Source organism: Antarctobacter aquimaris, from assembly GCF_900184945.1.
Taxonomy (GTDB): domain Bacteria; phylum Pseudomonadota; class Alphaproteobacteria; order Rhodobacterales; family Rhodobacteraceae; genus Maliponia; species Maliponia aquimaris.
In genome coordinates this window covers 110,419-164,443 of record NZ_FXYF01000010.1, presented here as the reverse complement: position 1 = coordinate 164,443, position 54,025 = coordinate 110,419, and the positions used below count along the sequence as shown (strand labels likewise).

At 67.6% G+C, this 54,025-nt stretch carries 54 protein-coding genes, 1 tRNA gene and 2 pseudogenes (2 of these 57 running past the window's edge); 28 read left to right on the top strand and 29 right to left on the bottom strand.

Translation table 11 applies throughout. The features are described 5' to 3' along the window. The 3 genes and pseudogenes from kce to MAA8898_RS17670 form a co-directional block, all read left to right on the top strand. Nucleotides 1–574 carry the 3' portion of a 3,5-dioxohexanoate:acetyl-CoA acetone transferase gene (kce, locus tag MAA8898_RS17685; protein ID WP_094022346.1) on the top strand. It extends 356 nt beyond the left edge of the window, so 574 of the gene's 930 nt are visible here — the last part of the coding sequence; the start codon falls outside the window, past its left edge; its stop codon occupies nt 572–574. 432 nt (nt 575–1,006) lie between these two features. Continuing rightward, nucleotides 1,007–1,990, top strand: a pseudogene (locus MAA8898_RS26810) (IS3 family transposase); the annotation flags it as partial. Nucleotides 1,991–2,079: 89 nt separating this feature from the next. Beyond that, nucleotides 2,080–3,324 (top strand): annotated as a pseudogene (locus MAA8898_RS17670) (IS3 family transposase). Nucleotides 3,325–3,347: 23 nt separating this feature from the next. On the opposite strand, the gene MAA8898_RS17665 reads toward MAA8898_RS17670, so the two are convergent. Then, entirely contained in the window at nt 3,348–3,599 is a 252-nt protein-coding gene (locus MAA8898_RS17665; RefSeq protein ID WP_094022343.1) for an Arm DNA-binding domain-containing protein, read from the bottom strand. Nucleotides 3,600–3,764: 165 nt separating this feature from the next. Next, nucleotides 3,765–3,849 (bottom strand) — tRNA-Leu (locus tag MAA8898_RS17660). Between the two features lie 149 nt (nt 3,850–3,998). Between MAA8898_RS17660 and MAA8898_RS17655 the strand changes: the two genes are divergently transcribed. Beyond that, nucleotides 3,999–4,982 (top strand): complex I NDUFA9 subunit family protein, encoded by a 984-nt coding sequence (locus MAA8898_RS17655; protein WP_094022342.1) that lies wholly within the window; start codon nt 3,999–4,001, stop codon nt 4,980–4,982. 43 nt (nt 4,983–5,025) lie between these two features. Here the strand turns inward: MAA8898_RS17655 and MAA8898_RS17650 are convergent, their stop codons facing one another. The 4 genes from MAA8898_RS17650 to MAA8898_RS17635 all read right to left on the bottom strand — a co-directional run bounded on the left by MAA8898_RS17650 (nt 5,026) and on the right by MAA8898_RS17635 (nt 6,666). Continuing rightward, nucleotides 5,026–5,289 carry a DUF6455 family protein gene (locus MAA8898_RS17650; RefSeq protein WP_094022341.1) on the bottom strand — a complete coding sequence of 88 codons (264 nt, stop codon included), beginning with the start codon at nt 5,287–5,289 and terminating at the stop codon, nt 5,026–5,028. Between the two features lie 2 nt (nt 5,290–5,291). Next, the gene (locus tag MAA8898_RS17645) at nt 5,292–5,582 is read right to left on the bottom strand and encodes a DUF6455 family protein (protein WP_245853467.1); all 291 of its coding nucleotides are present in this window, start codon (nt 5,580–5,582) and stop codon (nt 5,292–5,294) included. A 21-nt stretch (nt 5,583–5,603) separates the two neighbouring features. Beyond that, nucleotides 5,604–5,864: a DUF6455 family protein gene (locus tag MAA8898_RS17640; RefSeq protein WP_094022339.1), complete on the bottom strand. Its 261-nt coding sequence runs from the start codon at nt 5,862–5,864 to the stop codon at nt 5,604–5,606. Between the two features lie 91 nt (nt 5,865–5,955). Beyond that, entirely contained in the window at nt 5,956–6,666 is a 711-nt protein-coding gene (locus MAA8898_RS17635; protein WP_094022338.1) for a M48 family metallopeptidase, read from the bottom strand. Nucleotides 6,667–6,783: 117 nt separating this feature from the next. Here MAA8898_RS17635 and MAA8898_RS17630 point away from each other — a divergent pair, with 117 nt between their 5' ends. Both MAA8898_RS17630 and MAA8898_RS17625 read left to right on the top strand, forming a co-directional pair. Continuing rightward, the gene (locus tag MAA8898_RS17630) at nt 6,784–7,170 is read left to right on the top strand and encodes a thiol-disulfide oxidoreductase DCC family protein (RefSeq protein ID WP_094022337.1); all 387 of its coding nucleotides are present in this window, start codon (nt 6,784–6,786) and stop codon (nt 7,168–7,170) included. Between the two features lie 15 nt (nt 7,171–7,185). Next, nucleotides 7,186–7,419 carry a DUF8831 family protein gene (locus tag MAA8898_RS17625; RefSeq protein ID WP_094022336.1) on the top strand — a complete coding sequence of 78 codons (234 nt, stop codon included), beginning with the start codon at nt 7,186–7,188 and terminating at the stop codon, nt 7,417–7,419. 4 nt (nt 7,420–7,423) lie between these two features. Here the strand turns inward: MAA8898_RS17625 and MAA8898_RS17620 are convergent, their stop codons facing one another. Next, nucleotides 7,424–7,681 (bottom strand): DUF167 domain-containing protein, encoded by a 258-nt coding sequence (locus tag MAA8898_RS17620; RefSeq protein ID WP_094022335.1) that lies wholly within the window; start codon nt 7,679–7,681, stop codon nt 7,424–7,426. A 99-nt stretch (nt 7,682–7,780) separates the two neighbouring features. Here MAA8898_RS17620 and MAA8898_RS17615 point away from each other — a divergent pair, with 99 nt between their 5' ends. Then, on the top strand, nt 7,781–8,359 hold the full coding sequence (locus tag MAA8898_RS17615) for a nitroreductase family protein (protein ID WP_094022334.1): 579 nt from the start codon (nt 7,781–7,783) through the stop codon (nt 8,357–8,359). Further along, nucleotides 8,344–9,051, top strand: coding sequence for an EI24 domain-containing protein (locus MAA8898_RS17610; protein WP_245853465.1), 708 nt, complete (start codon nt 8,344–8,346; stop codon nt 9,049–9,051). Before MAA8898_RS17615 ends, MAA8898_RS17610 begins: the two co-directional genes overlap by 16 nt. A gap of 41 nt (nt 9,052–9,092) precedes the next feature. Here the strand turns inward: MAA8898_RS17610 and MAA8898_RS17605 are convergent, their stop codons facing one another. Together MAA8898_RS17605 and mce are read right to left on the bottom strand one after the other, a co-directional pair. Then, nucleotides 9,093–9,380 carry a DUF1467 family protein gene (locus MAA8898_RS17605; RefSeq protein WP_094022332.1) on the bottom strand — a complete coding sequence of 96 codons (288 nt, stop codon included), beginning with the start codon at nt 9,378–9,380 and terminating at the stop codon, nt 9,093–9,095. Continuing rightward, nucleotides 9,380–9,784 (bottom strand): methylmalonyl-CoA epimerase, encoded by a 405-nt coding sequence (gene mce / locus MAA8898_RS17600; RefSeq protein WP_094022331.1) that lies wholly within the window; start codon nt 9,782–9,784, stop codon nt 9,380–9,382. Before mce ends, MAA8898_RS17605 begins: the two co-directional genes overlap by 1 nt. Nucleotides 9,785–9,918: 134 nt before the next feature. Here mce and MAA8898_RS17595 point away from each other — a divergent pair, with 134 nt between their 5' ends. Further along, on the top strand, nt 9,919–10,635 hold the full coding sequence (locus tag MAA8898_RS17595; protein WP_094022330.1) for a response regulator: 717 nt from the start codon (nt 9,919–9,921) through the stop codon (nt 10,633–10,635). A gap of 7 nt (nt 10,636–10,642) precedes the next feature. On the opposite strand, the gene MAA8898_RS17590 is transcribed toward MAA8898_RS17595, so the two are convergent. The 6 genes from MAA8898_RS17590 to MAA8898_RS17565 all read right to left on the bottom strand — a co-directional run bounded on the left by MAA8898_RS17590 (nt 10,643) and on the right by MAA8898_RS17565 (nt 18,221). Continuing rightward, on the bottom strand, nt 10,643–11,866 hold the full coding sequence (locus MAA8898_RS17590) for a DUF1501 domain-containing protein (protein WP_094022329.1): 1,224 nt from the start codon (nt 11,864–11,866) through the stop codon (nt 10,643–10,645). A gap of 3 nt (nt 11,867–11,869) precedes the next feature. Further along, nucleotides 11,870–13,243, bottom strand: a complete 1,374-nt coding sequence (locus MAA8898_RS17585) for a DUF1800 domain-containing protein (RefSeq protein WP_094022328.1) — start codon at nt 13,241–13,243, stop codon at nt 11,870–11,872. A 99-nt stretch (nt 13,244–13,342) separates the two neighbouring features. Then, on the bottom strand, nt 13,343–15,124 hold the full coding sequence (aspS, locus tag MAA8898_RS17580) for an aspartate--tRNA ligase (protein ID WP_094022327.1): 1,782 nt from the start codon (nt 15,122–15,124) through the stop codon (nt 13,343–13,345). A gap of 195 nt (nt 15,125–15,319) precedes the next feature. After that, nucleotides 15,320–15,883 (bottom strand): bacteriochlorophyll 4-vinyl reductase, encoded by a 564-nt coding sequence (gene bchJ / locus MAA8898_RS17575; RefSeq protein WP_094022326.1) that lies wholly within the window; start codon nt 15,881–15,883, stop codon nt 15,320–15,322. Further along, on the bottom strand, nt 15,883–17,571 hold the full coding sequence (bchE, locus tag MAA8898_RS17570; RefSeq protein WP_094022325.1) for a magnesium-protoporphyrin IX monomethyl ester anaerobic oxidative cyclase: 1,689 nt from the start codon (nt 17,569–17,571) through the stop codon (nt 15,883–15,885). The genes bchJ and bchE overlap by 1 nt, the downstream gene beginning before the upstream one ends. Before the next feature lie 41 nt (nt 17,572–17,612). Continuing rightward, a complete protein-coding gene (locus MAA8898_RS17565; protein ID WP_245853463.1) occupies nt 17,613–18,221 on the bottom strand; it encodes a CPBP family glutamic-type intramembrane protease in 609 nt (202 codons plus the stop codon). Nucleotides 18,222–18,512: 291 nt separating this feature from the next. Between MAA8898_RS17565 and carB the strand changes: the two genes are divergently transcribed. Further along, nucleotides 18,513–21,869, top strand: a complete 3,357-nt coding sequence (carB, locus tag MAA8898_RS17560; protein WP_094022323.1) for a carbamoyl-phosphate synthase large subunit — start codon at nt 18,513–18,515, stop codon at nt 21,867–21,869. A gap of 113 nt (nt 21,870–21,982) precedes the next feature. Here carB and MAA8898_RS17555 read toward each other — a convergent pair whose 3' ends face one another. Beyond that, a complete protein-coding gene (locus tag MAA8898_RS17555) occupies nt 21,983–22,729 on the bottom strand; it encodes a MipA/OmpV family protein (protein ID WP_176445210.1) in 747 nt (248 codons plus the stop codon). Between the two features lie 265 nt (nt 22,730–22,994). Here MAA8898_RS17555 and gpmI point away from each other — a divergent pair, with 265 nt between their 5' ends. The 5 genes from gpmI to MAA8898_RS17530 all read left to right on the top strand — a co-directional run bounded on the left by gpmI (nt 22,995) and on the right by MAA8898_RS17530 (nt 28,057). Beyond that, nucleotides 22,995–24,506, top strand: a complete 1,512-nt coding sequence (gpmI, locus tag MAA8898_RS17550; RefSeq protein WP_094022321.1) for a 2,3-bisphosphoglycerate-independent phosphoglycerate mutase — start codon at nt 22,995–22,997, stop codon at nt 24,504–24,506. Next, on the top strand, nt 24,503–25,615 hold the full coding sequence (locus tag MAA8898_RS17545) for a murein hydrolase activator EnvC family protein (protein ID WP_245853456.1): 1,113 nt from the start codon (nt 24,503–24,505) through the stop codon (nt 25,613–25,615). Before gpmI ends, MAA8898_RS17545 begins: the two co-directional genes overlap by 4 nt. A 7-nt stretch (nt 25,616–25,622) precedes the next feature. Next, nucleotides 25,623–26,957: a S41 family peptidase gene (locus MAA8898_RS17540; protein ID WP_094022320.1), complete on the top strand. Its 1,335-nt coding sequence runs from the start codon at nt 25,623–25,625 to the stop codon at nt 26,955–26,957. Nucleotides 26,958–27,089: 132 nt separating this feature from the next. After that, on the top strand, nt 27,090–27,575 hold the full coding sequence (locus MAA8898_RS17535; RefSeq protein ID WP_094022319.1) for an RNA pyrophosphohydrolase: 486 nt from the start codon (nt 27,090–27,092) through the stop codon (nt 27,573–27,575). Next, on the top strand, nt 27,575–28,057 hold the full coding sequence (locus MAA8898_RS17530) for a hypothetical protein (protein ID WP_094022318.1): 483 nt from the start codon (nt 27,575–27,577) through the stop codon (nt 28,055–28,057). The genes MAA8898_RS17535 and MAA8898_RS17530 overlap by 1 nt, the downstream gene beginning before the upstream one ends. Nucleotides 28,058–28,164: 107 nt before the next feature. Here MAA8898_RS17530 and MAA8898_RS17525 read toward each other — a convergent pair whose 3' ends face one another. The 4 genes from MAA8898_RS17525 to dapE form a co-directional block, all read right to left on the bottom strand. Continuing rightward, on the bottom strand, nt 28,165–29,475 hold the full coding sequence (locus MAA8898_RS17525) for a lytic murein transglycosylase (RefSeq protein WP_176445209.1): 1,311 nt from the start codon (nt 29,473–29,475) through the stop codon (nt 28,165–28,167). A 160-nt stretch (nt 29,476–29,635) separates the two neighbouring features. Next, on the bottom strand, nt 29,636–31,933 hold the full coding sequence (rnr, locus tag MAA8898_RS17520; protein WP_094022316.1) for a ribonuclease R: 2,298 nt from the start codon (nt 31,931–31,933) through the stop codon (nt 29,636–29,638). A 41-nt stretch (nt 31,934–31,974) separates the two neighbouring features. Further along, complete coding sequence (locus MAA8898_RS17515; RefSeq protein ID WP_094022363.1) at nt 31,975–32,532, bottom strand: TIGR04282 family arsenosugar biosynthesis glycosyltransferase; 558 nt, start codon at nt 32,530–32,532, stop codon at nt 31,975–31,977. A gap of 61 nt (nt 32,533–32,593) precedes the next feature. Next, nucleotides 32,594–33,733 (bottom strand): succinyl-diaminopimelate desuccinylase, encoded by a 1,140-nt coding sequence (gene dapE / locus MAA8898_RS17510; protein ID WP_094022315.1) that lies wholly within the window; start codon nt 33,731–33,733, stop codon nt 32,594–32,596. Between the two features lie 167 nt (nt 33,734–33,900). On the opposite strand from dapE, the gene MAA8898_RS17505 reads away from it, so the two are divergent. Further along, entirely contained in the window at nt 33,901–34,950 is a 1,050-nt protein-coding gene (locus MAA8898_RS17505) for a Hint domain-containing protein (protein ID WP_094022314.1), read from the top strand. Nucleotides 34,951–35,021: 71 nt separating this feature from the next. Here the strand turns inward: MAA8898_RS17505 and MAA8898_RS17500 are convergent, their stop codons facing one another. Continuing rightward, on the bottom strand, nt 35,022–35,342 hold the full coding sequence (locus tag MAA8898_RS17500) for a DUF8846 family protein (protein WP_094022313.1): 321 nt from the start codon (nt 35,340–35,342) through the stop codon (nt 35,022–35,024). A gap of 280 nt (nt 35,343–35,622) precedes the next feature. Here MAA8898_RS17500 and MAA8898_RS17495 point away from each other — a divergent pair, with 280 nt between their 5' ends. Next, nucleotides 35,623–36,882 carry an AAA family ATPase gene (locus MAA8898_RS17495; protein WP_176445208.1) on the top strand — a complete coding sequence of 420 codons (1,260 nt, stop codon included), beginning with the start codon at nt 35,623–35,625 and terminating at the stop codon, nt 36,880–36,882. A gap of 111 nt (nt 36,883–36,993) precedes the next feature. Beyond that, nucleotides 36,994–38,043: a transporter substrate-binding domain-containing protein gene (locus MAA8898_RS17490; protein WP_094022311.1), complete on the top strand. Its 1,050-nt coding sequence runs from the start codon at nt 36,994–36,996 to the stop codon at nt 38,041–38,043. A 70-nt stretch (nt 38,044–38,113) separates the two neighbouring features. On the opposite strand, the gene dapD is transcribed toward MAA8898_RS17490, so the two are convergent. After that, nucleotides 38,114–38,941: a 2,3,4,5-tetrahydropyridine-2,6-dicarboxylate N-succinyltransferase gene (gene dapD, locus MAA8898_RS17485; RefSeq protein ID WP_094022310.1), complete on the bottom strand. Its 828-nt coding sequence runs from the start codon at nt 38,939–38,941 to the stop codon at nt 38,114–38,116. 126 nt (nt 38,942–39,067) lie between these two features. Further along, nucleotides 39,068–39,985, bottom strand: a complete 918-nt coding sequence (locus tag MAA8898_RS17480; protein ID WP_094022309.1) for a threonine/serine dehydratase — start codon at nt 39,983–39,985, stop codon at nt 39,068–39,070. 71 nt (nt 39,986–40,056) lie between these two features. Between MAA8898_RS17480 and MAA8898_RS17475 the strand changes: the two genes are divergently transcribed. Beyond that, nucleotides 40,057–40,899 (top strand): LOG family protein, encoded by an 843-nt coding sequence (locus tag MAA8898_RS17475; protein ID WP_094022308.1) that lies wholly within the window; start codon nt 40,057–40,059, stop codon nt 40,897–40,899. A 15-nt stretch (nt 40,900–40,914) separates the two neighbouring features. On the opposite strand, the gene MAA8898_RS17470 is transcribed toward MAA8898_RS17475, so the two are convergent. After that, a complete protein-coding gene (locus tag MAA8898_RS17470) occupies nt 40,915–42,786 on the bottom strand; it encodes a polysaccharide biosynthesis protein (RefSeq protein WP_094022307.1) in 1,872 nt (623 codons plus the stop codon). A 366-nt stretch (nt 42,787–43,152) separates the two neighbouring features. Here MAA8898_RS17470 and MAA8898_RS17465 point away from each other — a divergent pair, with 366 nt between their 5' ends. After that, a complete protein-coding gene (locus tag MAA8898_RS17465) occupies nt 43,153–44,175 on the top strand; it encodes an aspartate-semialdehyde dehydrogenase (RefSeq protein ID WP_094022306.1) in 1,023 nt (340 codons plus the stop codon). 327 nt (nt 44,176–44,502) lie between these two features. Here the strand turns inward: MAA8898_RS17465 and MAA8898_RS17460 are convergent, their stop codons facing one another. Then, on the bottom strand, nt 44,503–45,006 hold the full coding sequence (locus tag MAA8898_RS17460; RefSeq protein WP_094022305.1) for a hypothetical protein: 504 nt from the start codon (nt 45,004–45,006) through the stop codon (nt 44,503–44,505). A gap of 216 nt (nt 45,007–45,222) precedes the next feature. Here MAA8898_RS17460 and MAA8898_RS17455 point away from each other — a divergent pair, with 216 nt between their 5' ends. Next, the gene (locus tag MAA8898_RS17455; RefSeq protein WP_176445207.1) at nt 45,223–45,534 is read left to right on the top strand and encodes a hypothetical protein; all 312 of its coding nucleotides are present in this window, start codon (nt 45,223–45,225) and stop codon (nt 45,532–45,534) included. On the opposite strand, the gene MAA8898_RS27300 is transcribed toward MAA8898_RS17455, so the two are convergent. Both MAA8898_RS27300 and MAA8898_RS17445 read right to left on the bottom strand, forming a co-directional pair. Beyond that, nucleotides 45,434–45,694, bottom strand: a complete 261-nt coding sequence (locus tag MAA8898_RS27300; RefSeq protein ID WP_370738629.1) for a transcriptional regulator — start codon at nt 45,692–45,694, stop codon at nt 45,434–45,436. The genes MAA8898_RS17455 and MAA8898_RS27300 overlap by 101 nt on opposite strands. A 116-nt stretch (nt 45,695–45,810) precedes the next feature. Further along, nucleotides 45,811–46,452, bottom strand: coding sequence for a carbonic anhydrase (locus MAA8898_RS17445; RefSeq protein WP_094022304.1), 642 nt, complete (start codon nt 46,450–46,452; stop codon nt 45,811–45,813). Nucleotides 46,453–46,598: 146 nt separating this feature from the next. Here MAA8898_RS17445 and MAA8898_RS17440 point away from each other — a divergent pair, with 146 nt between their 5' ends. The 4 genes from MAA8898_RS17440 (at nt 46,599) to speB (ending at nt 50,411) form a co-directional block, all read left to right on the top strand. Further along, a complete protein-coding gene (locus MAA8898_RS17440; protein WP_245853454.1) occupies nt 46,599–46,979 on the top strand; it encodes a hypothetical protein in 381 nt (126 codons plus the stop codon). Between the two features lie 73 nt (nt 46,980–47,052). Continuing rightward, on the top strand, nt 47,053–48,438 hold the full coding sequence (locus MAA8898_RS17435) for a leucyl aminopeptidase family protein (protein WP_094022302.1): 1,386 nt from the start codon (nt 47,053–47,055) through the stop codon (nt 48,436–48,438). Continuing rightward, nucleotides 48,438–49,292: a C40 family peptidase gene (locus tag MAA8898_RS17430; RefSeq protein ID WP_094022301.1), complete on the top strand. Its 855-nt coding sequence runs from the start codon at nt 48,438–48,440 to the stop codon at nt 49,290–49,292. The genes MAA8898_RS17435 and MAA8898_RS17430 overlap by 1 nt, the downstream gene beginning before the upstream one ends. 159 nt (nt 49,293–49,451) lie before the next feature. Continuing rightward, nucleotides 49,452–50,411 carry an agmatinase gene (gene speB / locus MAA8898_RS17425; RefSeq protein ID WP_094022300.1) on the top strand — a complete coding sequence of 320 codons (960 nt, stop codon included), beginning with the start codon at nt 49,452–49,454 and terminating at the stop codon, nt 50,409–50,411. Between the two features lie 104 nt (nt 50,412–50,515). Here the strand turns inward: speB and MAA8898_RS17420 are convergent, their stop codons facing one another. Further along, nucleotides 50,516–50,857: a DUF2794 domain-containing protein gene (locus MAA8898_RS17420; RefSeq protein WP_094022299.1), complete on the bottom strand. Its 342-nt coding sequence runs from the start codon at nt 50,855–50,857 to the stop codon at nt 50,516–50,518. A gap of 112 nt (nt 50,858–50,969) precedes the next feature. On the opposite strand from MAA8898_RS17420, the gene paaI reads away from it, so the two are divergent. Further along, nucleotides 50,970–51,425 (top strand): hydroxyphenylacetyl-CoA thioesterase PaaI, encoded by a 456-nt coding sequence (paaI, locus tag MAA8898_RS17415; protein WP_094022298.1) that lies wholly within the window; start codon nt 50,970–50,972, stop codon nt 51,423–51,425. Between the two features lie 24 nt (nt 51,426–51,449). Continuing rightward, the gene (paaK, locus tag MAA8898_RS17410; RefSeq protein ID WP_094022297.1) at nt 51,450–52,754 is read left to right on the top strand and encodes a phenylacetate--CoA ligase PaaK; all 1,305 of its coding nucleotides are present in this window, start codon (nt 51,450–51,452) and stop codon (nt 52,752–52,754) included. A 47-nt stretch (nt 52,755–52,801) separates the two neighbouring features. Here paaK and MAA8898_RS17405 read toward each other — a convergent pair whose 3' ends face one another. Then, the gene (locus MAA8898_RS17405; protein WP_094022296.1) at nt 52,802–53,266 is read right to left on the bottom strand and encodes a hypothetical protein; all 465 of its coding nucleotides are present in this window, start codon (nt 53,264–53,266) and stop codon (nt 52,802–52,804) included. Between the two features lie 204 nt (nt 53,267–53,470). Between MAA8898_RS17405 and MAA8898_RS17400 the strand changes: the two genes are divergently transcribed. Further along, nucleotides 53,471–54,025 carry the 5' portion of a thymidine kinase gene (locus MAA8898_RS17400; protein WP_094022295.1) on the top strand. It continues 33 nt past the right edge of the window, so only the first 555 of its 588 coding nucleotides appear in the window; it begins with the start codon at nt 53,471–53,473; its stop codon lies off the right edge, out of view.

Genomic DNA, 54,025 nt, shown 5'->3' with positions numbered 1-54,025 from the left:
CCTGTTCCCCATGCTGAAACGCTTTCCCGAGCTGAAACACCAGTGGGAACGCGACTATCTTGGCAACAAGAACATCATCTTCAACAACAGCTTCGGTCAGATCGAGTACATCCTGACCACGCTCGGCCCCCTGGGCACGCGGTTCGAGTTCGAGTGTTACGACACGGCGCACCTGTACAACCTCAAGCACTTCCTCGATGCTGGCCTCGTCAAGACGCCGCTGTTCATCCAGACGGTGTTTGGCCTGATGGGGGGCATCGGCGCGCATCCCGATGACGTGATGCACATGAAACGGACGGCGGACCGGCTCTTCGGGGACCAGTATCAATGGTCCGTTCTGGGCGCGGGCAAGAACCAGCTGCCGATCGCGGCGATGGCTGCGGCCATGGGCGGGAACGTGCGGGTGGGGCTCGAGGATTCGCTCTGGCTCGGACCCGGCCAGCTGGCGAAAAGCAACGCGCAACAGGTGACCAAGGTCCGCCAGATCATCGAGGGGCTGGGGCTGGAATTGGCGACCCCGGATGAAGCCCGCGAGATCCTGCATTTGAAGGGGGCCGACAAGGTCGGGTTCTGATCGCGGCACACACTCGGGCTTCGAGCCGGAATGACGCGGAAAATGTGGATGGTGCCGACCGCCTGCAGGCTCACGACGCACGCCTTTTCAAGCGCGCCCTCGGAGCAAGCCTTCTGGGCGTCTCGCCTATGCTGCGCATTGGCGGTGGTGGCTTATGCAGCGGCGCTTGTCCGCTCCGGCGATGCCCAAGCGCATAGTGTCCTGGGCCTGACCCCATCTGCCTGAAGGGTCGTTCGGGCGTAGATCCGGCGACCATCACGGTCCGAGTGTCCCTCGATCTCTGCGGCGCGAAGTCCGAAAAGAGAGGTGGCTGGGGGAATCCGAACAGCCGGGATAAGTCGATTTTCCGCGTGTGGGTCGCGCCAGAAATTGATCCAGTGGATCGATTTCCCGGCGAGAAGCGGCATGATGCTGCGAGCGAGGAGAAGACCCATGGCAAGACGACCACGCCGTAATCACAGCCCGGCGTTCAAGGCGAAGGTGGCCGTAGCTGCGATCAAGGGCGAGAAGACCCTGATCGAACTGGCGCAGGATTTCGACGTCCATCCGAACCAGATCAAGCAGTGGCGCGACCAGATGCTCGAGGGTGCGACCGGTGTGTTCGGCGACAGCGTGTAGGCTGAGCCGGAACCGGTGGCCGACGTGAGGACCCTGCATGCGAAGATCGGAGAGCCGACGCTGGAGGAAGTTTTTGTCCGGCGCACTCGGCAGGACGGGTCTGCTGTCCCGCTGCCCGGCAGTGCATCGCAAAGCGATGGCACGAGAGGGAGCTAAAAAAAGATGATCGATCGAAACGCAAGGCTGAGCCTGTCGCGCCAGGCCAGGGTTCTCAGGATCAGCCTTGGCAGCATCTACTACCAGCCTCAGCCGGTCGGGGATGCGGATCTGTAACTCATGCACCGGATCGACCATCTGCATATGGAGTTTCAGTTCACCCCCTCTCGGGACATCACTGTGTGATGCCCTGCCGGGCGATGGGCAGCCGGATGTTGCAGGGGCTGCTGGTCCAGGAAGGTCGGGCGGCTGCACGTTGCCACGGTGATGAAGCGTATGGACATCGAGGCACTCTATGGCAACCTGAACACCTCGAAACCGGCGCCGGGACACAAGATTTATCCCTATCTGCTCTGGAAGCTGCCCATCACCCGGCCCAACCAGGTCTGGGCGATGGACATCACCTACATCCCCATGGCGCGCGGGTTCATCTACCTCGGCGCCGTGCTGGACTGGTTCACCCGGCGGGTCTTGGCATGGCGGGTGTCGATCACGCTGGAGGCTGGCTTCTGCGTCGAGGCGGTCGAGGAGGCACTCACGCGTCACGGTGCCCCCGAGACCTTCAACACCGATCAGGGCAGCCAGTTCACATCGACCGACTTCATCAAGGTGCTGGCGGGCCGCAAGATCAAGATCAGCATGCCTCTCGTGACATTGGCTTTGCTGACCTGCCCCCCGCGAAATCCCTCACCGTAATGTAGGGTCTGCGCCAACCCTGAAGGAGCAGATACATGAGAAAGAGCCGTTTCACCGAGGCGCAGATCATCGGGATGATCAAGGAACAGGGTTCAAGCGTTAAGCGATTGATCCAGTGGATCAATCGTAGCGCAGAACGGATTGCCTACCGCGGAGGTGTGCCGCAGGCATGGCTTGAGCACCGCGACGTTCTACAAGCTGAAGGCCAGATATGGCGGGATGGACGTGTCCGAGGCCGCCAGGCTGAAGGCGCTGGAGGACGAGAACGCCAAGCTGAAGCGGTTGCTGGCCGATGCGATGCTGGACAACGTCGTGCTCAAGGACCTGCTGGGAAAGAGCTGACGACATCGAGCCAGCGGCGAGACGCGGCGCTCCGGGCGATGCGGGATCATGACATCTCGCAGCGCAGAGCCTGCAGCCTGGTCGGTGTCGATCCCAAGACTGTCCGGCGAGAACGCCCGCCGGACAGTGCCGAGATCCGCAAGGAGATGCAGGAGATCGCCGGCCAGCGGCGTCGGTTCGGCTACCGCCGGATCGGTGTCCTGTTGGAGCGGAAAGGCATGATCATGAACCACAAGAAGCTGTATCGCATCTACCGCGAGGAAGGTCTGTCGGTAAAGCGCCGACGCGGCCGAAAACGGGCGCGTGGGACCAGGGTGCCGATGCCGGCCGCTGGACAACCCAACGCGCGCTGGTCCCTGGATTTCCTGTCCGACAGCTTTGGCGCCTCGCGGAAGTTCCGGATGCTGGCGGTGATCGACGATTGCACGCGCGAATGCCTGTGCCTGGTTGCCGATACCAGCCTGTCCGGCGCACGGGTTGCCCGGGAGTTCAGCGCCCTGATCCGGATCTACGGCAAGCCCGGCTGCATCGTCAGTGACAACCATTGCCCGACAGGCGATTTGCAAAGCAAATCTGCCGATAGGGGCACCGAGTTCACCAGTCGGGCGATCCTGAAATGGGCCGACGAGAACACCGTGCCATGGCACTACATCGATCCCGGCAAACCGCAGCAGAACGCCTTCATCGAGAGCTTCAACGGCAGCCTCAGGGACGAACTGCTGAACGAGGAGATCTTCGACAGTCTGGATGACGCACGGCGAAAGCTGGCCCTCTGGCGTTACGACGACAATGCGGTCAGACCGCACTCGTCCCTGGCCAACCAGACGCCGCAGCAAGCGCGCCGGACGCTTGAGCAATGTGAGGGGTCCGCGCCCGGCGCGTTTGCGCTAGACGGGGAAGCCGAATACCAAAATCCAACTTGCAGACTCTCGTCATGAGTGAGGGACTGGCAGGGGGCAGGTCACACGGTCGGGTCAGTACCCTCTGCCAGCTGCACCCGGATGGCATCGCGCTTTGCTCTGGCTTCTCGCAGCGACACTTCTGGGTACGATCCGTGGGCCAAGAGCCGCTCCTTCCCGCGGAACGTGTACTTCTGCCGCCAGAGCTTCGAGCCGTTTGGGTTCACGAGGACGAACAGGCCCAGTGAATCATAGAGTTTGTACGGCTTCTCTGCCGTCTTGGCTTTCTTGATTTTGAGGTCAGTGAGCGCCACTGGGGTATCACCTCCATCATTCCTGCCTGATACCCCAGAACCGTACCCCAAAGTGGTGGGGTATTGGGTGGGGTAGCATGTTCAGCTATGGGCAGAATGATAGCCGCAAACCCTAAGAAAACCTAGGATTTCAGGGTGGTTATGAGCAGCTATGTGAGGGATAAATGGTGCCCAGGAGAGGACTCGAACCTCCACGACCGAAGTCACTGGTACCTGAAACCAGCGCGTCTACCAATTCCGCCACCTGGGCACAGGTGCGTGAGGTGGGCGTTTAATGAGGGTTGCGGGGGGTGTCAACGGCCTTCGTCAAAGAATCTTTCGCGCGGCAAAGGGGCGCCTTGCGAGGACCTTGCCGCGCCGCTATTCCGGTCACGCAACCGTATCCAGGGGAGAGCGTCCATGTCCAAACTCGTCACCATCTTTGGCGGCTCCGGGTTCGTCGGGCGCTATATCGCCCGCCGCCTGGCCAAGCAGGGCTGGCGCGTGCGCGTGGCCGTGCGCCGGCCGAACGAGGCGATCTTTGTCCGGCCCTACGGCGTGGTCGGGCAGGTGGAACCGGTGTTCTGCAACATCCGGGACGATGCCAGCGTGCGCGACGCGATGCAGGGCGCCGATGCGGTTGTCAACTGCGTGGGCACCTTCGACAAGGGCGGCAAGAACAACTTTGACGCCGTCCAGGCCGAAGGTGCCGCGCGGATCGCCCGAATCGCCGCCGAAGGGGGCGTGGTGCGCATGGTCCACATTTCGGCGATCGGCGCGGATCCGGAGGGCGACAGCCGCTATGCCCGGAGCAAGGGCAAGGGTGAGCAAGGCGTGCTGAAGCACATGCCGAACGCGGTCATCCTGCGCCCCTCGGTCGTCTTCGGGCCGGAGGATCAGTTCTTCAACCGCTTTGCCGGGATGGCGCGCCTGGGGCCGGTCCTGCCGGTCGTCGGCGGGGAAACGAAGTTCCAGCCGGTCTATGTCGACGACGTGGCGCAGGCCGCCGTCAAGGGAGTGACGGGCGAGGCCGCGCCGGGCATCTACGAGCTTGGCGGCCCGGATGTGCATACCTTCCGCGAATTGATGCAGGTCATGCTGGAGGTGATCCGCCGCCGCAAGCTGATCCTGAACATTCCGTTCTTTGCCGCAAGCATCATGGGGGCGGTGTCCGACCTGGTGCAGACGGTGTCGCTGGGCCTGGTGCCCGCGCAGATCACCGCCGACCAGGTGCGCAGCCTGCGCCATGACAACGTGGTGACCGGCACCACCGGCACCTTTGCCGATCTGGGCATCTCGCCGACCGACCTGCGCGCGGTGCTGCCGGACTACCTGTGGCGCTTCCGCCCGTCCGGGCAATACGAGGCGATCAAGGAATCGGCGCAGAACCTGCGGTCCCACTGACCCGGTTTCCTTGCGCGATTGTCCAGCGCCACCGCTGACGGGATCAGTGTTGGCGCTGCAAGGCGCTGAGTTCGATGCTGATGTTGCATCCCGGCGGCGGTGTGCCCGCCAGCGTGGTCCGCGAGGCCAGCCATTCCTCGCAGGCGGCGACCAGGGCACAGCCCCGGCAGCGGGTGACCATCCGTTCATAGGTGGCCGGGTTCAGGCTGCCGGCTTTCATCGCCTCGGTCAGGTTCAGGCCCATCACGCGCGCGACGCTGCGTGTCATGAAAAAGTGTCGGGCGGGGTCGCCCAGCGGCACGGACATCGTTATCCCTCCTGTTGTGCCAGTTCGTCCAGTTTCGACTGGAGGTGGGCAAGCCGTTCGCGATTGACGCAGGACTCCGGGGCAGGGCGCGTGTCGTCAACGGGCGTGTCCAGCCAGTCGGTGCAGCCTTCCACCCATTGGCACCCCCGACAGTCAGTCACGATCCCGGCCCAGTCCTGCTGGGTCATGTCGCCGTCCTGCATGGCGGCGACCAGATCGACCCCGGTGGCCTTGGCCATCCGCTGGACCAGCCAGAAGTGACGGGTTTCGTCGCCCATGGGCTGCGGGCTCAACTCAGTCGGTCCACCCATCCGTCAGTCTTGCTTCAACATGCGAAACAGGGACGCGTTGCGGCAGTATCCCGGGGTTTCCTCGGCCTGCGCGCCCTGTTGCGCGGCAAGCCAGTGCTCGCATCCGGCCGGGTCCGAGCAGCCGGTGCAGCGCAACACGCTGTCCTCCAGGTCGAACATCGTCACCTTGCCGCGAAAGATCGCCTCTTCGAGATCGACGCCGCGGGCCTTGGCCATCTCGTCCACCAGTCTGGCGTGACGCTTCAAAGTGGAGTCGCTTTGCATTTCCTTGTCCCCTTGAACTGTCCAGTCAGGATGACAGTGCCGGAATCAGGAACCTTGCACCTTGACACAAATCAATCAGGGGGTGTGCGACCTACCGTGCCTGAAGTCCGGCGACCGTCTCGCGCACGATGCGGGCGCGCGCCTCGTTCGGCGGATGGCTGCCCAGGAACCGGTTGCCCGGGTCCGGGATGCGGGCAAAGAAAGCCGACCCCAGCAGGGGATCATATCCGGCGCGAAAGGCGACGACGGTGCCCAGCTGGTCAGCTTCCAGTTCGAACTGCTTGGAATAGGTGCGCGCGCCGACGGCGGCGCCAAGTTGTTCGGCGTTGCGCACCGCCTCTTCCTCGGCGCCGCTGATGGCGGCGATGCCGGCAAAGACCACGGCGCCCAGCGTCGCGCTCTCGCGCGTCTTGGCCAGGTGGTCCAGGATGTGGTGCGCCGCCTCGTGCCCCATGATGAAGGCCAGTTCGTCGGCGTTGCGGACCGAATTGATCAGCGCGATGTTGAAGGCGATGACCGGGCGGCCATAGCGGTCCTCGGTCTGAAAGGCGTTGGGCGCCTGGTCGGGCCGGTCGTCCACCACGATGGTGAAGTCGCAGTTCAGGCCAGACGTCCGCGCCCGGCATTCCCGTTCGGCCACCGGCTCGACCGCCTGGACCACCTCGACGAACTGCCGCGCGGCGCGATTGGCGCGAATCTGCGCCTCCGAACCGCCTGCCGCCCCGGGAGCGGGCGCCGGCAGCGTCAACGGCGCGCAGGCCGTGAGCAGCAGCAGGAGAAGCGGCAACAGGAGACGAGGCATGAAGGGTCCTGGACTGGAGGGCGTGAGCGTGTATCCGGTTCATAAGCCGCGCCCGCCGCCTGCGCCAGACAGTCGCGATCACTTGGCGGTGTTATGCCGGCACGCTAAATTCACCCCATGGCTGACAAGATGACCGTCATCTACAACGATTCCTGCCCGGTCTGCTCACGCGAGGTGGCCGGCTATCGCCGCATGTTCGAACGCTGTGGCCTGGAGGTGGCCTATGCGGGCCTCTCCGACGACACGTACTGCCGCTTTGGTCTGACAGCCGACCAGGCGGCGCGGCGCTTTCATGTCATGAAGGGCGGCACGCTGCTGTCCGGGATGCCCGCCTTCGCCGCCCTCTGGGCCGAGATACCCCGCCTGCGCTGGCTGTCGCGCCTGGTCCGGCTCTGGGGCGTGCGCTGGGTCGCGCGGCAGGTCTATGACCGGCTGCTTGCGCCCGCGCTCTACGCGATGCACAAACGGCGCCAACGGCGGGCGGCGCAGCCCGGCAACACATAGGGGCAACGAGCGGTCATGTTCACGGTCGAGCACGAATTCGACGCCACCGTCGTCACCCTCGTCGACGAGGGAGAAACGCCGCTCCAGGAAGACGTGGTGATTTCCAGCTTCGAGGAATGCGTCACCGTCGAACAATACGACCCCCGCACCGACCAGATGCAGAAGATCACCCTGTCGATCGCGCAGATGCGCGACCTCGTCGCCGCCGTCAGCATGCCCGAAGGGATCTACCGGCGCGACGAGCCCTGACATCTCAATCGGTGATGCGAAAGACCTTGTCGCGCGAGGTTTCGCCGCGGACCAGGTCGATCCGGCTTTTCGGCACCCCGATGGCCTTGGCCAGCAGCTTGATCACCGCTGCCGTCGCTTTTCCGCCCTCGGGCACCGTGGTCACGCTGACCCGCAGGCCCGTGGCGTCGCGGCGGATCTCGTTGCGGGCGGCCTTGGGTGTGACTCGCACGTCAAACGTGGTGCCGGGCGTGGCGAGGTCGGACAGATCGGGCAGAGTCATGTTGGCAGCAATACAGCCCGTGCGGCCGCACGCAACTTTCCCGGTTGAAACCCGCCGCGCAACGCCTGACATAACAGGCGCACCGACAAAGGAGACGCCATGCCCACCCCGAACGCCGCCGCGATGGAGTTCCTGCTCACCCGCCGGTCTCGCCCAGCCAAGACGCTGACCGGCCCGGCCCCGGACGATGCCGCGCTGCTGCCGATCCTGACCGCCGCCTCGCGCACCCCCGACCATGGCAAGCTGGAACCCTGGCGCTTTGTCGTGCTGAAGGGCGCGGCCCTGGCCCGTCTCGCGGCCGAGGTGGAGGCCACCGGCGCGGCGCTGGGGAAATCCGCGGAAGACATCGCCAAGGCGCGCGGCGCCTTTGCCGACAGCCCGCTCTGCGTCGCGGTGATCGAGGTGCAGAAGGACAGCCCCAAGATCCCCGCGCTGGAACAGACCTATTCCGCCGGCGCCGTCTGCCTCGCGCTGCTCAACGCCGCGCTGGCGTCGGGCTGGGGGGCGAACTGGCTGTCGGGCTGGGCCAGCCATGACCGCGGCTTCATGTCCCGCGCGCTGGGCCTGGCGGACAACGAACGCATCACCGGCTTTGTCCACATCGGCACCGAAACCTCGGTGCCGCCGGACCGCCCCCGCCCCGACCTGGCGCAGATCACCACATGGGTCTCGGAATGATCCTCGAGGCTGTCTCGCGCGCGATCGCCCAGTTGCCGGACCCGCGCTTTCGCGGCGTGCTGCTGCGCGGGATCGGCATCACCGTCGCGGCGCTGGTGGGCGCGGTGATCGTGGTCTTCCAGCTGGTCGGCTGGCTGGTCGGCGACGACCCCAGCCTGCCCTGGATCGGTCCGCTGCCATGGCTCGCAGATGCGGCCAGCTGGGCTTCGGTCCCGGTCATGCTGCTGCTCTCGGCCTTCCTGATGATCCCGGTCGCCTCGGCCGTGACCTCGCTGTTTCTCGAGGAGGTCGCGCAGGCGGTGGAGGATCGGCACTACCCGGGCCTCGGCACCGCCACCAGTGTCCCCCTGGGCGACGGGTTGATCGATTCGCTGGGCTTTCTTGGCACCATGGTGCTGGCGAACCTGCTGGCGCTGGTGCTTTACCTGCTCTTTGCGCCGCTGGCGCCGTTCATCTTCTGGGCGCTGAACGGGTTCCTGCTGGGGCGGGAATACTTCACCCTGGCCGCGATGCGCCGCGTCGGACGGACCGAGGCGCGCCGCCTGCGCCGCCGTCACCTGGGCGCGATCTGGGCCACCGGGGTCATCATGGCGGTGCCGCTGACCATTCCGCTGGTCAACCTGCTGGTGCCGGTGCTGGGCGCGGCGGCCTTTACCCATGTCTTCCACCGGGTGGCCGCCAACAGACCCTGAGCCTGTATTCTTCGAAAAAACTGGCGGGGGCAGCGCCCCCCTTATTCGACCTGGACGCCATCCATCCGGTTGAACATCCAGCGGTCGATGTCGCGCACGGTGACAATCTCCAGAAGGATGATCGAGGCGAGGATCGCCCAGATCACCGCCGAAATGGCCGTGGTGATCCAGGCCTTGCGCTTGAGGTTGTGGACCTCGGGGCTGCCGGCATGGGTGCCGGGCACGACCTCGCCCACGTCCCCCTGCGTCTGCAGCCGGATCGGGATCACGATCAGGAAGGTCAGGAACCAGATCACCGCAAAAAGGACGATGCCCGAGGTGATGCCCATCAGACCTGCTCCAGTTCCACAAGGCAGCCGTTGAAGTCCTTGGGGTGCAGGAACAGCACCGGCTTGCCATGCGCGCCGATCTTTGGCTCGCCGGTGCCCAGTACCCGCGCGCCGGTCGACTTCAGGTGATCGCGCGCGGCCAGGATGTCGTCGACCTCGTAGCAGACATGGTGGATCCCGCCCGAGGGGTTCTTGTCGAGGAACCCCTTGATCGGGGAGTTTTCGCCCAGCGGGTAGAGCAGTTCGATCTTGGTGTTCGGCAGTTCGATGAAGATCACGGTCACGCCGTGGTCGGGCTCGTCTTGGGGCGCGCCCACCTTTGCGCCCAGTGCGGTGCGGTACTGCGCGGCGGCGGCCTCGAGGTCGGGCACGGCGATGGCAACGTGGTTCAGGCGTCCGATCATCTGTCGTCTCTCCAAAGCGGTGGTTGTCTTGGGTTATGGCGTTTCACCCACTTCCCGACAAGCCGGTGCGACCCTTAACCGCTTGTTCACCCTGTCGGTCCAATCTGAGGGCGACTCGATGAGGAGGCTCTGACATGGACGACAATGAACGACTCGCCCTGCACCTGCGGCCCACGGCCACCCGGCCGCTGCTGGGCCTCACGATCCTGGTGGTCGAGGACAGCCGCTATTCCTGCGATGCCATGCGGCTGTTGTGCCTGCGCTCGGGCGCGCGCATCCGCCGGGCGGATTGTCTGAAATCGGCGCGCCGGCACCTGCAGGTGTACCGGCCCAGCGTGGTCATCGTGGACCTTGGGCTGCCGGATGGATCGGGGGCAGAGCTGATCTCGGAACTGTCCATCGCCTGCCCGCGCGTCGACGTGGTGCTGGGCACCAGCGGCGACACCTTTGCCGAGGAGGTGGCGCTGGCCGCCGGGGCGGACGGTTTCCTGGCCAAGCCGGTGTCTTCGGTCATCGCCTTCCAGAATGCGATCCTGACCGCGCTGCCGCCCGAACGTCGCCCCACCGGCCCGCGCCTTGTCAGCGATGACCCGGTGTCGCCCGATCCGCTGGCCTACCGCGACGACATGGCCCATGCCGCCGATGTCCTGCAGGAGGCGGGCGACGACGGCACCCTGTCCTATCTCACGCAGTTCCTGGCCGGGGTCGCCCGCAGCGCAGGCGACGGCATCCTGCAGAAGGCGGCAGAGGACCTGGCCGATGCCCGCGCCGCGGGCCGGCCGACGGGGTCCGGCATCACCCGGATCTCGGCGCTGGTGCAGGACCGCCTGGCAGACCGCATGGCGATCTGAACGCCGGTCAGGACAGCAGCCCCGGATCGTCGCCCAGGTCGAGCCCGGGAAAGACAGCGCGTTCCAGCGCATCCGTCCCGACGCCGAACAGCCCGCGCATCAGCCATCCCAAGTGCGCGCGCAGGTCCCGTGCCGGCATCAGGTCGCGGCCCTGGAACAGCGCGGCCTCGTTCAGCCCGGGCCAGTCCGCGATCACGCGACCGCCGCGCAGCGCGCCGCCTGCCAGCAGCATGGCCCCGGCGGTGCCATGGTCCGTCCCGCCCGATCCGTTCCACCGCGCGGTGCGGCCGAACTCGGTCACCGCGACAACGGCGGTGGTGCCCCAATGGGGACCCAGCCCGTCCTTCAGCGTCAGAACCGAGTCGGACAGCTGCGACAGTGCCCGGCCCAGGTTGCGCTCCTGCACGGTGTGGGTGTCCCAGCCGGTCAGAGAATAGCAGGCAATCCGCGCTTCCTCGCGCAGCCTGTCGGCGGTGAACTGCGCCAGCACGCGCCCCGGTCGCTGCTGGTCCTTGCCCGGCAGCATGTCGCTGCGCGCCGCCGCCATCATCTCGCCCGGGTCCCCGGAAAAAGCCAGCGAATCGCCATCACTGCCGGCCAGCGCAAAGGCCGAGGCCAGCGCCGAGGCCATGGCCGGGTCCGACTGCATGACCATTTCGGTCAGCCGGATCGCCTGCGGCGACAGGCGCAGGTTGGCTTCCGGGGTCCAGCGGCTGGCCGGAGCGGGCCCGGACAGGATGCGGAACGGGTCGCTGCCCACGGCGTAGGCGGTCTGTCCGGTGGCGCCGGGCAACTGCTGCAACAGCCGGTTCAGCCATCCGTCGCCCGGCAGCGGCGCATCGGTGTGGGGCACGCCGGCCTCCAGCAGGTCCTGCCCGTCGAAATGGCTGCGCTTGTTGCGGTAGGGGGTCGACACGGCGTGGGCAAAGGCCAGCTCACCCGCCGTCCACAAGGGCATCAGCGGCGCCAGCGCGCCGTTCAGCGCAAAGCGGCCGTCGAGGTCAAAGGCCTTGCCGCCCGCGAGGTCGACGGCCGGCCGCCCGAGGGCCGCGAAATCCGGGTCGCCGTAGGGCGTGACGACACCCAGCCCGTCCATCCCGCCGCGCAGGATGATCACCACCAGCCGCCCCTCGCCGGGGGCTGCGGCAAAGCTGACCGGGGTGACCAGCGGACTGGCGGCCAGTGAACAGCCCAGCGCGGCGCTGCGGGTCAGAAAGGCGCGTCGGTCCATCACTCACATCCTCTGAAAGGCCGGGGAGGCCAGCACCACGCCGATCCCGTCGGCGCGCGTTTCAGCAGCGGCGGCGGCAAAGCGCACCGCCTTCGGCGCGCGCCCACCAAGCGCCATCTCGACAAAATCGCGCGGGTCCGGCAGGTCGGGGCGCAGGTACTGCGGTGCCAGAAAGGCCCATTGCACCCGCGCGGCCAGCCCCTGCGGCGTGAACCATGCGGCGTCCTCTTCGGGCAGGCCGTCCGGCCCGGCGGACTGCTGCCAGAACTGGCCCATCAGGCGCATCGGCTCCATCAGCCGCTGCGCCGTCCCGTGCGCCAGCGCCGCCTCCGGCACGTCCAGCGCGCGGCAGGCGGAGGTCACGAAGTCGAACGGTGTCTTGGCGTTGGCAGGCGCCGGGTCCCAGGCCGCGGGATGGCGCAGGAGCGCCGCGTAGACCTCGATCAGGTCGCCCCCGGTGGCAACCCAGGCCTCCGCGACCGTGGCCACAAGCGCCGGGTCGGGGGTGTCCGACACGAAATGCACTGCCAGCTTGCCGGCGATGTGCCGCGCGGTGGCGGGGTGGCGCGCCAGGTCGCGCAGCGCGGCATGGATGTCTTCCAGCACCGCCGGTAAATCGCCGCCATAGCGCATGCCCAGCACCGTCTCGGCCCCCGGTTCGGCCAGCGGACGGCGGAACACGGTCCCCTTGTCGGGGGTGAAGGCCAGCCCGGTCAGCAGTTCGGCCAGCTCGCGCACGTCGGTCTGGGTGTAGGGGCCGCCGACCCCCAGCGTGTGCAGCTCCAGCAGTTCGCGGGCGAGGTTCTCGTTCAGCCCCTTGGCCTTGCCCAGACGCAGCGCCTGCGGCGAATTCGGTCCGGCGGCGGCGTTCTGGTCCAGGTAATGCAGCATCAGGGGATGCGTCACGGCGGAAATCAGCAGGTCCTGGAAGCGTCCCGCCAGGTGCGGCCGGATCGCCGATTCGATGAACGGCGAGGTCGCCATCTGCATCGGCCCGGCCTTGCCGCGCGCGGTGAAATGATCGGCCCAGAAGCTTTCCAGCCGCTCGCGCAGCGGGGTTGCGCTGTTGATCCGCCGCGCGGCATGCGCCACCAGCCAGCCGCGCTGGTCCACGCGCGCGTCGCGGTTCATCTGGCGCAGCGCCTCCTGCGCGGTGTCGCCCGCTTCGGTGCCGGCATTCTGGCGGATGATCTTGCCCAGCGCATAGCTTTCGCCCACCCGGACGAGAAAGCCGTCAAAGGGCTGGATCGGAAAGCGCGCGGCCATCACGTCCGGACCACGCAGCCCGTCCAGCAGCGCCTCGACATTGGCGGGCGGGGCGATCCGGGGGGAGCGCCCGCAGCCAAAGCGGACATCGGCAAGAACGGCGTCGAACATGGGCCTGCCTCATGGGGGACAGGCCCAATATAGGCGCGGTGCGGCGCGGATGCACCGCCGCATCGGGCGGTGCAGGCGGGAAAGCGCCCCGGTCGTGCGTCAGTCGCGCGGGGTGACGCGCAGGCTCAGTTCCATCAGCTGGTCCGAGCTGGGCGCGGAGGGCGCGTTCATCATCAGGTCCTCGGCGCGCTGGTTCATCGGGAACATGATGACCTCGCGGATATTCGAGGTGCCCGCCAGGATCATCACGATCCGGTCGATGCCCGCGGCACAGCCGCCGTGCGGCGGGGCGCCGTAGTGGAAGGCGTTGTAGAGCGCGCCAAAGCGGCTCTTGACCTCTTCCTCGCCGTAGCCCGCGATCTCGAAGGCCTTGACCATGACCTCGGGCTTGTGGTTACGGATCGCGCCCGATACGATCTCGTAGCCGTTGCAGGCCAGGTCGTACTGGAAGCCGCGCACCTTCATCGGGTCGCCCATCAGCGCCTCCATCCCGCCCTGCGGCATGGAGAAGGGGTTGTGTTCAAAGTCGATCTCGCCGGTTTCCTCGTCCTTTTCGTAGATCGGGAAGTCGACGATCCAGGCAAAGGCAAAACGGTTCTCGTCGATCAGGCCCAGCTCGGCGCCCAGCACGTCGCGCGCCTTGCCGGCGATGCGCTGGAACGCCTGCGGCTTGCCGCCCAGGAAGAAGGCCGCGTCGCCGACGCCCAGGCCCAGCTGCTGGCGGATCGCCTCGGTGCGTTCGGGGCCGATGTTCTTGGCCAGCGGACCGGCCGCCTCCATCGCGCCATCGGTCTCGCGCCAGAAAATGTAGCCCATCCCCGGCAGGCCCTCTTTCTGCGCCCAGGCGTTCATGCGGTCGCAGAACTTGCGGCTGCCGCCGCCGGGCGCGGGGATCGCGCGGATCTCCGTTCCCTCCTGCTCCAGCAGCTTGGCAAAGATGGCAAAGCCGGAGCCGGCGAAATGCTCGGACACCACCTGCATCTCGATCGGGTTGCGCAGGTCGGGCTTGTCGGTGCCGTATTTCAGCGCCGACTCGGCATAGGGGATCTGCGGCCAGGTCGCCGGGTCGTCCACCTTTTTGCCTTCGGCGAATTCCTCGAACACCCCGGCCAGCACCGGCCCGATGGTGTCAAAGATGTCCTGCTGGGTGACAAAGGACATCTCCATGTCCAGTTGGTAGAAGTCGGTGGGCGACCGATCGGCGCGCGGGTCCTCGTCGCGGAAGCAGGGCGCGATCTGGAAATAGCGGTCGTAGCCCGACACCATGATCAGCTGCTTGAACTGCTGCGGCGCCTGCGGCAGCGCGTAGAACTTGCCCGGGTGCAGCCGCGACGGCACCAGGAAGTCGCGCGCGCCCTCGGGACTGGAGGCGGTGATGATCGGCGTCTGGTACTCGCGGAAACCCTTGCCCCACATCCGCTTGCGCATGGAGGCGACAACGTCCGAACGCAGCTTCATCGTGGTCTGCATCGCGTCGCGGCGCAGGTCCAGGTAGCGGTGCCGCAGGCGGGTCTCCTCGGGGTATTCCTGGTCGCCGAAGACCATCAGCGGCAGTTCCTGCGCCTCGCCCAGCACCTCGAGGTCGCGGACAAAGACCTCGATCTCGCCGGTCGGGATCTTGGGGTTGACCAGCGCGGCGTCGCGCGCCTTTACCGTGCCGTCGATGCGGATGCACCATTCGCTGCGCACCTTTTCCACCGCGTTGAACACCGGGCTGTCCGGGTCGCACAGCACCTGCGTCACGCCGTAATGGTCGCGCAGGTCGATGAACAGAACGCCGCCGTGGTCGCGGATGCGGTGCACCCAGCCCGACAGGCGGACGGTTTCGCCGACGTTGGCCTTGGTCAGTCCGGCGCAGGTATGGCTGCGGTAGGCGTGCATGTCGTGCCCCTTGAAGAATGTGCAAAAGTCAGGCGCCGATACATCCCTACACCGGGTGGAAGTCAAGGGAGACGCCCCGATTTGCCGCGATTCGGCGCGATCCGCCCGGCAGTGTCACCGGAAAAGGTCCATAGCACGCCAACGGGGGGGCAAGGCGGCGGTCGGTCAGGGCAGGCCCCCAGCGGGGCAGGCGGGTCAGAGGCTCAGGTCGAACAGGCTTCCGTCGGGCAGTGCCGTCGCGCGGCAGCGCGCGGCGGGGTGGACCAGCGCGCGGTACAGCGTTTCGAACACCGCCGCGTGCCAGGCGGCGCGCGCCGGGTCGCTCAGATCGGGCTGCCCGGTGATGCGGAACCGCCACGGGCCGTCGACGTGGAAGCTGGCCGACCCGGCAAAGGTCCAGGCGTGTTTCGCGATCGCCCGCGACAGCATCCTTGCCGCAAGGCGCCGGGGCAGCGCGCGCAGCACAGCCTGCGCCAGGTCCGGAATCCGGTGGGTCAGGATGTAGTGTCCCGTCCGCCGTCCCGCGCGCGCCAGCACCCCGGCCGCCCTTGCACCGCACCGCGCCCGGACCTCGCCGTGCAGCAGCATGGCGGGGGCCTCGGGGATCATGCGGTCACCCGACGGCACCGCCACCCCGATGCCCGCCATCAGTGCCATCCGCGCCGGCACCCCGATCTCTTCATCCAGCACCGGCACCAGTTGCAGGATCGCGTTCGGCCCGATCCGCGCGCCGCCCTCGCCCGACAGGTCGCGCGGCATCAGACGTCTTCCATCTGCTGGTCACCTCCGCCGCAGGCCTTGACCGCCTCGCCGGGCATCCGGAACGGTTTGGGCGCCTCGGCGGTCTCCCGGTCCTGCGCCCGGTCCTGCGCGCGCTCCTTCATCTGGTCGCGCACCGCCTCGCGGCGCTCCTTGGCGCGCGCGGCGCGGTCGGCGGCAGCTTCCCAGTCCTCCAACTGCGCCTCGGCCAGTTGCCGCGATTCGTCAAAGTCGAAGTGCACCTTGGCCTTTGTCTGCGGACCCCAGTAACCCGCCTTGCCGAGGTCGTAGAAGGTGCGGTTGACCCCCGCCTTGAGGAAGGCCTTGAGACAACCCAGCAGGTAGCGCCGCCGGTATCCGGTGCCGCGCCAGGGGTAGTGGAACAGCGCCTTTCGCATGTAGAAGCGGCGGTAGTTCTTCATCACCCCGTCCAGTAATTCGCCCCGCGTCATGGCGGCGGGCTTCATGATCGGGGTCACGAAGTTGTATTTCGAGAAGTCGAAGATCTCGACCTTGTCCTTCAGTTCCTGGAACAGCGGGGTAAAGGGCCAGGGCGTGTACATCGACCAGTTGGCCAGGTCCGGCTGCCAGTCCCAGGCCATCCGGAAGGTTTCTTCCAGCGTCTCGGGCGTCTCGTTGTCGAGACCGACGATGAACTGCGCCTCGGTAAAGATGTCGGCGTCGCGCAGCAGGCGGATTGCCTCCTTGTTCTCCTCGACCTTGGTTTCCTTGTTGAACAGGTCCAGCTTCAGCTGCGCCGCCGCCTCGGTGCCCAGGGAGACGTGCACGAGGCCTGCCTTGCGGTAGAACTTCAATAGGTCGCGGTCTCGGTAGATGTCGGTCACGCGGGTGTTGATGCCCCATTGCACGCGGCGCGGCAGGTCACGGGCGATCAGCTCTTCGCAGAACTGGGTGAACTTCTTGCGGTTGATGGTGGGCTCCTCGTCCGCAAGGATGAAGAAGCCGACGCCGTGAGTGTTCACAAGGTCCTCGATCTCGTCGACAACGGCGATGGGATCGCGCACGCGGTAGTCGCGCCAGAACTTCCACTGCGAGCAGAAGGAACAGGTAAAGGGGCAACCTCGCGCCATGTTCGGAATGGCGACCCGCGTGCCCAGCGGAATGTAGATGTATTTCTCCCAGTCGATGATCGACCAGTCCGGCTTGATCGCGTCCAGGTTCTTGACGGTCGAGGCGGCGGGCGTTGCCTTGATCTCGTCGCCCTCGCGGAAGGCCAGGCCGTGAATGCGGTGGCGGTCCTCGGGCCAGCGGCCGGTGGCGATGGCCAGCATCAGGTTGACGACGATCTCCTCGCCCTCGCCCCGCACGATCACGTCGACCCAGGGCGCCTCGGACAGTACCTGCTTGTACATGAAGGTGGCATGGACCCCGCCCAGGATGCGCACCGCGTTCGGCACCCGCTCATGTGCGATGCGCAACGCCTCTTCGGCGCGATAGATGTTGGGCGTGATCGAGGTGAGGCCCACGGCATCGGGCTGCAATTCGGCGATCATGTCGCCCAGCCGCGCGTCGTCGATGTCGTTGGTCATCGCGTCGATGAAATGGATGTCGTCGAACCCCGCCTGGCGCAGGTGGCCCGTCAGGTAGGCGACCCAGGCAGGCGGCCAATTGCCCGCGATCTCGGCCCCGCCAGAATGGTAGTTCGGGTGGATGAACAGGATTCGCATGGCAGACCTCCGCTGTTTGGCAGAAGTTGACACTCAATATGTCAACTGTAATTGACACAGATCAACTGGTCTTGCCGTGTGACGCGCGCCCCGGCCTGGAACGGCTGCTGAACGTTCCCCGAGTAGAAGAAAGCCCTCAGCCCCAGCGCAAAGACGATCACTCCGGCCACTGAATGCAGCATCACCGCCTCTGGAAAGTTGCCGCGCCGCTCGTAGGCCCAGGCAAAGATCAGCCCGCCGGAAAAGGTCATCAGCGTGGCGATCCAGCTCCAGCACATCAGGTGCGCCAACGAAAACAGCACGGCGTTCAGCACCAGCGGCGCGGTGTCGCCTCCGGGCAATAGCCCGCCGTAGCGGCGAAAGGACAGCGGCCGGAACACCCGCTCCTGCGGCAGGGCCGACAGCACCGGGCATAGCGCCGCGATCATCAGCATCAGCGCCAGGCTGTGCCAGACCAGGAAGAATGTCGCCCCCGGCGCCGTCAGCCACAGCGCGCCGGAGCCGACCATGATCGTCGCCAGCGCGAAGCCCGCCACGCGCCGCCAGTCGATCCGCCCCGCGCCCCGCGCCAGCGACCGCCATTCGAACCCCGGCGTCAGGTGCAGCAGCACCAGCCCCAGCGCGGTAAAGCCGAACAGCAGGGGAAACATCAGGTTCGGTGGAAAGGCCAAGGCGATCACCACGGGCCCCACAACAAACAAGCCGACGAACCCGGCCCAGAGCCGGGACCGGCGCGGTACAAGGGCCTGAACGTCCGACAAAAGGCTCATCTCGGCATCCCCCGTGCGACGGTCACAAGGCAGAGAGAGGCAGTGGGTTCGGCCCTGCCGGCCTTGCCGCCGGTTTCGAGGCTTGCGCTTGGGGGCGCGCCGTCTATAACGCCGACAATTTGCGAGAGGACTCCCGGGTCATCCGGCCGCGGGACACAGACGGAGCCGACGATGCCCAAGCGTACCGACATCAAGTCCATCATGATCATCGGCGCGGGGCCCATCGTCATCGGACAGGCCTGCGAGTTCGATTACTCCGGCGCCCAGGCCTGCAAGGCCCTGCGCGAAGAGGGATACCGGGTCATCCTGGTGAACTCGAACCCGGCCACCATCATGACCGACCCGGAACTGGCCGACGCCACCTACATCGAGCCGATCACCCCCGAGATCGTCGCCAAGATCATCGAAAAGGAACGCCCCGACGCGCTGCTGCCCACCATGGGCGGGCAGACCGGGCTGAACACTTCGCTGGCGCTCGAGGAAATGGGCGTGCTGGAGAAATACGGCGTCGAGATGATCGGCGCCAAGCGCGCCGCCATCGAGATGGCCGAGGACCGCAAGCTGTTCCGCGAGGCGATGGACCGCATCGGCCTGGAAAACCCCAAGGCGACGATCGTCACCGCCCCCAAGAAGGACAACGGCAAGCGCGACCTGGCCAAGGGCGTCGAGATCGCGCTGGAGGCGCTGGAATACGTCGGCCTGCCCGCCATCATCCGCCCCGCCTATACCCTGGGCGGCACCGGCGGCGGCGTGGCCTACAACCGCGAGGACTACATCCATTACTGCCGCTCGGGCATGGACGCCTCGCCCGTGGGCCAGATCCTGATCGACGAAAGCCTGCTGGGCTGGAAGGAATTCGAGATGGAGGTCGTCCGCGACAAGGCGGACAACGCGATCATCGTCTGCGCCATCGAGAACGTCGATCCGATGGGCGTGCACACCGGCGACAGCATCACCGTCGCCCCCGCGCTGACGCTGACCGACAAGGAATACCAGATCATGCGCAACGGCTCCATCGCCGTTCTGCGCGAGATCGGGGTGGAGACCGGCGGGTCGAACGTGCAGTGGGCGGTGAACCCGGAAGACGGTCGCATGGTCGTGATCGAGATGAACCCGCGCGTGTCGCGATCCTCGGCGCTCGCCTCCAAGGCGACGGGGTTCCCGATTGCCAAGATCGCCGCCAAGCTGGCTGTCGGCTACACGCTGGACGAACTGGACAACGACATCACCAAGGTGACGCCCGCCTCCTTCGAGCCGACCATCGACTACGTCGTGACCAAGATCCCGAAGTTCGCCTTTGAAAAGTTCCCGGGCGCCGAGCCCAAGCTGACCACCGCGATGAAATCGGTGGGCGAGGCCATGGCCATCGGCCGTACCATCCACGAGTCGATGCAAAAGGCGCTGGCCTCGATGGAATCCGGCCTGACCGGCTTTGACGAGGTGCTCATTCCCGGCGTCGGTGCCGACGCCTGGTCCCCCGCAGGGGACAAGTCCGCCGTGATCAAGGCGCTGTCCGACCAGACCCCCGACCGCCTGCGCACCATCGCGCAGGCCATGCGCCACGGGTTGTCGGACCTCGAAATCCAGGGCGCCACGGCCTATGACCCCTGGTTCCTGGCCCGCATCCGCGAGATCGTCGAGGCCGAGGCCGAGGTGCGCGCCAATGGCCTGCCGCAGGACGCCGACGGGATGCGCGCGCTCAAGATGCTGGGCTTCACCGACGCACGTCTGGCCAAGCTGACCGGCTTTGCCGAACAGGACGTGCGCAGCCGCCGTCACGCGCTGGGCGTCACCGCCGTGTTCAAGCGGATCGACACCTGCGCGGCCGAGTTCGAGGCCCAGACCCCTTACATGTATTCCACCTACGAGATGCCCATGATGGGCGAGGTGGAATGCGAGGCGCGCCCCTCTGACCGGAAAAAGGTCGTCATCCTCGGCGGCGGTCCCAACCGCATCGGCCAGGGGATCGAGTTCGACTACTGCTGCTGCCACGCCTGCTTTGCGCTCAGCGATGTCGGCTACGAGACGATCATGGTCAACTGCAACCCCGAGACCGTGTCGACCGACTACGACACCTCGGACCGCCTCTACTTCGAGCCGCTGACCTTCGAACACGTCATGGAGATCCTGCGGGTCGAGCAGGACAACGGCACCCTGCACGGGGTCATCGTCCAGTTCGGCGGCCAGACGCCGCTGAAGCTGGCCAATGCGCTGCATGACGAGGGCATCCCGATCCTCGGCACCACGCCCGACGCCATCGACCTGGCCGAGGACCGCGAGCGGTTCCAGGCGCTGGTCAACCAGCTGGGCCTGAAGCAGCCGCACAACGGCATCGCCTCGACCGACGCGCAGGCGCTGGCCATCGCCGAGAGCATCGGCTTTCCGCTGGTGATCCGCCCCTCCTATGTGCTGGGCGGCCGCGCGATGGAGATCGTGCGCGACATGGACCACCTGCGCCGCTACATCAACGAGGCGGTCGTCGTGTCGGGCGACAGCCCGGTGCTGCTGGACAGCTACCTGTCCGGCGCGGTCGAGCTGGACGTCGATGCGCTGTGTGACGGGCAGAACGTTCACGTCGCCGGTATCATGCAGCACATCGAGGAGGCCGGCGTGCACTCGGGCGACTCCGCCTGCTCCCTGCCGCCCTACTCGCTGTCCAGGACGCTGCTGGACGAGGTCGAGCGGCAGACCCACGCGCTGGCCCGCGCGCTGAACGTGGTCGGCCTGATGAACGTGCAGTTCGCCATCAAGGACGACGAGATCTATCTGATCGAGGTGAACCCCCGCGCCTCGCGCACCGTGCCCTTTGTCGCCAAGGCGACCGACAGCGCCATCGCCTCGATCGCCGCGCGCATCATGGCGGGCGAGCCGCTGTCGAATTTCCCGCTGCGCGAAGGCTACCCCGAGGATACCGACTACGACAGCGACCTGCCGATGGCCGACCCGATGACGCTGGCCGATCCGGACATGCCGTGGTTTTCGGTCAAGGAGGCGGTACTGCCCTTCGCCCGCTTCCCCGGCGTCGACACCATCCTCGGCCCCGAGATGCGCTCCACCGGCGAGGTCATGGGCTGGGACCGTTCCTTTGCCCGCGCCTTCCTCAAGGCGCAGATGGGCGCGGGGACGGTTCTACCGACCGAAGGCACCGTGTTCTTTTCGATCAAGGATCAGGACAAGACCATGCAGCTGGTCGACTGCGCGCGCATCCTGGTCGATCTCGGGTTTGACATCGTGGCGACCGCTGGCACCGCGTCGTTCCTCGCGGCGCACGACATCGCCTGCCAGCTGGTCAAGAAGGTCTACGAGGGCCGCCCGAATATCGTCGACGCGATGAAGGACGGCAGGATTCACCTGGTGATCAACACCACCGAGGGCGCGGCTGCCGTCACCGACTCGCGCGAGATCCGCTCGGTCGCGCTCTACGACAAGATCCCGTACTTCACCACCGGCGCGGGCGCCCATGCGGCGGCGCTGGCGATGAAGGCGCGGGAAGAGGGCGAGCTGATGGTGAAATCGCTACAGGGGTGAGGTGGTCTGCCTGCGTCTTGGCGCAGGCGGAACGCCTTTCTCAGGGCGCGTCAGCGCCACCACCGCAGCCGGGGTAGGGTGGGTTTTCAACCCACCGCCCGCTGGGCCGCCTTTTACCAGCGCCAGTCGAACTTGCGCAGCACCACCACGCTGATCGTGCCCGCATTGCGCTCCTGCACGACCGGCGAGTCGCCGATCGATCCGGCCAGCTGCGTCCAGCCCACCGTGCCCTTGATCGCCCACTGGTCGTTGAAGTCGTGCCGCAGGCTCATCTCGATGCCGTAGGAATGCAGGCCGCCGTCGGCGTCGTAGGCGGGCAGGAAGGCCCCGGTCGGCACCGTGAAATAGGTGTCGGCATAGGCGTCGCTGGCCATCGTGATGCGCGGGCCGACACGGAATTCGGTCCCCGAGGCCGGGAACAGGATCGCATCCACACCCACGTCCATGACCACGCCGTCATGCCCGGTCACGCCCATGCGCACCGCGCCAAACACTTCGCTGTTGGGCATCCGGTAGGCCAGCTTGGCGCCCAGTTCCAGCGCCGCGTCCACGTCGTCGATGCCGGCCAGCCGCTTGTAATCCTTGTCGTCGCGCTCTGCCAGGTAGCGGAAGGAGGGGCCAAAGCTGAAGCCCATGCCGTCGCCCTTGTCGAGGTTGAACACCCACCAGTCCAGCGCGCTCAACCCGCCCGAGATGGCTGGCCCGGTGGTATATTTCTGCGCGCCTTCATAAGCCGGTGCGACGCCTGCCCCAAGGCCCAGTTCGAATTGCAGCAGGTTGTCGTTGGCCTGGGCCGACAGCGGCGTCAGCGCAAGGGTCAGAGCGGCGGCGACGGTGGTCAGGGCGGTCGTGTGGGTCATGTCGGTCCTCGATCGGGCGGTGCGCCGGGGCGCTTTGTGCACACATAGCATGTCCGTCTGCCGACGCCAGAGCGCCGCTCTGTCACGCGCACAAAGGCAGCGACCGTTGCCGCAAAAGCGCCTTGTTCCGCCGGGCCTCGGACGCAAGCCCCTTTCCGGCGGATCCAGCCCGCCAAGTCCCCGGGGCGCCGGGGCGGATCGCCCCTCCACATCGCCCGCCGCGCCTGCTACACCCTCCGCGACAGCATACCGGAGGGCCATTGTCATGAAACCCGTCATCCTCTGCATTCTCGACGGCTGGGGCCTGCGTGACGATGAGGCAAACAACGCACCCAGGCTTGCCCATACCCCCACCATGGATCGCCTGACCGCCACCTGCCCCCATGCCACGCTGGTCACCTATGGCCCGGACGTCGGCCTGCCCAGCGGGCAGATGGGCAATTCCGAGGTCGGCCATACCAACATCGGCGCGGGCCGGGTGGTGGCCATGGACCTCGGGCAGATCGACCTGGCCATCGAGGACGGCTCCTTTTTCGACAACGCGGCACTGCGGGATTTCGCCGAAACGGTGAAGTCCAAGGGCGGTATCGCGCACCTCGCCGGGCTTGCCTCGCCGGGCGGTGTCCATGCCCACCAGGACCACATCGCCGCCGCCGCCCGTGCGCTGACCGATGCGGGGCTGGAGGTGCGGATCCATGCCTTTACCGACGGGCGCGACGTGCCGCCGCAATCCGCCGCCGAGCAGATCGCCGCGCTGGAGGCCGCGCTGCCGCAGGGCGCGCGGATCGCCACGGTGACCGGGCGCTACTTTGCCATGGACCGCGACACGCGTTGGGACCGTGTCGAAAAGGCCTGGCGCTGCATCCGCGCGGGAGAAGGTCACGCCGCCGCCAGCGCGACAGAGGCCGTCCGCGCCGCGCATGAGCGGGGCGAGACCGATGAGTTCATCCTGCCGACCGCCATCGCCGGCTATGCGGGCATCCACAGCGAAAACGACGGGCTGTTTTTCGTCAACTTCCGCGCCGACCGGGCGCGCGAGATCCTCGAGGCGCTGATCCTGCCCGAATTCGACGGTTTCGACCGTCCCGGCCACGCGCCGTTTTCCGCCGTTCTGGGCATGGTCGAGTATTCCGATGTCCTGCGGCCGCACATGACGGCGGTGTTTCCGCCCCGCGACATCCGCAACACGCTGGGCGAATGGGTGGCCAAGCATGGGCTGACGCAGTTCCGCCTGGCGGAGACCGAGAAATACCCGCACGTCACCTTTTTCCTGAACGGCGGCAAGGAAACGCCCGAGCCGCACGAGGACCGTTTCATGCCGAAATCGCCCAAGGTGGCGACCTATGACATGCAACCCGAGATGTCCTCGGCCGAGGTCACGGAAAAGTTCGTCGAAGCCATCGGCAAGGGCTATGACCTGATCGTCGTGAACTACGCCAACCCGGACATGGTGGGTCATACCGGCGACCTGCAGGCGGCGATGAAGGCCTGCGAGGCGGTCGACAAGGGGCTGGGGCAGGTGGTGGCCAAGCTCGAGGAAACCGGCGGCGCGCTGCTGATCATCGCCGATCACGGCAACTGCGAGACGATGGTGGACCCGGAAACCGGCGGACCGCACACCGCGCACACCACGAACCCCGTGCCGGTGATCCTCTACGGTGCGCCCGATGTGACGCAGCTGCGGGACGGGCGGCTGGCCGACGTGGCGCCGACCCTGTTGCAGCTCATGGACTTGCCGAAGCCCGAGGAAATGACCGGGCAGAGCCTGATAGCGTGAAACGCCTTGCGGTGATCCTGATGCTTTGGGCGCTGCCGCTGTCCGCGCAGGAGGCGGGCGACAAGGCCCGCGCCGCCGCCGAGGCGCTGGAGGCGGCTTCGGTTCTGCTGGATACCGCCGAGGACGCGCAGGACCGGGTGGCGGCGCTGACCGACACCGTGCGCGCCTACGAAGACGGGCTTGCCGCCATGCGCGAGGGCCTGCGCGCCGCCGCGATCCGCGAGACCGAGTTGGCACGGAAGCTGGCCGCGCAGGAGGCCGAGGTCGCGAAGTTGCTGGGCGCGCTGATGGCGGTGGGCGACCGCGTCGCGCCGCAGACGCTGGTGCATCCGGACGGACCGCTGGGTGCGGTCCGCGCCGGGATGCTGGTGGCCGAGGTCACGCCGGGGCTGGCCGCCAAGGCCGCCGCCCTGCGCGCCGACCTCGAGGAGGTCACGGCCCTGCGCAGCCTGCAACAAAGCGCGGCCGACACCTTGCAGGAGGGCCTGACCGGCGTGCAGGCCGCGCGCACCGCGCTGAGTCAGGCCATCGCCGAACGCACCGACCTGCCGCGCCGCTTTACCGAGGACCCGATCCGCACCGCCATCCTGATCTCGGCCACCGAGACCTTGCAGGGCTTCGCTTCGGGCCTGGCCGAGATCACCGAGGAAGAGGACAGCGCCCCGCTGCCGCCGATCGCCGAGCAGAAGGGCCGCCTGCCGCTGCCGGTGCGCGGCGTTGTCCTGCGCGAGGCGGGCGCCCGCGATGCCGCCGGCGTGACCCGCCCCGGCATCGTCGTCGCGACCCGCCCCGGCGCGCTGGTGACAACCCCCACGGCGGCCACGATCCGCTATGCCGGGCCGCTGCTGGACTACGGCCTGGTGGTCATTCTCGAGCCGCAGGCGGACCTGATGTTCGTGCTGGCGGGGCTGGACACCACCTATGGCGAAGCGGGGCAGGTGGTGCCCGCCGGATCGCCGGTGGGGCTGATGGGCGGCGCTGCCGGCAATATTGCGTCACCTTCCGGTGAGGGGGCTGGCGCTGGCCGGACGGAAACGCTCTATATAGAGGTCAGAGAGGGCGACGTGCCCGACGATCCACTGCGGTGGTTCACAACCGACAAGGGATGACTGAGGAATGAAGAAATTCGTGATGGCCGCTGTCGGCGGCACGCTGGCATCGGTGGTGGCGACCACGCAGTTCGTGGGGCCCTTGCTGGCTCAGGAGGCCCGGTCGCAGACCGTCTACGAACAACTCGACCTGTTCGGCGACATCTTCGAGCGCATCCGCGCGCAGTATGTCGAGGAAGTTGATGAGACCAAGCTGATCGAGGCGGCCATCAACGGCATGCTGACCTCGCTCGACCCGCATTCCAGCTACTTGCCGCCCGACGATGCCGCCGACATGCGCGTGCAGACCCGGGGCGAATTCGGCGGTCTGGGCATCGAGGTCACGCAGGAGGACGGCTTTGTCAAGGTGGTCTCGCCGATCGACGGCACCCCGGCGATGGAGGCGGGCATCGAGGCGGGTGACTTCATCACCCATGTCGATCGCGAGTCCGTGCTGGGCCTGACGCTGGACCAGGCGGTGGACATGATGCGCGGGCCGGTGGGGTCCGAGATCGTGATCACTGTGGTCCGCGAAGGGGTCGATGAGCCCTTTGACGTCTCGATCATCCGCGACACGATCAAGCTGACCGCCGTGCGCTCGCGCGTGGAAGGCAGCACCGTCGTGCTGCGCATCACCACCTTCAACGACCAGACCTATCCCAACCTCGCCGACGGCATCGCCAAGGAAATCGAGGCGGCGGGCGGTATGGACAAGGTCAACGGCTTTGTCATCGACCTGCGCAACAACCCCGGCGGCCTGCTGAACCAGGCGATCGCCGTGGCCGATGCCTTTCTCGACAAGGGCGAGATCGTGTCGACCCGTGGCCGCGACCCGGCAGATGGCGACCGCTACAACGCCCAGCCCGGCGACCTGGCCGAGGGCAAGCCACTGGTGGTGCTGATCAACGGCGGCTCCGCCTCCGCCTCCGAGATCGTGGCCGGCGCGTTGCAGGATCATCGCCGCGCCATCGTCGTGGGCACCAAGTCATTTGGCAAGGGCTCGGTCCAGACCGTGATGCCGCTGCGCGGCAACGGCGCGATGCGCCTGACCACATCGCGGTATTACACGCCTTCGGGGCGCTCGATCCAGGCGTTGGGCGTGTCGCCCGACATCGTCGTCGCCCAGCCCCGCCGCGACCCGAATGCCGAGCCGGAGGAGGAATCGACGAACCCCTTCAGCCGCTCCGAAGCGGACCTGCGCGGCAGCCTCGACAACGATTCGCTGACCCCCGAGGAGATCGAGCAGATCGAGGCCGACCGCGCCAAGGCCGAGGCCGCCGCCAAGCTCCGCGAAGAGGACTACCAGTTGGCCTATGCCATCGACATCCTCAAGGGCCTGTCGGCGCTGGCACCGCGCAACTGATCGCGCCGCTCCCTGCGCTTTGACAACCGGCGGTCCGAAGGGGCCGCCGGTTTTCGTTTTGGCGGGCGGGCTTGACGGATCGGCGTCCGCAGCCTCTACAAGGGGCGGACGCACAATCGAAAGGGGCCACCCATGACGCCAGAGGAGATCGCCCACCTGCCATATCGCCGCAACGTCGGGGTGATGCTGGTCAATGCCAAGGGCCATGCCTTTGTCGGCCAGCGGTACGACAGCGAGGTCCCGGCCTGGCAAATGCCACAGGGCGGGATCGACAAGGATGAGGACCCGCGCGCCGCCGCGCTGCGCGAGTTGCAGGAAGAAACCGGCGTGACACCGGACCTGGTGACCGTGGAGGCCGAGACAGAGGGCTGGATCACCTACGACTTGCCGCACGACATCGTGCCCAGGATTTGGAAAGGCCGCTACAAGGGGCAGAAGCAGAAGTGGTTTCTGGTGCGCTTCCACGGCACCGACGACCAGGTGCGCATCGACGCAGACGATCATCAGGAGTTTTCCGAGTGGCGCTGGCTGGCGCCTGACGAGGTCGTGGCCCAGATCGTCCCGTTCAAACGGCCCGTCTACGCCCGGGTTGTCGAAGAATTCAGGGAGCACCTGTGATGCGCTGGATCGCCTTTGCTTTCGGCATGCTGGCCACCCCCGCCCTGTCACTGTCCTGCCTGTCGCCGGACCCGGTGAGCGACTTCAAAGTTGCCGAGCAGTCCAGTGACCGCTGGGGCATCGCCGTCGGCCGGCTCGACTTTGACGAAGGTCGGTTGCCCGTTGTGGACATCGACCGCCAGGAAGACGGCCCGCCGCAGACCGACATCCGCGCGCAGTTCGTGGGCAAGTCGCTGGACAGCACCGGGTTCAACAGGGATTTCCAGGCCAATGTCACCCTGCGCGTGCAATGCCTCGGTCCGTGGTGCATCCGCCCGCAGAGCGGTCGGCGCTACCTGGCCTTCATCCGGCACGAGGGCGGCAAGCGGGTGATCCCGGCCGAGGTCTGCGGCAACTGGTTGTACCCGAACCCTGCAAGGGCGGACCTCGACCGCTTGCACCGCTGCTTTGTCGGCGGTCCCTGCGAGGAACGCGGTTTCTGAGCCGCCCTGTTCCGGCCGCGTGACATCTTGGGTCCGACAATATTCCAGGGGTGTGGGGGCAGAGCCCCATCCGGTCGCCGCGCACCCGGCGCGGCGAAACCGCCCCGTCAGCGCAGCCGGTTCAGCACCGCGAGCGAAGCATAGCCGTCCGGCACCAGCCCCTGCGCGCGCTGGTACTGCCGTACCGCCTCCACCGTCAGCGGCCCGATCTTGGCATCGATCCCCTGGGTGTCGAATCCTTCCGCCGTCAGCCGCTTTTGCAGCTCGATCCGCTCCATGAAGGTCAGCGCCCGGTCGCCGCGCGGCCAGGTGCCCTGGATCGGCCTGCCGCCGGAAATCCGATCCGCCAGGTGCCCGACCCCGATCACGTAGGCGTCCGCCGTGTTGTAGGTCTCGATCACCTCGAAGTTGTCGAACACCAGGAAGGCCGCGCCCTTGTGCCCCGCCGGCAGCAGCACCGAGGCCTCTCCGAAATCCTGCACCGGCTGACCGTCGAGCCCCAGCACACCCTTGCGCGCCCAGGCTGACGGAAGGCGGGTCAACTCGCGCTTGGCCTCCATGTAGTCAAAGCCCTTGGGCAGCGTCACCTCGACGCCCCAGGGCACGCCGGTCTGCCAGCCGTTCGACTTGAGGTAGTTCGCGGTCGAGGCCAGCGCGTCGGCCGGATCCTCGCCCCAGATGTCGCGGTGCCCGTCGCCGTCATGATCCACCGCCAGCGTCTGGAAGGACCCCGGCATGAACTGCGTGTGCCCCATGGCACCGGCCCAGGAGCCCAGCAGGTTGTCCGGCGTGGTATGGCCCTGTTGCAGGATCATCAGCGCGTCGATCAGCTGCGCCTCGAAGAACTCCGCCCGGCGCGCGTCGTAGGCCAGGCTGGCCATGGCCTCGATCACCGGGGTGCTGCCCTTGAAGGTGCCGTAGGCCGACTCCAGCCCCCAGATCGCCACGACGATCTCTTTCTGCACGCCGTATTCGGCCTCGATCCTGTCCAGCAGCGCCCGGTGCTTTTTCAGCGCCGCCTTGCCGTTTGAGACGCGCGCGTCCGACGCGGCGCTGTCGAGGTAATCCCAGATCGTCTTGGTGAACTCGGACTGGTTGCGGTCGCGTTCCACCACCTTGCGGTCAAAACTCACGTCCTTGAACGCGGTATCATAGATCTGCGCGTCGATCCCGGCCGCCAGGGCGCGGGGCCGGAAATCGACGATCCAGGCGCGGAACCCCTCCTGCGTGCCGGTGATGGGCGCTGTCAGGGCCGTCTCGGCCTCCAGCCCGGCGGGGCGGCCCACGGGGCGGATGGTGCCGATGCCGTCCAGGCTGGCGGCGGCGCGGCTGACCAACTCCGGTTCTGCCACGGTCTCGCCCCGGGCGACGGGGCGCGGGGACACCTTGACCGTCTCGGCCAGGGCCGGAGAAGCCATGAAATAAAGGGCGAAGAGCCCGGGACACACGCGCCACGTCATGAATCTGATCCTGCTGCCCGTTTGTTTTCCACCACCTTAACGCGAGAGGCGCCTTGTGCGAAGAACAAACGCGGATCGCCCGCGGTTTCCCGCCGCCGCGTGGCGCGACGGAAGCGGCTCAGCGTTTCTCGCGTTTTTGCCGGGTCAGCTTGCGCTTGGTCTTGGCGTCCTTGGCCTTGGCCTTGCCCAGCTTGCGCCGGGGCGCGGGGCCGCCCTTGCGGCCACGGCCGAAACCGCGCGGCTTGCCGCCGCCGCTGGTGCTTTCATAGCCCTCGTCGTCCAGCTCCAGCAGTTCAAAGGCGATGCCGCCGGTGACCGGCGCGGCCTCGACCAGCTTGACCCGCGCGCGCATCCCCAGCCCGATCATCCGGCCCGTGCTGGCGCCCATCAGGGTCCCGGCATCGCGGTCAAAGTGGAAATACTCGTTGCCCAGGGTGCCGATCGGGATCAGCCCGTCGGCCCCGGTCTCGTCCAGCTTCACAAACACGCCGAACTTGGCGATGCCCGAAATGCGCCCGGTGAATTCGGCGCCGAGGCGATCCGAGAGATAGGCGGCCAGGTAGCGGTCCGTGGTGTCCCGCTCGGCCATCATCGAGCGGCGTTCGGTGTCGCTGATGTGCTGCGCGGTGCGCTCCAGCGTCTCGATATCCTGCACGCTGAGGCCGTCGTCGCCCCACTTGTGCGCCGAGATCAGACCGCGGTGCACCACCAGATCCGAATAGCGACGGATCGGCGAGGTGAAATGCGCGTAGTTCATCAGCGCGAGCCCGAAGTGGTGGAAATTCTTCGGGCTGTAATAGGCCTGCGTCATGCTGCGCAGCGTGGCCATGTTGATCAGCTCGGCCTCGCCGGTGCCTGCCGCCTGGTGCAGCAGGTTGTTCAGGTGCTGGGTCTTCAGCACCTGTCCCTTGGCCAGCGTCAGCCCGGCGGCCTCGGCTGTGTCGCGCAAGCTCTCCAGCTTGTCCGGCGGCGGCTCCTCGTGGACGCGGAACAGCAGCGGCGTGTCCTTGGCCACCAGAGTCTCGGCAGCGGCGACATTGGCCAGCACCATGAATTCCTCGATCAGCTTGTGCGCCTCTAGCCGGTCGGCGAAATCGACCGAGGTCACCTTGCCGTCCTCGTCCAGCACGATCTTGCGCTCCGGCAGGTCGAGGTCCAGCGGCTGACGCCGTTCGCGCGCGGCCCTGAGCGCGGCATAGGCGGCATAGAGTGGTTTCAGCACAGGCTCCAGCAGCGGGCCGGTCTTGTCGTTGGGCTGGCCGTCGATGGCGGCCTGCACCTCCTGGTAGTTGAGCGACGCGGGTGAGCGCATCAGCCCGCGCACGAACTTTTGCCCCAGCTTGTTGCCCTCGGCGTCGATGCGCATCCGCACCGCGATGACGGCGCGCGGCACGCCCTCGTGCAGCGAGCAGAGGTCGCCCGACAGCCGGTCGGGCAGCATCGGAACGACCCGGTCGGGGAAGTAGGAAGAGTTGCCCCGGGTCCTCGCCTCGCGGTCGAGCGCGGAGCCCGGGGTGACGTAATGGGCCACGTCGGCGATGGCGACCCAGAGGATATGGCCGCCTGCGTTCTTGGGGTCCTCGTCCGGTTCGGCATAGACGGCATCGTCGTGGTCGCGGGCATCCCAGGGGTCGATGGTGATCAGCGGCAGGTCGCGCAGGTCGGTGCGGTCCTTGAGCCCGGCAGGCTTCATCTGGTCGGCCTCGGCCAGCACGTCCTCGGGGAAATCGTCGGGGATGCCGTGCTGGTGGATGGCGATCAGCGACACGGCGCGCGGCGCCGTCGGGTCACCCAGCCGCAGCACGATGCGCGCGCGCGGCGGGCCAAGGCGGTTGCGCGCGGGTCCGGCCTGTTCTGCCTCGACCAGCTCGCCCTCCTGCGCGCCGCCGGTGGCGTCGGGGGCGACTGTCCATTCCTGCACCGCGCCCTTGTCGATGGGCACGATCCGCCCGCCCTCGGCGCCCTTGCGGAAGATGCCGACCACGCGGCGCGGGCTGGCGCCGATGCGGCGGATCAGCCGGGCCTCGTAGTTGTGGTCGGCCTCGTGCACCACCTGGAGCCGGGCGAGGATACGGTCGCCTTCGCCCAGCGCGGGATCGGAGGCGCGCGGCATGATCAGGATGATCGGCTCCACCCCTTCGCCGTGCCATTCCAGCGGCTTGGCGAACAGGTCGCCGTTGGCGTCGGGTTCCTTGACCTGCAACACGCTGACCGGCGGCAGGCGGTCGGGGTCGCGGTAGGTCTTCTTGCGTTTTTCCAGATGGCCCTCTTCCTCGAGCTCGCGCAGGAGGCGCTTGAGGTCGATGCGGTCAGCGCCCTTGATGCCAAAGGCCTTGGCGATGTCGCGTTTCGCGGTGAGGGTCGGGTTGGCGGAGATCCAGTCGAGGATATCGGCCTTGGTGGGCAGCTTGCTCATGGCGCTCAGGTAACACGCGCGCGGGGCGGCGTCATGTCGATTCAGCGGGCGCGCAGATCCTCTGCCGTGTCTACATCATGCAGCACGTCCACCAGCGCGACGCGGGTTCCGGGGATTGAGGCGAGGGTGTCCGACAGGGCCTGTTCGGATGACCAGCGCACCCCGTCGAACAGCGAATTCGGCACGCGCGAGGCGTTGCGCAGGCCGACCAGCCAGTAGCCGCCATCGGGCGCGGGGCCAAAGACGGCCTCGGCCGCGCCCAGCGCGGCAAAGGCGCGGGCGATGTGGGCGCGGGTCACGCCGGGAATGTCGGCGCCGATCAGGCAGACCGGGCCGGGCGGGGCGGCGCGCAGGGCGCGCGCCATGCGCTGGCCCAGATCGCCCGGTCCCTGTGGTAGCCGCGGCAGACCGGCGGGCCAGATGCGGGACGTAAGCCCCTCGCGGTCGGGCGCGACGGCCAGCACGATGCGCCAGCGCGGGTCGCGCAGGCGACGCAGCAGGCGCGTCACCTGGTGGCGGAACCACCAAGCGGCGGTCGTGCTGCCGATGTCGCGCGCCAGCCGGGTCTTGACCCGGCCCGGGCGCGGCACCTTGAGCATGACGATCAGCGTGGGCCGGGCACGAAGGAGGCCCCGGGTCAGGCCCGGGGCGCGGCGTGCCTCAGGCAAAGTAGTCCTGCAGAATGCGGGTGTAGATCGACTTGAGCTGGTGGATCTGCGCCACCTCGACCCGTTCATCGACCGCGTGCATCGTCTTGCCCACGAGGCCGAATTCGACCACCGGGCAGTGATCCTTGACGAACCGCGCGTCGGAGGTGCCGCCGGTGGTGGACAGTTCCGGCGTGACATTGGTCTCGACCGCGACCGCCCGCGACACGAGGTCAGACAGCGCGCCCGGCGGGGTGAGAAAGCTCTCGCCCGAGATCTTGATCCGCACCTCGGTCCGGGTGCCGAAGGCGGCGTCGACCTCGGCCGCCTCCTGCCGCAGCCAGTCCGACAGCGCGGCGCCGGTGTGGGTGTCGTTGTAGCGGATGTTGACCGTGGCGCGGGTCTGCGCGGGGATCACGTTGGTCGCCCCGTTGCCGGTGTCGATGGTCACCACCGCCAGCGTCGAGGGGTCGAAATGCGCGGTGCCCTCGTCCAGCACATGGCTGGACAGCCGGTCCATCAGCCGCGCCATGGCGGGCATCGGGTTCAGCGCGCGATGCGGATAGGCGGAATGGCCCTGCTTGCCATTGACGGTGAACCAGGCCGAGAGCGAGCCGCGTCGCCCGATCTTCATCATCTGGCCCATGTGATCGGGGCTGGTCGGCTCACCCACCAGGCAGACGGACATCCGTTCGTCGTGCTCGGCCATCCAGTCCAGCAGGGCGACGGTGCCGTGGTCGGCGTCGCCCTCCTCGTCGCCGGTGATCGCTAGGATCACCGCGCCGTCGGGTGGCGTGTCCTTGACGAAATCGACTGCCGCGGCGGCAAAGGCGGCAACGCCGGATTTCATGTCCGTCGCGCCACGGCCGTAGAGAAAGCCGTCCACGATCTCGGCGCCGAATGGGTCATGCGTCCAGTCCGCGCGATTGCCGATGGGCACCACGTCGGTGTGACCGTTGAAGCCGAAGGTGCGGGAATGACCCTTGTCCCCCCAACGGGCAAACAGGTTCGGCGTGCCGCCCCGGTCGACGCGGACACAGGTGAAACCGGCGCCCTCCAGCAGGTCGTGAAGCAGCACCAGCGCGCCGCCTTCCTTAGGCGTGACCGAGGGACAGCGGACGAGGCGGGCGGTCAGGTCGACTGGATCGGTCATCTCGGGGGCTCCTTTTCGCGGCAATTGCGGCGGGCCAAGGGCTAGCGCGCCGCGCAGCATTTGGCAAATGGCGCGGTGCGGTCTTCGGATCGTGGCGGCGGCGCGGGCAAGGTGCTAGGCAGGAGCGGAATGGCCGCGGCTGGCGCGGTGCGGGCGGGGCGGATCGAATGGGCTGGATCGCGGTGACCGGGGACGAACTGTCGTGGCACTGCCCGCGGGCTTTGGGATCGCAAGCCCAGATGGGCGATCTCTTGCCGCGCGGGACGCTGATGGTCGAAGCCGCCTGGCCCGAGGACCGCCTTTCCCGCGTATTTGCCGGATTTTCACGACGCGCGCCCTGGCCGGCGCGGCTGTCCCTGATGGCGGTTCCGGGCGAGGGGCTGGTCCTGGAGCACGGGCAGGGGACCCATGTGCTGCGCCTGGCCTTGCCGTTGCCCGATGTCCCGCCGGGCGAGGTGCTGCGGTTGACCTGGGCCTGGGACAGCCCGGCGGGCCGCGGTCGGCTGGCGGCCGAGCGGGAGAACGGCATGGTGCTGGCGTTTCGGCACGTCGCTGCGCCACCGCCGCTGACCCTTGGCGATGTCCGGGTTCTGTGCGGCGGGGCCAAAACCGGGGCGCGCGCGGTGTCGGATGAGGTCGAACCCCTGGGGCCGATGCCGGGGCTGGACGGTGCCACCCTGATCGACACGCCCGAGGGGCCGCGACCCCTGGCACAGTTGCGCACCGGCGACACGGTGCGGACCCGGGGCGGGGCAGTGGTGCCGGTGTTGGCCCGGCTGGAACGGCAAGTTCCCGCACTGGGGGCCTGTGCGCCGGTGCGGGTGCGGGCGCCCTGGTTCGGGCTGCGGCAGGACATGCGCGTTGCGGCCGGGCAGGGGCTGGTGATCGGCGGATCGGACGTGGCGTACCTGTTTGGCTGCGAGGAGGTGCTGGTGCCGGTGCGCTGCCTGCTGGGCGGCCCGGCCGCCGCGCCTGACCCAGAGGGGCCGCTGGAGACCTGGCACCAGCTGCTGCTGCCTGGAAACGAGGTGCTGCGCGGCTCTGGCGCCGACCTCGACAGCCTCTGGATCGGCCGCCTGCGTCGGCAGCGGGACCTGTTGCCCGAAACGCTGCTGGCGCAGGTTCCGGCCAGCCTGCTGCCGGAACACGGCGGGCGCGGCCTGAAGGTGCTGCGGCCCTTCGAGGCCATGACGCTGGTGCGGGCCCGGGCGGCGTAAGGGGGCGCTGCCCCCGCCGCCCCTGCGGGGCGACTCCCCCGGGAGTATTTGAACAGAGAAGAAGCCCGGGGTCAGTCGAAGAAGGGGCTGACCTGCGCGACGATGACCGCGTTTTCGGCCAGGGCCTGGTCCATCAGAGCGATCTCGTCCTCGTCGATCTCGTGGCCCTGTTCCTCGCGTTCCGCGCGGGTGCCGTAGCCGGTGACATCGAGCGGCGCCATGTCGGCCTGTTTCAGGATGGCGACGGTTTCGCGCACCGCCTCGGCCTCGTCCACGCCGGAGGCGTAGCACATCAGCGCCGCGCCGGTGGCCTTGTCGGGCAGGCCGTCGCCCTTCTTGCGGCCGACCTCGACCAGCAGCGTGTAGACCTGTTGCGGTTTCTTGTCGGCCATCGGTCCGTCCTTGCGTTTGCGGCGGGAGCGATGCGCCTTTGGCCGCGGGCTGTCAAGGCTGTTGCGGATTTGCCACGCGCCGGTGGGTGGGGAAATCCGGTCTTGGTGCGACTCGGGAGGCGGGGGTATCAGGGCGCTCCCTTGGACGATCTTTGGAAAGGAGGGCGGATATGATGGACAGCAATACCGGTTTCGCCCTTTGCGGGCGCTGAACTGACAGATGCCTGGCCCCTGGGTGGGGCCGTTTCCCGAGAGCGGCGCAGATGGCGCCGAAGGGCACATGGACACGTTTTTCAACGAGATGCTCACCCGCGCGGTGGGCAGCGATTTCTTTGCCGGCGGGCTGGCGCTGGGGGTCTTCGGCATGGCGCTGGGCCTCGTGCGGATGGCCTGGGGCCTGCTGCGCGGACACATGCAGCGGCGCTGGGCGGTGTCGCTGACCGTCGACAACCGGTCTGCCGCCTATCGCCACCTCTATGTCTGGCTGGACCGCACCGGCGCGCTCAAGCGCATCCGGCAGGTGCAGACGACGGGGCTGCGCGGCAGCGGCGAGGACGAGATCTTTGCCCCTGCCGAAGGGCGGCACTGGTTTTTCCGCGGCGGTCGGCTGTGTTCGTTCGAGCGCAGCCTGCGCGAAAAGACGCGGGTCGAGGGCAGCACGGGCACTGGACCGATGGAGGTGCTGACCGTCACCATGCTGTTCGGCCGGACCGAAACCCTGCGCGGCTGGATCGAGCAGGGCGCCGAGATGTGCCGCGTCGACGAGGCGCGGCTGTCGGAACTGCACGTGCTCAAGGGCGACTGGTGGGACTACGTCTGTGACCTGTCGCGGCGCGGGCTGGACACCATCCTGTGCGAGGACGACCGGCTGGAGCGGCTGCTGGCCGACATGGCGTGGTTCTACGGCAACGAGGACTGGTACCGGCAGCGCGGCGTGCCCTGGCGCCGAGGCTACCTGCTGTACGGTCCGCCCGGCACCGGCAAGTCCAGCGTGATCCGCGCGCTGGCCAGCGAGTTGGGCAAGGATGTCGCCTCGGTCAGCCTGTCGAGCCCGGGGCTGGGCGACGAGGACCTGCGCAGCGGTCTGGCGACCGCGCCCAGGGGGGCCTTCCTGGTGCTCGAGGACATCGACGCCGCTTTTTCCGGGCGCGAGTCGGGCGAGATGCGCAGCGGCATCAGCTTCAGCGGACTGCTGAACGCCATCGACGGCGTGGCGGCGCAGGAGGGGCGGGTGCTGGTGATGACCACCAACCACCCCGAGCGGCTGGACACGGCACTGATCCGGCCTGGGCGGGCCGACCTGCACGTCGAACTGGGACCGGTGCCGGCCTGCGTGGCGGCCGAGTTGTTCCGCCGGTTCTTTCCCGGCGAAGAGGCGCTGGCGCTGCGGTACGCCGCGGCGCTGGGCGCGCGGCGGATTGCCCCGGCGGCCTTGCAGGGCTGGCTGCTGCAACACGCGCGGGACGCGGCCACCGCTGCGACGGCCACCGGCCTGATCGCCGATGCCCCGCGGGCCGGGGGCACCATGGCCGCGGAGTGACACCTTTTCAGGGTTTCGCGCGGCGGGGCTGTGAAGCGGCTGCGCCGGCCTGTAGGAAAGCCGTCACAGCGCGCGCCGCCCGCCCGCCGCGCAGCCCTGACAGGAGACGCCATGCCCCGCGTTCTGCGCCCCCTTCTGATGCTGGTCTGGCTGCTGTCGGGCGCCGTTCAGGCCCCGGCGCAGACGCTGGTCCTGACCACGGTCGAACGACCGCCCTTTGCCATGGGCACCACCACGCACGACGGGTTCAGCATCGCGCTGATGCGGCAGATCGCCGACCAGATCGGCCGCGAGGTGCGGTTCGAGACCAGCCCGACCTTTGCCGAGATGCTGGCGCGGGTGCAGAACGGCGAGGTTGACGGGGCGATCGCCAACATCTCGATCACGTCCGAGCGCGAGTCGGTGCTGGATTTCACCCTGCCGATCTTTCAGAGCGGATTGCAGATCATGGTGGCGGGCGAGGCGCGCACCTCGGCATGGTCGTATCTCTTCACGCTGGACATCCTGGGATGGCTGGCCGCGGCGGCGGCGATGCTGTTCGGCGGCGGGATGCTGATGTGGCTGTTCGAGCGCCGCAAGCAGCCGTATTTCGAACGGCCCCTGAACGAGGCGATGTTCCCTTCGTTCTGGTGGGCGCTGAACCTGGTGGTGAACGGCGGCTTTGAGGAACGCATGCCGCGCTCTCCCATGGGGCGGGTGCTGTCGGTGGTGATGGTGGTGGCCAGCCTGTTCGTGGTCTCGCTCTTCGTGGCCAAGATCACCTCGGCGATGACGGTCACGGCGCTGACCTCCTCGATCAACACGCTCAGCGACCTGGACCGCCGGCGCGTGGGCAGCGTGCAAGGCTCGACCGCGTCGCTGTTCCTCGAGGCGCGCGAGGTCCGACATCAGGCCTATCCCGGCTTTTCCGAGATGATCGAGGCTTTCGAGACAGGCGAGGTCGAGGCGCTGGTCTTCGACGGGCCGCTGCTGAAATACTACCTGTCGCGCAATCCCGAAACCGATGCCTACCTGCTGGCCCGGGTGTTCCGCTCCGAGGACTACGGCATCGCGCTGCCCGCCGGCAGCCCGCTGCGCGAACCGATCAACCAGGCGATCCTGAAACTGCGCGAGAACGGGTCCTACGACGCGTTGCTGCGCACCTGGTTCGACGAAAACTGAGACAGGGCGGCTGGCGGCGGGCAGCCCGGACAAGGGCCCCCGCCGCGCGCGGCGGCAGGGGCGGGCGCGCTCAGTCCCGCAGCAATTCGTTGATGCCGGTCTTGGAGCGGGTCTTTTCGTCCACCCGCTTCACGATCACCGCGCAATACAGGTTGATGCCGTTCTTGGACGGCATCGAGCCGGCGACAACCACCGAATAGGGCGGGACCTCGCCGTACATCACTTCACCGGTCTCGCGGTCGACGATCTTGGTCGACTGGCCGATGAACACGCCCATGCCCAGCACCGAGCCTTCGCGCACGATGCAGCCTTCGACCACCTCGGAGCGCGCGCCAATAAAGCAGTTGTCCTCGATGATGGTCGGACCGGCCTGCATCGGTTCCAGCACGCCGCCGATGCCGACGCCGCCCGACAGGTGCACGTTCTTGCCGATCTGCGCGCAGGACCCGACGGTGGCCCAGCCGTCGACCATCGAGCCTTCGTCGACATAGGCGCCGATGTTCACGAACGACGGCATCAGCACCACGCCCTTGCCGATGAAGGCCGAGCGCCGGACGATCGACCCCGGCACCGCGCGGAACCCCGCCGCGCGCCACTGGTTGTCGTCCCAGCCGGCGAATTTCGACGGCACCTTGTCCCACCAGGTCGAGCCGCCGTTGCCGCCCGAGATCGGCGCCATGTCGTTCAGCCGGAACGACAGCAGCACGGCCTTCTTGGCCCACTGGTTGACATGCCAGGTGCCATCCTCGCCGCGCTCGGCCACCCGCAGCGTGCCGCTGTCGAGCGCGTCCAGCGTGGCCTCGATGGCCTCGCGGGTCTCGCCGGTGGTGGTCGGCGTGATCTCGGCGCGGTTTTCCCAGGCGGCCTCGATAGCCTTTTCAAGTTGTGCGTTGGACATGCGTCCCTCTCCCCACGGAATTCGGTTCCGTCGCCCTATAGCCGCCTTGCCGCCACGGAACAATCCTTGGCGCGCCTCGGGTTTCTTCTTGGCCGAAATACTCCCGCCGGAGGCGTTCCGCCCGCCTCAGCCCAAAGGATCGGGCGCGATGTTGCCGCCGCAGACCAGCACGGCGACACGTTCGTCCGGTTCAGGCACGTAGGCACCGCAGCGCAACGCGGCCAGCGCGCAGGCCCCCGCCGGTTCCACCAGCAGGCGGTGAGACTGCCAGAGCGCGCGCTGCGCCTCGACGATGGCAGCGTCGGGCACCGTGACGCTGGGGATGGCCTGCGCGCGGGCGAGGTCGAAACAGATCGACCCGATCCGCCGTGCGCCCAGCGCATTCGCCGCCACGCCGGACACCGGGCCGTCGACCGGTTCCCCGGCGATTAGCGCCGCGTTCAGGGCCGCGCAGGTCTCGGGCTCGACCGCGACGATGCGGCGTGCGCCCTGCGTCCAGGCCAGCGCCCCGGCGATCAGCCCACCTCCGCCCACGGCGATCAGCACCGTGTCGGCCTCCAGCCCCTGCGCCTCCCACTCACGCATCAGGGTGCCCTGTCCGGCGACGGTCAGGGCCGCGTCATAGGCATGCACCTGCATCGCCCCGCGCTCGGCCTCAAAGCGGCGCGCCATGTCCAGCGCGTCGGCGTATTCGCCGGGCACCACGGTCAGGTCCGCGCCGGAGCGTTCGATCAGCGCGATCTTGGCCGGACCGGCGATCTCGGGGACAAAGATGCGCGCCTTGTGGCCCAGCCTGTGCGCGGCAAAGGCCACCGCCGCGCCGTGGTTGCCGCCCGAGGCGGCCACCACGCCGCCCTCGGGCACCACGACGGCGCGCAGCGTGTTGAAGGCCCCGCGCGCCTTGAAGCTGCCGGTGTGCTGGAGCTGCTCCAGCTTCAGCATCACGGGCCGGTCCCACAGCGCGTCGGACATCATCACCGGCGTGATCACGGTGTGCCCGGCAATCCGCCCGGCGGCCAAATCGATCTCGGATTTCCAGTCCATCTCTGTTCCTTGGCTGGCGCTTCACCGTGGCAGGCTATAGTCCTGTGCCAAGGCGAACAAGGAGACGCGCCATGAAAGAAGACCGCCGGAGCCCGTTGCGCGACGCCAACCTCGACCGCGACACCGCCGAACAGATCCCGCACACGCCGCAGACCCTGTCGCCCAGCTACCGGCTTGCCTTTGCCGACATGGACTTCCTCGGCCGCGAGGAACTGCGCCCGGTGCGCCTGCAACTGGAACTGCTGAAGTTCGAGATGCTGATGGACGAACACGGCATCGACTCCACCGTGGTGCTGTTCGGCGGCGCGCGCATCCCGTCACCGGCCGAAAAGGACACCGCGCGGACCAAGACCCTGGCCGAGCTGTCGCGTTTCTACGACGAGGCGCGCGACTTTGCCCGCCTGATGACGCGCAAGTCCAAGGCCAGCGGCAACCGCGATTTCGTGGTGGTGACCGGCGGCGGCCCCGGCGTGATGGAGGCCGGCAACCTGGGCGCACAGCAAGAGGGCGGCGTGTCGATCGGCCTGAACATCGTGCTGCCGCACGAACAGGCGCCCAACCCCTACGTGACGCCCGAACTGGCGTTCAACTTTCACTACTTCGCCATCCGCAAGATGCACTTCCTGATGCGCGCGCGGGCGATCTGTGTCTTCCCGGGCGGTTTCGGCACGCTGGACGAGCTGTTCGAGACGCTGACCCTGATCCAGACCGGCCGCATGCATCGGGTGCCGATGCTGCTGTTCGGGCGGGACTTCTGGGAGCGGATCATCAACTGGGAGGCGCTGGCCGATGCCGGCACCATCAGCCGCGAGGACCTGGACCTGTTCCACTACGTCGAGAACGCGCAGGAAGCGGCGGAGATTGTCGAAAACTGGGGTCCGTCCGAGGCGCGCAGCGCGATACCGGACCGCTAACCCCCGGGGTTGGCGTCAGCGTTGCTGCTGGGCGGTCTCGCCCAGAACCGCCTGCTCGACCCAGCGGGCGATCACCGCGCGGGCGGCGCCTTCGTCGTGCTGGTCGATGGCGCCGCGCAGTTCCTTGAGCGCGGTGGCAATCTCGAACTCGGACAGAAAGCTTTCCTGCGCGCGCAGGATCTTGTTGTGCGGCGTGGTCAGCATGTCGGCAGAGATCAGCAGCTCTTCGTGCAGCTTCTCGCCGGGGCGCAGGCCGGTGATCTCGATCTCGATGTCGCCGGCGGGGTTGGCCTCGTCCCGGACGCTGAACCCGGCGCCTTCGATCATCTGGCGGGCGAGGCGGCGGATTGGCACCGGCTCGCCCATATCCAGAACGAAGACATCGCCGCCCCGGGCAAAGGACCCGGCCAGCAGGACCAGGCGCGCCGCTTCGGAAATGGTCATGAAGTAGCGGGTGACGTTGGGGTCGGTAAGGGTCACCGGGCCGCCCCGGGCGATCTGTTCCTCGAACAGCGGGATGACCGATCCGGAGGATCCCAGCACGTTGCCGAAACGCACCATGGAAAACCGCGTGCCGGGGGTGCGGGCCGCGAGGTCCTGCACCACCAGTTCGGCCAGCCGCTTGGACGCGCCCATCACGTTGGTCGGGCGCACGGCCTTGTCGGTGGACACCAGGATGAAGCGGTCGACACCCGCCGCGCGCGCCGCGTCGGCCAGCACCTTGGTGCCCAACACGTTGTTGCGCAGCCCGGTCAGCACGTTCTGTTCGACCAGCGGCAGGTGCTTGTAGGCGGCGGCGTGCAGCACCACGTCGATGTCGTGGGTGATCAGGACGTCGCGCATCAGCTTTTCGTCCAGCACGGAGGCCAGCACCGGAACGATGGTCATGCCGTCGCTGATGTCGCGCAGTTCCTTGTCGATGCTGTAGAGCGCCAGTTCCGAGTGATCCACGAGGACCACGCAGGCCGGCTTGCACGCGACCAGCTGGCGGCAGAGTTCCGAGCCGATGGAGCCGCCCGCGCCGGAGACAAGGATGCGGCGGCCGGAATAGACGTGGCTCACGCCCGGCAATTCGCTTTCCAGCCGGTTGCGGCCGAGCAGGTCGAGGATCGAGACCGGGGTGACCTGCTTGCGCATCTCGCCTTCGCCGACCAGCGCGGCAAACGAGGGCAGGGCGTGGATCTCGCAGCCGAGGTGACGCAGCTTGTGCGCGATGCGGGCCAGCGCGGGCTGGCTGATGGAGGGCATCGCCAGGATGATGCGGTCGATCCCCTTCTGCTCGACGATCTTTTCGACGCTGGAGGGCGCATGGACCCGCAGGCCGGCGACCATCAGGCTTTGCAGCGTGGGGTTGTCGTCGATGAAGGCGATGGGAATGACCGCCTCGTCGTGGCGCAGCGCCGCGACAAGCTGCTGGCCGGTCTGGCCGGCGCCGTAGATCAGCACGCGCTTGCGGTCCTTGCCGTGGCGGTACACCTGCAAGGTGATGTGCCGCAACAGGATCCGCCAGGTGGCCGACATGACCAGCATCAAGAGGGTGAAGATCACGAAAACGCCGGTCGTCAGGCCCAGCCCCAGCACCGTGTTCAGCGCAAGCGCCAGCAGGCCGAGCGCCGCGGCATAGGTGCCGGTGCGGGTCACGCCGCGCATCTCGTAGGCGTTCAGCGTCATGCGGGTCAGACCCAGCCACCAGCCCAGAAAGACAGCGACTGCGGTCAGCACGACCAGCATCGGAACGACGGACGACAGGGTGGCGATGTTCGCTTCGGCCGCGGCGGCCAGGACAAGCGCGCACAGCATGGCCAGCGGCACGACAAAGGCGTCCATGAGGATGAAGAGCGCCTGCTTTTGTGCCCGGGACAATGCCGTGACGATCGTAAAGAACATTTCTGCCTTGCCCCTCGCAGACAATCCAAGGCCGTCGCCACGTGACGTTTTCTTATCTTTCGCCCTTTGCCGGGCAGGGCCGTCTAAAGGCGAATTCGGTAACGGACAATTCATCCTTAGGGTAACGACCCTGTCTCAGGCAAGCTGCTTGTTTCTGCGGTTGCGAGCACAAGCGGAAAAATTCCGCTTTCCGCTGCCGCATGATTCATCGAATGGGCGCCTTGTGGACGGGCAATCGCCGCGGGGCGCGGCAGAGTGCCACCGAATCGGGGCTTTCACCGATGCTGCACCTGCGATATGTAGCGCGCCAGCCCACATGGCGCGCCTGTCGCGCCGGCGGGTCACTTGAACCGATAGGAGGGCCAGATGGGCTACCGTATTGTCGTTGCGGGCGCCACGGGCAACGTGGGCCGTGAAATGCTGAACATCCTCGCCGAGCGGGAATTCCCCGTCGACGAGATCGCCGTGCTTGCTTCGCGAAAATCGCTCGGCACCGAAGTCAGCTTTGGCGACAGGACCCTCAAGACCCAGGACCTGGCCACTTTCGACTTTGCCGGCTGGGACATCGCGCTGTTCGCGGTGGGCTCCGGTCCGACCAAGGAATTCGCACCCAAGGCCGCCGCGGCGGGCTGCGTGGTGATCGACAACTCGTCGCTCTACCGCTACGACCCGGACGTTCCGCTGGTGGTGCCCGAGGTGAACGCCGACGCGGTGCTGGGCTACAAGAAGAAGAACATCATCGCCAATCCCAACTGCTCGACCGCGCAGATGGTGGTGGCGCTGAAGCCGCTGCACGACCGCGCCCGGATCAAGCGGGTGGTCGTGTCGACCTACCAGTCGGTGTCGGGCGCCGGCAAGGAAGGCATGGACGAGCTCTGGGACCAGACCAAGGCGGTCTACAATCCCACGGCCGACGTGCCGCCGAAGAAGTTCACCAAGGAAATCGCCTTCAACGTGATCCCGCACATCGACGTCTTCATGGAGGACGGCTCCACCAAGGAAGAGTGGAAGATGGTGGCGGAGACCAAGAAGATCCTCGATCCCAAGATCAAGCTGACCGCGACCTGCGTGCGCGTGCCGGTCTTTGTCGGCCACTCCGAGGCGATCAACATCGAGTTCGAGGAATTCCTCGACGAGGACGAGGCGCGTGACATCCTGCGCGAGGCGCCGGGGATCATGGTGATCGACAAGCGCGAGAACGGCGGCTACGTCACGCCCAAGGAATGCGTCGGCGATTTCGCCACCTTCATCAGCCGCATCCGCCAGGATTCGACCATCGACAACGGTCTGAACCTGTGGTGCGTGTCGGACAACCTGCGCAAGGGCGCGGCGCTGAACGCTGTTCAGATCGCAGAAGTCCTCGGCCAGAAGGCGCTTAAGAAGGGGTGACCTGGCGGACCCGCGCCGCAGGCGCGGGCAAGGCGTCCAGTGGACGGCTTGGCCAGGTCACGGGCGGAGCCCCGGGCCGAAGGCATCTGGCGGACCCGCGCCGCAGGCGCGGGCAAGGCGTCCAGTGGACGGCTTGGCCAGGTCACGGGCGGAGCCCCGGGCCGAAGGCATCTGGCGGACCAGCGCCACAGGTGCGGGCGCGGCGTCCAGTGGACGCTGTGGTCAGATCTCGGGCAAAGCCCCGGGACGGAAAGCAAGTGACGGACCCGCGCTCCTGAGTGCGGGTCCGTTTCGTTGACAAGCTGCCCGTTCTTGCCTGCCTCCATCCTAACCGATTGCCTGCAAAGCTGCGTCGATCCCGCCCCGTTCCCCTGCAGTGAAGGGGGATTGCTCCCACATGCCGATGGGCGGCGGGAAGGGGCGGCAGAACCGCATGGCCAGCGTTGCGGACGTGATCCCCAGCGACTCCAGCGGGCACAGCCGCGTGTCGTCGGGATGGCGGTGCACCGACAGCGCGCCGCCGCATTCGCGCAGCCGGTATCCCTTGACCAAGAGCCGACCCTGCAATTCGGGCCAGCTGCGCGCCCGGGCGAAATCCTGTTCCAGATCGCCTCGCAACCGCGCCAGCGCGGCCTGTCCGTCTGTGCTGTCCGATCCTGCCCCCGGTCCGGTGTCCCTGTCCGCCGGTTCGTCCGCCGCATTGCGCAAGACCCCGCGCGCCAGCGCCTGGGCCAGGAAGCGATCCAGCGTCTGCCCCCGCTGACGCGATACCCGCTCTGCCGCGGCGTGCAGCGTCCGGGGGATGTGAACCGTGAGTGCGACCTGTTCCATGTCCTTACCTTGCCGCACGCAAGGTTAAGACGCGGTTTCCATTTCGCATCGAAACCTGGGAGAGGGTCACGCAATTGCCCCATTTATGCCGCATTCCCCTGCGACCCTGACCGGATAGCCAAGGACAAGGCGATGCTTCGAACGGCCACTCCCCGGGCCAACTGGCCCAACGCTCCGCGAACTGCCGGTCTTCCCAGGCCACTCGACAGCGAGGCCATGGCGCTACTGAGGCTCTTTCTGACACCGGTGCTGGAACGCGCGCTCAGCTGGACCCAGCTGTCCGAAGACCTGGCGCGCAAGGGGTTTCGGCTGACCTTTCGCCTTGGCCACCTGGTGATCCTGGATGACACGGGCGAAGGCATGTGCACGGGCAGCGACCTTGGCGTGCCGCTGGCCCGGCTGGCAGAACGGCTCGGCCGGCCCTGCGTCAAGGCCAGCCGCACCGGAGAGGCGGGCGAACTGGTCGAATCGACCACCCCTGCACCCACGCCTGGAAATGTTCGGCGCGCAGAACCTCGCAATCGCTGACACAGCCCACGCCGATGTGCCGCTCGACCATGGCAAAGACCTGGTCAAGCAGCGGATCGGGCTTTTCCGGCCGGATGATGCGGATCACCTGGATCAGCCCGGTGCCACGGCTGACCTGACCCTCCCGACTCCCCTCCCCGGACTTGCCGGATCCGAGCACCGGCAGGACCGACCAGCCGGTGACCTCGGCGCGTGTCGCCCCGTGCCTGCGCTGCCGCGAGTCAGTGCCCGGTCAATGCGTGGCGCGGGCGGTGCGGCCGCCTGGCCAGCCGGGCCTCAGATCGGCACGAACTGCCCGGTCTTCCCGTCAAGATGCTGCAAGCCGCCCTCGCCGATGTCAGTCCAGAGCCCGTGCAGCGACAGCTTGCCCGAGTCCACGGCGCTGCGCACGAAGGGAAAGGTCATCAGGTTGCGCAGGGACACGGCGACCGCTTCTTTCTCCAGCGCCCGGGACATGTCCGCCTCGCCCTTCACGGCCTCGTAACCCGGCCGCAGGATGTCCATCCAGCGGCCGACAAAGGAAGAGGTCTCTTCCAGCTCGGGCGCGCGGCCCTCGCACATGTCGAGGCAGCCCTGCACGCCGCCGCAGTTGGAATGGCCCAGCACGATCACATGCGCCACCTTCAGCGCCGAGACGGCGTATTCCACAGCTGCCGAGGTGCCGTGGTGCAGCCCGTCGGGTTCGTAGGTGGGCACCAGGTTGGCGATGTTGCGATGGATGAAGAACTCGCCCTGGTCGGCGCCAAAGATCGAGGTGACATGCACCCGCGAATCGCAGCACGAGATGACCATGGCGCGCGGGTGCTGCCCCTCGTCCGCCAGGCGACGATACCAGGCGCAGTTCTCCGCGTAGGTGGTTGCCTTCCATCCGTGATAGCGGGTCACGAGATAGGCGGGCAGCGGGCGGGCGAATTCCATCAGAGCCTCCGTCGTCGAATCCGGGTGTCTCCAAGTATGACGAATTCTGCGGAAATTCGAGCGAAAACCCTTGTCCCGGATAACCTTTTGGGAACCCCGCGTGGGCATTTTGGCGACGCCGTGGGGGGCAATGAATGGGGTGAGATGTGAAAGAGCTAACCTACCTTGCGCCGGTCGAACGACCGGCGATGGACCCGGCGCAGATCGAGACACTGCGCAGCGATCTCGGCCGCCCGGCCGCCGAGGACGTGGTGTGCCGCGCGATGGAGGAACTGGCCCAGCGCCTGTGCCACTTGCAGCAGCAGGCACAGTCGGGTCCGCGCGAGGATCTGCACAAGGGACTGCGCGCGCTGGCGGCCATCGCCGACCAGATCGGCCTGTGCTCGATGAGCCGGGTGGCCCACGATGTCATGACCTGCATCGAACTGGGCGACGTCGTGGCCGAGGCGGCGACGATGGCGCGGCTGGCGCGGATTGGCGAACGCTCGCTGACCGCGCTCTGGGACGTCAACGAGTTTTCGGTCTGAGCGGGCGCGGGAAATCCGCTTGCGGCGGGCGATGCGTGGCATACCTTGGGCGCGACCCGACACAGGAGCCGCCATGCCCGCCCGTTTCGCCGCCCCCGACACCGCCGCCCTGCCGCTGCACCTGATCGAATCAGATGGGCTCGACCCCTGGCTGGCCGATCAGCCCGCACCCGTTGCGGCCTGGGCCAAGGCCAGCGGCTTTACCGGGGCGCTGGGCACGGCGCTGATGATCCCCGGCCCGGAAGGCGCACCCGTCGCTGCATTGGCGGGCTATGGCACGGCGGCGCAGCGCGCGCGGCACCGCTTTCCGCTGGCCGGTGCCGTGCCGTCGCTGGCACCGGGGGTCTATCGCATCGCCTCTGGCCTGCCCGAGGGGGGCGCCATGACCGAGTCGCTGGGCTGGCTTCTGACGGGATACCAGTTCACCCGCTACCGCGCCGGGTCGGACGTGACCAGGGCGCTGGTCGCGCCCGAGGGCGTCGATGCCGGCCGGGTCGAAACCCTGGCCGCCGCGGAATGGCTGACCCGCGACCTGGTCAACACCCCCGCCTCCGACATGGGGCCCGATGCGCTGGAGGCGGCGGCACGCGCGCTGGCCGCCGATCATGGTGCCAGCATCGAGGTCATCACCGGCGACGACCTGCTGGCACGAAACTTTCCGATGATCCACGCGGTCGGCCGGGCCAGCGCCCAGGCGCCTCGGCTGATCGACCTGCGCTGGGGCGCCTCTGGCCCCTTGCTGACGCTGGTCGGCAAGGGCGTCTGCTTTGACACCGGCGGGCTGAACCTGAAACCGGGCGCGTCCATGGGCCTGATGAAAAAGGACATGGGCGGCGCGGCCAACACGCTGGGCCTGGCGCAGGCGATCATGACGCTGGGCCTGAAGCTGCGGCTGCGGCTGCTGATCCCGGCGGTGGAAAACAGCGTCGCCGGCAACAGCTTTCGCCCCGGCGACATCCTGACCTCGCGCAAGGGGCTGACGGTGGAGATCAACAACACCGATGCCGAAGGGCGCCTGGTGCTGGCCGATGCGCTCAGCTACGGCGATGACGAGGCCCCGGACCTGATGATCTCCATGGCCACGCTGACAGGCGCGGCACGGGTGGCGGTGGGGCCGGACCTGGCTCCGTTCTACGCCGATGACGAAGCGCTGGCCGCAGCCCTGGCGCAGGCGGGCGGGCAGCTGGCGGACCCGGTCTGGCGGATGCCCTTCCACACGCCATACGAGGCGATGATCGAACCGGGCATCGCCGACCTGGACAACGCCCCCTCCGGCGGCTTTGCCGGGTCGATCACTGCGGCGCTCTTCCTGCGCCGCTTCACCGCGCAGGCGAAACGCTACGCCCATTTCGACATCTACGCCTGGCAGCCCAGCGCCGCGCCGGGCCGGCCCAAGGGCGGGCTGGGGCAGGGCGGCCGCGCCATCCTTGGCGCGTTGCCGGAGGTGCTGGACCTGTGATGGACCGCCGCCTGACGCCGTTCAACGGCCGCGTCGCCCACAGCGCGCTGCGCGGGCAGGTCGAGGCAGAGACGTATTCCGACGGCGAACGACACAGGATCGCCGTCCCGCTGGCGGACCTGCTGACAGTGCCAAAGGGCAGCCGCGACCGCCAGTTGCTGCGCGGCGCGGCGTTCCGCGTGCTCGATCTGCGGGACGGCTGGGCCTATGGCTTTGCCGAACGGGATGGCTACGTGGGCTGGGTCGAGACCGCGGACCTGGTCGGGATGCCGGATGAGGCGGAAACGCACCGCGTCGCCGCGCGGCAGAGCTATGGCAAATCCTCACCGGGGCTCAAGCCGATGGGCCGGATCACGCCGTTGTCGCTGGGCACCCGGCTGGCGGTTCTGGAAGAGGTGGATGGATGGGCGCGGGTGGCGTGGACACGCGGGACGGTCCCCAGGGACCTCTACGTGCCGCGACAGCACCTTGCCCCGCTCGACGAACCCGAGACCGACCCGGTGGTGGTGGCCGAACGCCTGCTGGGGACGCCGTACCTTTGGGGTGGCAACAGCGCCTTCGGGATCGATTGCTCCGGGCTGGTGCAGATCGCTTTGCACACTTGCGGACGGGACTGTGCCGGCGACAGCGACATGCAGGAAAGCATGGGAGCCGCGCTTGCACCCGGTACATTGCCGCAGCGCGGCGACCTGATGTTCTGGAAAGGGCACGTTGCCTGGGTTTCCGACCCCGAAACGCTGATCCATGCCAATGCCTTTCACATGGCGGTTGCCTTCGAGCCGATTGCCGGGGCGATTGCCCGCATCGCGGCCCAGGGCGACGGCCCGGTCACGCGACATGCACGCCTGACCTGAAGACCGCGCGGGGCTTCTTCTCTGCCCAAATCCCCCGGGGGAATCGCGGCCTGCCGCGATGGGGGCAGAGCCCCCGCAAACCTGCCCCGAAACGACGCGCGCCCCTTGACCCCGCGCGTCCGCGCGCCATGCTGCGCCGAAACCGCAAGGATGCCCGTCATGACCTCCGATCCCTTCTTCCATCCCGTCTCCGGCTTTGACCTGCCGCGCTTTGCCGGCGTGCCGACCTTCATGCGATTGCCGCATGTCGCGGCCGATCATCCCCGCTTTGGCGATGTTCAGGTCGGGATCGTCGGCGTGCCCTGGGACAGCGGCACCACCAACCGCCCCGGCCCGCGCCATGGCCCGCGTCAGCTGCGCGACGCCTCGACCATGATCCGCGCCCAGCACGCCGTCACCGGGATGCGTCCCTTCGAGACGGTGAATTGCGCCGACCTGGGCGATGTGGGTCCGAACCCGGCGGACATCCAGGATTCGATGCGCCGCATCACCGAGTTCTACGGCAAGCTGGTCGCGGCCGGAATCCGCCCGCTGACGGCGGGGGGCGATCACCTGTCCTCGCTACCTGTGCTGCGCGCGCTGGCCAAGGACGGGCCGCTGGGCATGATCCATTTCGACAGCCACACCGACCTGTTCCACAGCTATTTCGGCGGCACGATGTACACCCATGGCACGCCCTTCCGGCGCGCCGTGGAGGAGGGTCTGCTGGACCCCAAGCGGGTGATCCAGATCGGCATCCGCGGCACGATGTACGACAGCGAGGACCGCGATTTCGCCGCGGCCAACGGCATCCGCATCGTCACCATCGAGGAATTCTTTGACCGTGGCGTGCAGGACGTGATGCAGGAGGCGCGCGAAACGGTGGGCCAGGCGCCGACCTATGTCAGCTATGACATCGACTTTGTCGACCCGACCTTTGCCCCCGGCACCGGCACGCCCGAGGTGGGCGGACCGACCAGTTACCAGGCTTTGCAGGTCTGCCGCGCGCTGGGCGGGCTGAACATCGTCGGCGCCGACATGGTCGAGGTTTCGCCGCCCTTCGACCAGAGCGGCGCGACCGCCTTCCTGGGCGTGTCGATCATGTTCGAGATGCTCTGCTCCATGGTGTCGGAGTCCTGAATCGCCCGCCGCCCGCGCCCCGCACGGAGCGCGCCCCGCCCGCCCACCCGCGCGCTCCGCACGGGCCGCGGGCGGCGGGTCATCTTTCGGGGGCTGGCGGCGGCTCAGTCCACCGGGCGGATCAGCTTGCGTTCCAGCACGCGCAGCACGGTCTTCAGGTCGTGGCCGCGCTTCAGCACCTGGCCTTCCATGCTGATGACGGCGTATTCGCCCTGGCGGCTGCGCAGCTTGGGCCGTTTCTCGATCCGGTACAGCGGGTGTTCGGCGGTGCGGCGGAAGACCGAGAACACCGCCACCTCGCGCAGCGAGGAAATCCCGTAGTCGCGCCATTCGCCCGCGGCGACCATGCGACCATACAGCGAGAGGATCACGTTCAGCTCGGCGCGCTGAAAGGCGACGACATCCTGCGAGGACCCGTTGCCGGGAAAGGGCGTCAAGCTGTTCATGACTCCAGAGTTGCGCCCTCCGGTCCATAAATCAAGGGCTTTGAGGGAGCGTGAAATAACTTGACCGATCGGTCGGTTTTGGGCATCGTCGCTGCCACGAGGGAGGAGCGCCATGACGCCTGACGAACGCGCGACGCGGTCGGCCGCGGCCATGTGGGCCGGTGATGCCGCCAGCCAGCACATGGGCATGACGATCGACGAAATCGCGCCGGGCCGCGCCGTCCTGTCGATGCAGGTCCAGCCGCACCACCTCAACGGCCATGGCATCTGCCACGGCGGTTTCATCTTCACCCTCGCCGACAGCGCCTTTGCCTTTGCCTGCAACAGCTACAACCAGCTGACCGTGGCGCAGGAGAACCAGATCACCTTTCTCGCCCCCGGCCGCGCGGGCGAGCGCCTGACGGCGACAGCGCTGGAACAGGTCCGCGCCGGGCGCTCGGGCGTCTACGACGTGACCGTGACTGGTGATGACGGCCGCACCGTCGCCCTGATGCGCGGCCTGTCGCGCAGCGTGCGGGGCCAGCATTTCGCCGAAGAGACATCCGCAGACGGCCAGGGCCGCCCCTGACGTCCGCAGCCAGGAGGAACCAGGATGGAAGACCTCACCCCGTCAAAAGACAGCCTCGACCCGATCGAGATCGCCTCGCGCGATGAAATCTCGGCGCTCCAGCTAGAACGCATGAAATGGTCGCTGCGCCATGCCTACGACAACGTCGCGTACTACCGAAGCAGCTTTGACGCGGCGGGGGTGCATCCGGATGACCTGACCTCGCTCGAGGACCTGGCCAAGTTCCCCTTTACCGTGAAGGCCGACCTGCGCGCGACCTACCCCTTTGGCATGTTCGCCGTGCCGCGGGAAAAGCTGCGCCGCATCCATGCGTCCTCGGGCACGACGGGGCAGCCGACGGTCGTGGGCTATACCGAGCGTGACCTCGACACCTGGGGCACCGTGGTGGCGCGCTGCCTGCGTGCCAGCGGGCTGAAGCGCGGCGACATCCTGCACAATGCCTATGGCTACGGGTTGTTCACCGGGGGCCTGGGCATCCACCTCGGCGCGGACAAGCTTGGGCTGGCGACGGTGCCGATCTCCGGCGGGATGACCCAGCGCCAGGTGCGCCTGATCGAGGATTTCGGCGCCACCGGCATCACGGTCACGCCGTCCTACGCGCTGTCGATCATCGACGAGTACCACGAGCAGGGCCGCGACCCGCGCCTGTCTCCGCTGAAGGTCGGCATCTTTGGCGCCGAGCCCTGGACCAACGCGATGCGGCTGGAGATCGAAGAGGCCTTCGACATGCACGCCGTCGACATCTACGGGCTGTCCGAGGTCATGGGGCCGGGCGTGGCCAACGAATGCGTCGAGACCAAGGACGGGCTGCATGTCTGGGAGGACCATTTCTACCCCGAGATCATCGACCCGCAGACCGGCCAGGTGCTGCCGGACGGCGAGATGGGCGAACTGGTCTTTACCTCGCTGACCAAGGAAGCCTTTCCGATCATCCGCTACCGCACCCGCGACCTGACACGCCTGCGGCCCGGCACGGCGCGCAGCATGCGACGCATGGAAAAGGTGACGGGCCGGTCGGACGACATGATCATCCTGCGCGGCGTCAACGTGTTCCCGACGCAGATCGAGGAGCAGCTGATGACGGTCAAGGCGCTGGCGCCGCATTTCCAGCTGGAGCTGAACCGCAGCGGCCACAAGGACGAGATGCGCGTCAAGGTCGAGACCCTGCCCGACACCGTGGAACTGGGCGACGAAGCGGGACGCGAACTGGCGGCCAAGGTCAAGCAGGTGGTGGGCGTCACGGTCAAGGTGGACGTGTCCGGCCCCGGCGGCGTGGCCCGCAGCCAGGGCAAGGCGGTGCGGATCGTCGACAACCGGCCCAAGGACTAGCGCCGGCGGACGACGCGCCCCGCCCACCGTCCCTTTGGTGCGGCGTGTCAGATGATCGTTTCGTCCTCGAGGTGCAGCTTCATGTCGATGAGGACCTTTTGCAGCGCCACCGTCTCGCGCAGCAGGCGCTTGGCCTCGTTGGCAGAGATCACGCCGTCCTCGATCGAGGTGTTGTACTCGGCCATCAGCACTGCAAAGCGCTGCGACAGGGCGATCACGTCCGAATTCACGCCACCCTTGCGCGGGCTGTTGGCGAGGTGCTCCTCGCCGAATTGCAGCTGGATGCCGCGCAGCTCCGCCAGCGCGGCGGTCACGTGGGGATAAGACGCCGCCTCTTCGAGCGCGGCCACCGCATCGACCGGCATGAAGCGGTCTTCGTGTTCGGGGTAGTCCGAGTAGTAGCGCCCCAGCGTGGCCTTGGACTTGCCGGTCAGTTCACAGGCGGCCTCGATGCCCACGTCCTTGACGAGGGCCTCGATGTGTTTTTTCAGGTAGCGTCCGACAACTGACATCTCACCCCCTTGCCTTCCAAGGCTGTGCGCCACGGGGCGCAAGGCCGGTCCACGTGTCCCGGCTGTCGCAACCATGTCATGTGCAAAACCGGTCACGGTCAAGCCGCTGGTCATGGCTGACCTAGCGTCAACCGTGTCCTTGCGGCCACGCAGGGCGCGCGCGGGGCGCTTGCACCCGGCGCGGGGCTGCGGCAAACCCGTGCCATGGCCAAGCTGCATTTTCACTATTCCACGATGAACGCTGGCAAGTCGACCCTGCTGTTGCAAGCCGCGCACAACTACAACGAACGCGGGATGGACACCTACCTGCTGACCGCCGCACTGGACGATCGGGCGGGACAGGGGGCGATCGGTTCGCGTATCGGGATTTCCCGCCCGGCGGATGTGTTCGGGGCGGACAGCGATCTATTCGCGATGATTTCGGAGCGGATGGCGCGCGGTCCGGTGGCCTGCATCTTTGTCGACGAGGCGCAGTTCCTGTCGCGGCCGCAGGTCTGGCAACTGGCGCGGGTGGTGGATGACCTCGGCGTGCCGGTCATGGCCTACGGGCTGCGGGTGGATTTCCGGGGCGCGCTGTTTCCGGGCTCGGCGGCGCTGCTGGCGCTGGCCGACACGCTGCGCGAAGTCCGCACGATCTGCCATTGCGGCCGCAAGGCCACGATGGTGGTGCGGCAGGACGCGGACGGCAAGACGCTGACCGACGGCGCGCAGGTGCAGATCGGTGGCAACGAGACCTACGTCAGCCTCTGCCGGCGGCAC

Excerpts from the sequence above, each read along its gene's own strand:
- MAA8898_RS17500 (WP_094022313.1), bottom strand. The coding sequence starts at position 35,342 with ATGGCCGACAAGAAACCGCAACAGGTCTACACGCTGCTGGTCGAGGTC.
- MAA8898_RS17405 (WP_094022296.1), bottom strand. The coding sequence starts at position 53,266 with ATGTCAGTTGTCGGACGCTACCTGAAAAAACACATCGAGGCCCTCGTC.
- MAA8898_RS17630 (WP_094022337.1), top strand. The coding sequence starts at position 6,784 with ATGGCTGACAAGATGACCGTCATCTACAACGATTCCTGCCCGGTCTGC.
- bchJ (WP_094022326.1), bottom strand. The coding sequence starts at position 15,883 with ATGCCGCGCGACCTGTCGGGCGAGGGCGGCGCGCGGATCGGGCCGAAC.
- MAA8898_RS17615 (WP_094022334.1), top strand. The coding sequence starts at position 7,781 with ATGCCCACCCCGAACGCCGCCGCGATGGAGTTCCTGCTCACCCGCCGG.
- MAA8898_RS17430 (WP_094022301.1), top strand. The coding sequence starts at position 48,438 with ATGGACCGCCGCCTGACGCCGTTCAACGGCCGCGTCGCCCACAGCGCG.
- MAA8898_RS17610 (WP_245853465.1), top strand. The coding sequence starts at position 8,344 with ATGGGTCTCGGAATGATCCTCGAGGCTGTCTCGCGCGCGATCGCCCAG.
- MAA8898_RS17470 (WP_094022307.1), bottom strand. The coding sequence starts at position 42,786 with ATGTTCTTTACGATCGTCACGGCATTGTCCCGGGCACAAAAGCAGGCG.
- MAA8898_RS17650 (WP_094022341.1), bottom strand. The coding sequence starts at position 5,289 with ATGTCCGTGCCGCTGGGCGACCCCGCCCGACACTTTTTCATGACACGC.
- MAA8898_RS17625 (WP_094022336.1), top strand. The coding sequence starts at position 7,186 with ATGTTCACGGTCGAGCACGAATTCGACGCCACCGTCGTCACCCTCGTC.
- MAA8898_RS17445 (WP_094022304.1), bottom strand. The coding sequence starts at position 46,452 with ATGGAATTCGCCCGCCCGCTGCCCGCCTATCTCGTGACCCGCTATCAC.
- MAA8898_RS17585 (WP_094022328.1), bottom strand. The coding sequence starts at position 13,243 with ATGTTCGACGCCGTTCTTGCCGATGTCCGCTTTGGCTGCGGGCGCTCC.
- dapE (WP_094022315.1), bottom strand. The coding sequence starts at position 33,733 with ATGACCGATCCAGTCGACCTGACCGCCCGCCTCGTCCGCTGTCCCTCG.
- MAA8898_RS17530 (WP_094022318.1), top strand. The coding sequence starts at position 27,575 with ATGCGCTGGATCGCCTTTGCTTTCGGCATGCTGGCCACCCCCGCCCTG.
- aspS (WP_094022327.1), bottom strand. The coding sequence starts at position 15,124 with ATGCACGCCTACCGCAGCCATACCTGCGCCGGACTGACCAAGGCCAAC.
- bchE (WP_094022325.1), bottom strand. The coding sequence starts at position 17,571 with ATGCGAATCCTGTTCATCCACCCGAACTACCATTCTGGCGGGGCCGAG.
- MAA8898_RS17555 (WP_176445210.1), bottom strand. The coding sequence starts at position 22,729 with ATGACCCACACGACCGCCCTGACCACCGTCGCCGCCGCTCTGACCCTT.
- carB (WP_094022323.1), top strand. The coding sequence starts at position 18,513 with ATGCCCAAGCGTACCGACATCAAGTCCATCATGATCATCGGCGCGGGG.
- MAA8898_RS17480 (WP_094022309.1), bottom strand. The coding sequence starts at position 39,985 with ATGGACTGGAAATCCGAGATCGATTTGGCCGCCGGGCGGATTGCCGGG.
- MAA8898_RS17495 (WP_176445208.1), top strand. The coding sequence starts at position 35,623 with ATGGACACGTTTTTCAACGAGATGCTCACCCGCGCGGTGGGCAGCGAT.
- MAA8898_RS17590 (WP_094022329.1), bottom strand. The coding sequence starts at position 11,866 with ATGGACCGACGCGCCTTTCTGACCCGCAGCGCCGCGCTGGGCTGTTCA.
- speB (WP_094022300.1), top strand. The coding sequence starts at position 49,452 with ATGACCTCCGATCCCTTCTTCCATCCCGTCTCCGGCTTTGACCTGCCG.
- MAA8898_RS17505 (WP_094022314.1), top strand. The coding sequence starts at position 33,901 with ATGGGCTGGATCGCGGTGACCGGGGACGAACTGTCGTGGCACTGCCCG.
- MAA8898_RS17420 (WP_094022299.1), bottom strand. The coding sequence starts at position 50,857 with ATGAACAGCTTGACGCCCTTTCCCGGCAACGGGTCCTCGCAGGATGTC.
- MAA8898_RS17640 (WP_094022339.1), bottom strand. The coding sequence starts at position 5,864 with ATGCAAAGCGACTCCACTTTGAAGCGTCACGCCAGACTGGTGGACGAG.
- MAA8898_RS17540 (WP_094022320.1), top strand. The coding sequence starts at position 25,623 with ATGAAGAAATTCGTGATGGCCGCTGTCGGCGGCACGCTGGCATCGGTG.
- MAA8898_RS17515 (WP_094022363.1), bottom strand. The coding sequence starts at position 32,532 with ATGCTCAAGGTGCCGCGCCCGGGCCGGGTCAAGACCCGGCTGGCGCGC.
- MAA8898_RS17460 (WP_094022305.1), bottom strand. The coding sequence starts at position 45,006 with ATGGAACAGGTCGCACTCACGGTTCACATCCCCCGGACGCTGCACGCC.
- MAA8898_RS17465 (WP_094022306.1), top strand. The coding sequence starts at position 43,153 with ATGGGCTACCGTATTGTCGTTGCGGGCGCCACGGGCAACGTGGGCCGT.
- MAA8898_RS17565 (WP_245853463.1), bottom strand. The coding sequence starts at position 18,221 with ATGTTTCCCCTGCTGTTCGGCTTTACCGCGCTGGGGCTGGTGCTGCTG.
- paaK (WP_094022297.1), top strand. The coding sequence starts at position 51,450 with ATGGAAGACCTCACCCCGTCAAAAGACAGCCTCGACCCGATCGAGATC.
- mce (WP_094022331.1), bottom strand. The coding sequence starts at position 9,784 with ATGATCGGACGCCTGAACCACGTTGCCATCGCCGTGCCCGACCTCGAG.
- MAA8898_RS17535 (WP_094022319.1), top strand. The coding sequence starts at position 27,090 with ATGACGCCAGAGGAGATCGCCCACCTGCCATATCGCCGCAACGTCGGG.
- MAA8898_RS17475 (WP_094022308.1), top strand. The coding sequence starts at position 40,057 with ATGAAAGAAGACCGCCGGAGCCCGTTGCGCGACGCCAACCTCGACCGC.
- MAA8898_RS17655 (WP_094022342.1), top strand. The coding sequence starts at position 3,999 with ATGTCCAAACTCGTCACCATCTTTGGCGGCTCCGGGTTCGTCGGGCGC.
- MAA8898_RS17620 (WP_094022335.1), bottom strand. The coding sequence starts at position 7,681 with ATGACTCTGCCCGATCTGTCCGACCTCGCCACGCCCGGCACCACGTTT.
- MAA8898_RS17435 (WP_094022302.1), top strand. The coding sequence starts at position 47,053 with ATGCCCGCCCGTTTCGCCGCCCCCGACACCGCCGCCCTGCCGCTGCAC.
- MAA8898_RS17490 (WP_094022311.1), top strand. The coding sequence starts at position 36,994 with ATGCCCCGCGTTCTGCGCCCCCTTCTGATGCTGGTCTGGCTGCTGTCG.
- rnr (WP_094022316.1), bottom strand. The coding sequence starts at position 31,933 with ATGAGCAAGCTGCCCACCAAGGCCGATATCCTCGACTGGATCTCCGCC.
- MAA8898_RS17525 (WP_176445209.1), bottom strand. The coding sequence starts at position 29,475 with ATGGCTTCTCCGGCCCTGGCCGAGACGGTCAAGGTGTCCCCGCGCCCC.
- dapD (WP_094022310.1), bottom strand. The coding sequence starts at position 38,941 with ATGTCCAACGCACAACTTGAAAAGGCTATCGAGGCCGCCTGGGAAAAC.
- MAA8898_RS17595 (WP_094022330.1), top strand. The coding sequence starts at position 9,919 with ATGGACGACAATGAACGACTCGCCCTGCACCTGCGGCCCACGGCCACC.
- MAA8898_RS17605 (WP_094022332.1), bottom strand. The coding sequence starts at position 9,380 with ATGGGCATCACCTCGGGCATCGTCCTTTTTGCGGTGATCTGGTTCCTG.
- gpmI (WP_094022321.1), top strand. The coding sequence starts at position 22,995 with ATGAAACCCGTCATCCTCTGCATTCTCGACGGCTGGGGCCTGCGTGAC.
- MAA8898_RS17455 (WP_176445207.1), top strand. The coding sequence starts at position 45,223 with ATGGCGCTACTGAGGCTCTTTCTGACACCGGTGCTGGAACGCGCGCTC.
- MAA8898_RS17635 (WP_094022338.1), bottom strand. The coding sequence starts at position 6,666 with ATGCCTCGTCTCCTGTTGCCGCTTCTCCTGCTGCTGCTCACGGCCTGC.
- paaI (WP_094022298.1), top strand. The coding sequence starts at position 50,970 with ATGACGCCTGACGAACGCGCGACGCGGTCGGCCGCGGCCATGTGGGCC.